At 64.9% G+C, this 57,671-nt stretch carries 38 protein-coding genes (2 of these 38 cut by a window edge); 17 read left to right on the forward strand and 21 right to left on the reverse strand.

What is annotated here, in order from left to right; translation table 11 throughout:
- Positions 1–1,140: the 5' portion of an FG-GAP-like repeat-containing protein gene (locus tag DAEP_RS0100210; RefSeq protein WP_027243252.1), read on the reverse strand. The gene continues 3,384 nt to the left of window position 1, outside the view; 1,140 of the gene's 4,524 nt are visible here — the first part of the coding sequence; the start codon lies at positions 1,138–1,140; its stop codon lies beyond the left edge, outside the window.
- 480 nt (positions 1,141–1,620) lie between these two features.
- On the opposite strand from DAEP_RS0100210, the gene DAEP_RS23855 reads away from it, so the two are divergent.
- The 3 genes from DAEP_RS23855 to DAEP_RS0100220 all read left to right on the forward strand — a co-directional run bounded on the left by DAEP_RS23855 (position 1,621) and on the right by DAEP_RS0100220 (position 4,008).
- Positions 1,621–1,836 (forward strand): hypothetical protein, encoded by a 216-nt coding sequence (locus tag DAEP_RS23855; RefSeq protein ID WP_154665012.1) that lies wholly within the window; start codon positions 1,621–1,623, stop codon positions 1,834–1,836.
- A gap of 98 nt (positions 1,837–1,934) precedes the next feature.
- A complete protein-coding gene (locus DAEP_RS0100215; protein ID WP_027243253.1) occupies positions 1,935–3,017 on the forward strand; it encodes a hypothetical protein in 1,083 nt (360 codons plus the stop codon).
- Between the two features lie 4 nt (positions 3,018–3,021).
- Positions 3,022–4,008, forward strand: coding sequence for a nucleotidyltransferase family protein (locus DAEP_RS0100220; protein WP_027243254.1), 987 nt, complete (start codon positions 3,022–3,024; stop codon positions 4,006–4,008).
- A 177-nt stretch (positions 4,009–4,185) separates the two neighbouring features.
- On the opposite strand, the gene DAEP_RS0100225 is transcribed toward DAEP_RS0100220, so the two are convergent.
- The 6 genes from DAEP_RS0100225 to DAEP_RS0100250 form a co-directional block, all read right to left on the reverse strand.
- Positions 4,186–4,776 carry a polysaccharide biosynthesis/export family protein gene (locus DAEP_RS0100225; RefSeq protein WP_027243255.1) on the reverse strand — a complete coding sequence of 197 codons (591 nt, stop codon included), beginning with the start codon at positions 4,774–4,776 and terminating at the stop codon, positions 4,186–4,188.
- Between the two features lie 192 nt (positions 4,777–4,968).
- The gene (locus tag DAEP_RS22295; RefSeq protein WP_051337287.1) at positions 4,969–6,144 is read right to left on the reverse strand and encodes a class I SAM-dependent methyltransferase; all 1,176 of its coding nucleotides are present in this window, start codon (positions 6,142–6,144) and stop codon (positions 4,969–4,971) included.
- Complete coding sequence (locus tag DAEP_RS0100235; RefSeq protein ID WP_084204375.1) at positions 6,141–7,316, reverse strand: class I SAM-dependent methyltransferase; 1,176 nt, start codon at positions 7,314–7,316, stop codon at positions 6,141–6,143. The genes DAEP_RS22295 and DAEP_RS0100235 overlap by 4 nt, the downstream gene beginning before the upstream one ends.
- On the reverse strand, positions 7,313–9,655 hold the full coding sequence (locus tag DAEP_RS24295; RefSeq protein ID WP_208855433.1) for an NAD-dependent epimerase/dehydratase family protein: 2,343 nt from the start codon (positions 9,653–9,655) through the stop codon (positions 7,313–7,315). The genes DAEP_RS0100235 and DAEP_RS24295 overlap by 4 nt, the downstream gene beginning before the upstream one ends.
- A gap of 2 nt (positions 9,656–9,657) precedes the next feature.
- A complete protein-coding gene (gene rfbF / locus DAEP_RS0100245; protein ID WP_027243257.1) occupies positions 9,658–10,434 on the reverse strand; it encodes a glucose-1-phosphate cytidylyltransferase in 777 nt (258 codons plus the stop codon).
- Positions 10,435–10,749: 315 nt separating this feature from the next.
- Positions 10,750–12,987 carry a calcium-binding protein gene (locus DAEP_RS0100250; RefSeq protein ID WP_036760326.1) on the reverse strand — a complete coding sequence of 746 codons (2,238 nt, stop codon included), beginning with the start codon at positions 12,985–12,987 and terminating at the stop codon, positions 10,750–10,752.
- A 272-nt stretch (positions 12,988–13,259) separates the two neighbouring features.
- On the opposite strand from DAEP_RS0100250, the gene DAEP_RS0100255 reads away from it, so the two are divergent.
- Positions 13,260–14,441, forward strand: a complete 1,182-nt coding sequence (locus DAEP_RS0100255) for a DUF2793 domain-containing protein (protein WP_027243259.1) — start codon at positions 13,260–13,262, stop codon at positions 14,439–14,441.
- A 104-nt stretch (positions 14,442–14,545) separates the two neighbouring features.
- Here the strand turns inward: DAEP_RS0100255 and wecC are convergent, their stop codons facing one another.
- Positions 14,546–15,805 carry a UDP-N-acetyl-D-mannosamine dehydrogenase gene (wecC, locus tag DAEP_RS0100260; protein WP_027243260.1) on the reverse strand — a complete coding sequence of 420 codons (1,260 nt, stop codon included), beginning with the start codon at positions 15,803–15,805 and terminating at the stop codon, positions 14,546–14,548.
- Between the two features lie 34 nt (positions 15,806–15,839).
- A complete protein-coding gene (gene wecB, locus DAEP_RS0100265; RefSeq protein WP_036760328.1) occupies positions 15,840–16,943 on the reverse strand; it encodes a non-hydrolyzing UDP-N-acetylglucosamine 2-epimerase in 1,104 nt (367 codons plus the stop codon).
- 215 nt (positions 16,944–17,158) lie between these two features.
- On the opposite strand from wecB, the gene glmM reads away from it, so the two are divergent.
- From glmM to DAEP_RS22320, 5 genes are all read left to right on the forward strand, one after another.
- Positions 17,159–18,499 carry a phosphoglucosamine mutase gene (glmM, locus tag DAEP_RS0100270; RefSeq protein WP_027243262.1) on the forward strand — a complete coding sequence of 447 codons (1,341 nt, stop codon included), beginning with the start codon at positions 17,159–17,161 and terminating at the stop codon, positions 18,497–18,499.
- Positions 18,496–20,061, forward strand: coding sequence for a glycosyltransferase family 4 protein (locus DAEP_RS22305; RefSeq protein WP_051337289.1), 1,566 nt, complete (start codon positions 18,496–18,498; stop codon positions 20,059–20,061). The genes glmM and DAEP_RS22305 overlap by 4 nt, the downstream gene beginning before the upstream one ends.
- A 420-nt stretch (positions 20,062–20,481) precedes the next feature.
- Positions 20,482–23,640, forward strand: a complete 3,159-nt coding sequence (locus DAEP_RS22310; protein WP_051337290.1) for a glycosyltransferase family protein — start codon at positions 20,482–20,484, stop codon at positions 23,638–23,640.
- 188 nt (positions 23,641–23,828) lie between these two features.
- Positions 23,829–28,481: a methyltransferase domain-containing protein gene (locus DAEP_RS22315; protein ID WP_245595037.1), complete on the forward strand. Its 4,653-nt coding sequence runs from the start codon at positions 23,829–23,831 to the stop codon at positions 28,479–28,481.
- A gap of 49 nt (positions 28,482–28,530) precedes the next feature.
- Positions 28,531–30,633 (forward strand): heparinase II/III domain-containing protein, encoded by a 2,103-nt coding sequence (locus DAEP_RS22320; protein ID WP_208855434.1) that lies wholly within the window; start codon positions 28,531–28,533, stop codon positions 30,631–30,633.
- A gap of 159 nt (positions 30,634–30,792) precedes the next feature.
- On the opposite strand, the gene DAEP_RS24335 is transcribed toward DAEP_RS22320, so the two are convergent.
- The 4 genes from DAEP_RS24335 to glmU form a co-directional block, all read right to left on the reverse strand.
- Entirely contained in the window at positions 30,793–32,136 is a 1,344-nt protein-coding gene (locus DAEP_RS24335; protein WP_245595038.1) for a DUF6270 domain-containing protein, read from the reverse strand.
- 149 nt (positions 32,137–32,285) lie between these two features.
- The gene (asnB, locus tag DAEP_RS0100295; protein WP_084204379.1) at positions 32,286–34,136 is read right to left on the reverse strand and encodes an asparagine synthase (glutamine-hydrolyzing); all 1,851 of its coding nucleotides are present in this window, start codon (positions 34,134–34,136) and stop codon (positions 32,286–32,288) included.
- 61 nt (positions 34,137–34,197) lie between these two features.
- On the reverse strand, positions 34,198–36,015 hold the full coding sequence (gene glmS / locus DAEP_RS0100300) for a glutamine--fructose-6-phosphate transaminase (isomerizing) (RefSeq protein WP_027243264.1): 1,818 nt from the start codon (positions 36,013–36,015) through the stop codon (positions 34,198–34,200).
- 23 nt (positions 36,016–36,038) lie between these two features.
- On the reverse strand, positions 36,039–37,379 hold the full coding sequence (gene glmU, locus DAEP_RS0100305) for a bifunctional UDP-N-acetylglucosamine diphosphorylase/glucosamine-1-phosphate N-acetyltransferase GlmU (protein ID WP_027243265.1): 1,341 nt from the start codon (positions 37,377–37,379) through the stop codon (positions 36,039–36,041).
- A gap of 172 nt (positions 37,380–37,551) precedes the next feature.
- Between glmU and DAEP_RS23245 the strand changes: the two genes are divergently transcribed.
- Positions 37,552–38,793, forward strand: coding sequence for a hypothetical protein (locus DAEP_RS23245; protein WP_027243266.1), 1,242 nt, complete (start codon positions 37,552–37,554; stop codon positions 38,791–38,793).
- Between the two features lie 38 nt (positions 38,794–38,831).
- Here the strand turns inward: DAEP_RS23245 and DAEP_RS22330 are convergent, their stop codons facing one another.
- On the reverse strand, positions 38,832–40,403 hold the full coding sequence (locus tag DAEP_RS22330; RefSeq protein ID WP_051337293.1) for a glycosyltransferase family 4 protein: 1,572 nt from the start codon (positions 40,401–40,403) through the stop codon (positions 38,832–38,834).
- 128 nt (positions 40,404–40,531) lie between these two features.
- Here DAEP_RS22330 and DAEP_RS22335 point away from each other — a divergent pair, with 128 nt between their 5' ends.
- Both DAEP_RS22335 and DAEP_RS23250 read left to right on the forward strand, forming a co-directional pair.
- Positions 40,532–41,068, forward strand: a complete 537-nt coding sequence (locus DAEP_RS22335) for a hypothetical protein (RefSeq protein WP_036760330.1) — start codon at positions 40,532–40,534, stop codon at positions 41,066–41,068.
- Entirely contained in the window at positions 41,065–43,101 is a 2,037-nt protein-coding gene (locus DAEP_RS23250) for a glycosyltransferase family 2 protein (protein WP_051337294.1), read from the forward strand. Before DAEP_RS22335 ends, DAEP_RS23250 begins: the two co-directional genes overlap by 4 nt.
- Here DAEP_RS23250 and glf read toward each other — a convergent pair.
- Positions 43,085–44,254: a UDP-galactopyranose mutase gene (glf, locus tag DAEP_RS0100325; protein WP_281171934.1), complete on the reverse strand. Its 1,170-nt coding sequence runs from the start codon at positions 44,252–44,254 to the stop codon at positions 43,085–43,087. The genes DAEP_RS23250 and glf overlap by 17 nt on opposite strands.
- 192 nt (positions 44,255–44,446) lie before the next feature.
- On the reverse strand, positions 44,447–45,232 hold the full coding sequence (locus tag DAEP_RS0100330; RefSeq protein WP_027243268.1) for a hypothetical protein: 786 nt from the start codon (positions 45,230–45,232) through the stop codon (positions 44,447–44,449).
- Positions 45,233–45,514: 282 nt separating this feature from the next.
- Between DAEP_RS0100330 and DAEP_RS0100335 the strand changes: the two genes are divergently transcribed.
- From DAEP_RS0100335 to DAEP_RS22350, 3 genes are read left to right on the forward strand one after another with little or no spacing between them, the layout of a single operon-like run.
- The gene (locus DAEP_RS0100335; RefSeq protein WP_027243269.1) at positions 45,515–46,633 is read left to right on the forward strand and encodes a hypothetical protein; all 1,119 of its coding nucleotides are present in this window, start codon (positions 45,515–45,517) and stop codon (positions 46,631–46,633) included.
- 28 nt (positions 46,634–46,661) lie between these two features.
- The gene (locus DAEP_RS22345) at positions 46,662–47,756 is read left to right on the forward strand and encodes a hypothetical protein (RefSeq protein ID WP_036760332.1); all 1,095 of its coding nucleotides are present in this window, start codon (positions 46,662–46,664) and stop codon (positions 47,754–47,756) included.
- Between the two features lie 36 nt (positions 47,757–47,792).
- Positions 47,793–49,583: a glycosyltransferase gene (locus DAEP_RS22350; protein ID WP_051337295.1), complete on the forward strand. Its 1,791-nt coding sequence runs from the start codon at positions 47,793–47,795 to the stop codon at positions 49,581–49,583.
- 3 nt (positions 49,584–49,586) lie between these two features.
- Here the strand turns inward: DAEP_RS22350 and DAEP_RS0100350 are convergent, their stop codons facing one another.
- Both DAEP_RS0100350 and DAEP_RS0100355 read right to left on the reverse strand, forming a co-directional pair.
- Positions 49,587–50,240, reverse strand: coding sequence for an ABC transporter ATP-binding protein (locus DAEP_RS0100350; RefSeq protein WP_027243270.1), 654 nt, complete (start codon positions 50,238–50,240; stop codon positions 49,587–49,589).
- Between the two features lie 10 nt (positions 50,241–50,250).
- Entirely contained in the window at positions 50,251–51,729 is a 1,479-nt protein-coding gene (locus DAEP_RS0100355) for a KpsE/RkpR family capsule polysaccharide export protein (protein WP_084204380.1), read from the reverse strand.
- A gap of 91 nt (positions 51,730–51,820) precedes the next feature.
- On the opposite strand from DAEP_RS0100355, the gene DAEP_RS0100360 reads away from it, so the two are divergent.
- Positions 51,821–52,654: an ABC transporter permease gene (locus DAEP_RS0100360; RefSeq protein ID WP_027243272.1), complete on the forward strand. Its 834-nt coding sequence runs from the start codon at positions 51,821–51,823 to the stop codon at positions 52,652–52,654.
- A 24-nt stretch (positions 52,655–52,678) separates the two neighbouring features.
- Here DAEP_RS0100360 and DAEP_RS22355 read toward each other — a convergent pair whose 3' ends face one another.
- On the reverse strand, positions 52,679–53,740 hold the full coding sequence (locus DAEP_RS22355) for a glycosyltransferase (protein WP_245595039.1): 1,062 nt from the start codon (positions 53,738–53,740) through the stop codon (positions 52,679–52,681).
- A 333-nt stretch (positions 53,741–54,073) separates the two neighbouring features.
- On the opposite strand from DAEP_RS22355, the gene DAEP_RS0100370 reads away from it, so the two are divergent.
- Positions 54,074–55,384, forward strand: a complete 1,311-nt coding sequence (locus tag DAEP_RS0100370) for a UDP-glucose dehydrogenase family protein (RefSeq protein ID WP_027243273.1) — start codon at positions 54,074–54,076, stop codon at positions 55,382–55,384.
- Positions 55,385–55,628: 244 nt separating this feature from the next.
- Here DAEP_RS0100370 and DAEP_RS0100375 read toward each other — a convergent pair whose 3' ends face one another.
- Complete coding sequence (locus tag DAEP_RS0100375) at positions 55,629–56,765, reverse strand: ParB/RepB/Spo0J family partition protein (RefSeq protein WP_027243274.1); 1,137 nt, start codon at positions 56,763–56,765, stop codon at positions 55,629–55,631.
- A gap of 81 nt (positions 56,766–56,846) precedes the next feature.
- Positions 56,847–57,671, reverse strand: the 3' portion of a protein-coding gene (locus tag DAEP_RS0100380) for an AAA family ATPase (RefSeq protein ID WP_027243275.1). 591 nt of this gene lie beyond the right edge of the window; only the last 825 of its 1,416 coding nucleotides appear in the window; its start codon lies beyond the right edge, outside the window; it ends in the stop codon at positions 56,847–56,849.

Raw genomic sequence — 57,671 nt, forward strand, 5'->3', positions numbered from 1 at the left:
CAGCGCATTGTCGATGACATGCGCGGTGAAATTCTCCGCGCCGTCGTTCTCAAACCAGACAACGGAATCGTTCTGCTCGGAGGTGGCCGCCACGTCGATGTCGCCGTCGCCGTCGAAATCCGCCCCCAGCCCGACATGGGTCAGCGGCATGGCGGTTGACACAATGACCTTGCTGAAAACCGGCGTGCCGGTTGTCAGCACCGGGGCATCCTGGACAATGGGGCCGCCGCCGGGGCCGGAGGCGCTCAGCGTCACGGTGGCTGTCACGCTATCCGTGCCGTCGCTGAGCGTGTAGCGGAAGCTGTCGGAGCCGGAGGCGCCGGCATCCGGCGTATAGGAAAACGACCCGTCCGCGTTGAGGGCCACGGTTCCGTTGGCCGCCGGCGTTTCCAGGGACACCGTCAAGGGATCCCCGTCGGGGTCGCTGTCATTGCTCAGCACGCCGCTGGCGGCGTCCACTGTCAAACTGCCGTCCGGCGCAAGCAGGTAATTGTCATTCTGGGCCACAGGCGCCGTGTTCACCGGGGTGAAGCTGCCGTCCTCATCGGCGATCGGGTCGCCCGCCACCTCGAAGTAATCGACCTGCGCGGTATAGCCCGCGGCCTGCGCGGTATTGCCCGCAAACACCCCCGCCGAACTGGCGCTCAGCGCATGGGTGAAGCTCACCGCCGTGGTCCAGCTGATGCCGTCGGCGGAATATTCATAGGTCCAGACATCGCCCGCGCGGTCCACCCGCAGGTACTGCGCCTCCCCTGCCGGGATCACCGCATTGACCCGCGAGGAGGAGGAGCCGTTCACCGTCACCCCGGCAAAGACCCGCAGCACATTGCCGTCGGAATAGGTGTCGAACCGCACCCAGTTGCCGGCGTCCTGCTCCACCAGGATCCCCTGCAGCTGGAAGCGCTCGGCGGGGGTGGTCAGAAAGCGCGCCTCGACCTGGAAATCCTCATCTGCGATAGCCTGCATCGCGCGCGCCGAATTGTTGGTCTTCCAGGCGTCGTAATTGCCGTCCGGCGTTATCAGCTCCAGGTAAGCATCGGTGGCGTTGACGCCGATGCCCGCCGCCACCCCGGCCGGCCCCTCGACACTCCACACCGCAGGGTCCAGCGCCCCGCCGCTGAAATCATCTGATGAAAACACGTGACTTCCCCCAAAAACTCGTAACCCGGCGGCTCTGCAGGCCGCCTGCTCATTTAACTAACTAGGACCGTTTCCCCGGATAACTAACTAGGCCCGTTTTCCCGGAGTCCAGGCGGCCGCAAAGGGGACAAAACACTTTGCGTATACCGCAACACAGTACCACAGCCCCTTTCAAACGCCAATTGCGCAGACACTGCTGCCGCGGGGCGGTGCCCTGCCAGGACCGCCCGCATCCTGGCTGCGGGCTGCGGTTTTTTTGCCTCTGCGGGTGCCGCCAGAGTACCCTGCAGATATTGACTCAAGCCCAAGCAAGAGCCACACTATTTATTAAGGTTTTATCAGCCGGTGTTATTAAAACACCCTGACGGCGGGGGGGAAACCAACAGAGACGGCAAAAATTTTGAGCCGCCTCTGCTGATTTACAGCCTGATCGACCTAATTGTGTTCGACGAACCAAAGTACCAGTGAAGTAGAGTAAAAATGACAGATCATACAGATAAGCCGGAGTCCCCTGAACGCAGGGAGATCCTTCAAAAGGCCGGGCGTTTTGCAGCCGTAACAACGCCCGCGGTGACCTTCCTTCTCTCCACAACCCTGTCATCGGAGGCTGTCGCAAAGTCTGGCGGCAAGCCGAAGAAGAAGAAGAGAAAGAAGAGAAGGGGCCGCAAGAGACGCCGCACCAGCCACTACCACTAGGTTCTGCGGACGGGCCCGGCGGAGGATATCCGCCGGGTCCCTGACTATTGCTGCCTTTGTTTTTTCAGAGAGGGTATTTCTTGGACCTCGCTCAAATTATGGCCGTTCCTGATGTGCGCCTCGCAAGCGCCGGAACCCGCCATTTTTTGTTTCTGCCTCATAACCAGAAGCTGTTCTACGCATCTGACACGACCGTGGCCTTGTGGCCCCGGCTGGCGGCCGGGCTCAGCGTGGCGGATTTCGTCTGCGCCGCATCGGCGGGCGGCGGCGATGGCCGCCAGACGCTGATGGAGCTGCTGGAAGCAGGGGCCGTGCGGTATCTGGCGCCGCGCTCCGGGCCGGTGCCGGTCACCGCGCGCCTGTGCCTGTCGATCGGCGGCCACACCACCGGGATCTGCTGCACCGGCGAAAAGACCGCCGCTATGGTGCGCAGCCTCTTCGGGCATCTGCTGGTGGCGGACCGGCCTGCGGCGGACCAGCTTGTCCTTGCCGAGGAAGAGTCGCGGGCCGGGCTGGCCTGGGCCGGGGAAGACCCGGAGTGGCACCGCTGGGACGAAATCGGCGCCGCGCTGAAATATCTGCTGACAACCCAGGTTCTGGAGGCATCGGAGGATCCGGTGCTGCACACCGCGACCGTTTCCGCGGACGGCCAGAACATGCTGCTGTGCGGCGATCCCGGCAGCGGCAAGTCGACCCTGTCGGTTGCGCTGCACGGAGAGGGCTTCACCCTGGAAGGGGATGATCTGGCGGTGCTGCGCCGCGGCGGCGAGGTGATGTCCCTGCCCCTGCCGGCGACGCTGAAATGCGGCTCGCTGCCGCTTCTTGCGCCGCGCCTGCCGGGGCTTGAGGACCGGCCCGCCTACATGCGGCCGGACGGCAAGCGGGTCCGCTACCTGGCCTTGGACGCCGGGGCGGTTCCGGCGCGCCCCGTCCGCTGCGTGCTGTTCCTGCAGCGCAGCCCGGACAATCCGGCCGGGCTGGAGCCCGTTACCGCCGAAGAGGACATCATCCGGATGATGCTGGCATCCTGCTGGTCTGCGGACGACCGCCTGTCGGGGGACGGCTTTGACTCCCTGGCGGCGCTGATACGCTCGGCGCGGTTTTTCCAGGCCCGGCATGACGGGCTTGAGCACGCCTGCAGCCTGGCCCGGGAGGCCTGGCGCCTGGCGGGGAGCGGCTGATCAGATGCCCGTTTTGGCCCCGACCGCTCTGGAAGATCTGTCGCACTGCCTGCAGGGGCGGGTGCCCGCGGACCCGGACTGGGAGCAGATCATCGGCTGCGCCAACGAGCACCTTGTCAGCCCGCTGCTCTACAGGCGGCTGGTGCAGTCCGGCCAGGCCGGGCAGGTCGACCCCGAGGCCCTGAGCTACCTGGCCTCGGTGGACGCCGCCAACATCACCCGCAACACGATGCTGAAAGCCCAGCTTGACGAAGTCCTGACGGCGCTGACGGCGGAAGGGCTGGAGGCGGGCCTGATGAAGGGGGCGGTCAATCTGTTCCAGGCCGCGGACGCCGCCGATGCGGCGCGGATGTCCTTTGACCTGGATATCGTGACCAGCCCGGATCAGGACGGCGCTGTCGAACGCGTTCTGAGCCGCCTTGGCTATGAAAAATTCCCCAACAGCCGCAACCAGTATTCCCTGGGCAGCTATTTCCGGGCGGATGTTGCCGGCGCATTGGACATCCATCACCGGATCCCGGAACGCTATTTCGGCGTCATCAGCGCCCGCGAGATGGAAGAGCACAGCCGCCTGGTGCCGTTCGGGGCGGGCGCCGTGCGGATCCCGAATGCCCATTTGCGCCTGGTGACCAACCTGGCGCATGACATGCTGCACGACCGCGGCGTGTTTTCGGGCTTTGTGCACCTGCGGTATCTGATCGACCTGATCGAGCTGTGCGCGGTGCCCGGGGATCCGGTCGGCTGGCAGCGGGTCGAGGAGAAGTTCTCCACCTACCGGTTCAAGCTGGGGCTGGAATTGCAGTGCCGCCTGATCCGGCACCTGTTTCCCGAAGCGGGGTTCCCCGAAGGCCCGCGCAGCCTCGCGGGCTGGGCGCTGCATCAGCGCAGGCTGCTCAGGTCGCGGCTGCCGCGTCTGGCAGGGCTGGAATGGCAGATGATCCTGCGCCTGCGGCGGACCCGGTTCTGGCTGTGGCTGCGCCAGCCAAGGTAAGGCCTCAGGCCAAAACCCCGGGCCAAAACCCCGGGCCAAAACCCCAGGCGGAACCCCAGGCGGAACCCCAGGCCAGACCCCAAGACCAGCCCCCACGGGGCCGGCCCTGCGGCCGCTCTGCCCTCCGGAGGCCCGTCCGGAGGCCCGTCCGGGGGCAACGTCCGGGGCCGGGCCAGGCTACTCGAACAGGCGGCGCTGGGGCACCACGATCACATCGCCCGGCACCAGGACCGTGCTGCCGGAAATGCCGCTGCCGCCATTGGTGCGGTAATTGTAGAGATAGATCTTTTCGCCCCGGCGCAGCTGAATCCGCTTGTCAGCGGCAAACCGGGTCAGACCGCCCGCCTGGGCAAGCGCCTGAAGCAGGGTTGTGCTGCGGCTTGCCTCCAGCATGCCGGGGGTGGTGATCTCCCCCATCACGTAAACGGCGCGCACGGCGCGGGGGGCAGCGACGGTGGACCGTACCGCCGGTTCCGCCAGCGCATCGACCGACACAAACACCCGCGGCTTGGCGGCGAAATTGGGCGTCAGGGCATTTGTCAGATCATTCCGGACCTGATCGACCGTCCGCCCGGCCGCGGCCACGCCGCCGGCCAGCGGGAACGTGATGGAGCCGTCCGGCAGCACCAGCGTGCTGCGGCTCAGGCTGTCATCTTCAAGCACTTCGACCCGCAGCGTATCGCCGGTCTTGATCTTGTAGCCGCTTTGCGCCTGCGCGGCTGAGGCCAAAAGCAGAGCCGTGAAAAAACCGAATATCAACTTGAACATAGCAGACCTCCCTGAGGACAAAAAATTTGAAAACAGATCCCTGCGAAACCGCCCGGCCAGTTGCACCTGAACCGGTCCGGCGCAGTGCCCGCACCGCTCAGGGCGGCACCTTGATCCTATCAATCCTCATTCATACCCTCCATAGCGGCATATGCACACTTTGAGATAGCAAAACACCAGAACACCCCCGCCCTAGCCTGCAATGACCGCAAATTCCGGCCGCAGCCCCGCGGCCTGAACCTGGGCAATGATTTCCTCCTCGTACAAGGCGTTCGCGATCAGCACCAAGGCGGGGCGGAGGCTGGCCAGCTGCTCCGGCGCAACGACCGGCAGGCCAACCCCGGGCGCAAACCGCTGGTGCTTGCGGGGGTTCAGGTCGACAAAGGCCGCCAGCCCGCGCGCCGCCTCCCCCAGCGCATTGGCAAAGGTGATCCCCTTCGACCCGGCGCCCCAGATGACGGTGCTGCCGCTGCAGCCCTGCAGTTTGCTGCGCCACCGCTGCAATTCCGCATCCGCCGCCTCTCCGAAGGCCCGGGCCGATGCGCAGATCTGCGCCGCCCCCGGATCCAGATAGTCCGGCTGCGGCCGGGACGGGACCGCTTCGGCCATCAGGAACTGGCCGCCATAGCCGGTGCGGACGGAGACCGGCTCGAACCCCGACCGGCGGAACAGGGCGGTGAGGGCCGGCGCGCTCCAGTAGCCCACATGCTCATAGATCACGTCCCACATCGAGACCGTCTCCAGCATCCAGCCGGCATTCGGCACTTCGAAGCAGACCGGGACATCCCGGCTGCCGATCGCCCGGCGGATATCGCTGAGCAGGGCAAGCGGGTCGTCCAGATGCTCCAGCACATGGCGGCACAGGATCGCGTCAAACGGCCGGTCCAGCTGAGCGGAACGGAAGTATTCGCCCACAATTTCAACGTTATCGCGGGCAGTGAAGGGAGACGACGCGCCCGCCATCGAAGGATCAAAACCGGTGGCCGAAGCGACGCCGTTTTGCGCCAGCAGATCCAGCATATAGCCGTCGCCGCAGCCGATCTCGATCACATGCTTGCCCGCCAGCCCGTGCCGCGCCACCAGCCCGGCCGCCAGTTCTTCGGCAAAGGCCTGGAAGCGGGGCGAGAAATGCAGCGCGTTCTCGTAGCCGGGCGCATAGGCCATGCGGGCGGGCTCAAAGGCGCTGTTCCAGATGAACCCGCACTCGCTGCAAAGCTGCAGATCCACGGTCCCGGCAGGCGCCGCCCGCGCCGCCGCCCGGTCCGGCCACAGCTGGTTGCAGATCACCGGAACGCTCTCCAGCCTGAAAATGCCCTGCGCCTTTTGCGCGGCGCAGAGCGGGCAGGTTATGGCGGCTGCGGCGCTCATACCGCCACCAGTTCCGGGGTAAGGCCCAGGGCCGACAATTGCGCCCCGATTTCGGGCAGGTAGACCGGGTTCATGACGATCACGGTATCGGGCGGCGCCGCCTGCAGGCTGTCCGGGGCGCTGACGGGATGGCCGGTGCCGGGCAGGTATTTGCCCTGTTTGAACGGGTTGATGTCGATGACCTGCGCCACCTCCTGCCCAAGGCCGTTGGTGGTCAGGAAGGACACGCCTTTCGAACCGCCGCCCCAGATGGCCACCCGCTGGCCGGCGGCGTGGCGGCTGCGCACGAATTCCGTCCAGTGACGGCGGACCTCCGCGACCTTTTGCGGAAACCGGGCCGCCAGGGCGCGCACCGTCTCCAGGTCGTCCTCCTGCGGCAGCGCAGGGCGGCCTGCCGCGGGGGCTGCGTACTGGATGATGTACTGGCCGTCATAGGCCAGATACAGCCCGGTCACATCAAAGCCCGCGCGCCGGAACAGCCGCGCGTGGCTGCCTTGCGTGAAATAGGAGCAATGCTCATAATAAATGTCCCAGAAGGCGCCTTCCTGCAGCACCCGCTGCACATCCGGCGTTTCAAAGAACAGGCCCGCGGCGGTATGCCCGTCCAGCACCTGCACGATGTCCTGCATGAAGCGGCCGACCTCGGGGATATGCTCCAGCGTGTGGCGGCAGACGACGAAATCGGGCGGCTCGGCGATGGTGGCGGGATCGAAGAATTCGCGCTGGAAGCGGATCTCCCGGCCCTGCGCCCCGGGCAGGCGCTCCGGGATGAAGCCGGGGTCGACCCCCAGCCCGAGGGTGCCGGTCTGGCGGGCAAGCTCCTGCAGGAACTCGCCCTTGCCGCAGCCGATTTCCAGGGTCCGCTTGCCCTTCAGGTCGTAAAGGGAGGCCGCTTCCGCCGCGAGATCGCAGGCGAACCGGTTGAAGGTGCCGGAGAAATGCTGGCTCTCCTCGGTGGCGGAGGCATAGTCGACCAGCGACAGGTCGAACACCGAATTGAAGATGAAGCCGCAGCCGCCGCAGAACATCAGCACCAGCGGATGGCGCGGAAACTGCCGCGCCTCCTCCGCGCTCTCCAGCAGGATGCAGCTTTGCACCGGGATGGCGTCCAGCCGGTAGATCTCCGCGAGGTCCCGGCTGCTGCAGGCCGGGCAGGCGCTCTTGCCGCTCATCTGCTGCTGTCCTGTTCCGGGGCGCTGACGATCTCGAGGCCGGGGATCGGGACGACGAATTTCCCGCCCGCCTCCAGAAAGGCCTGCTGCTGGCGGATGATCTCGTCGCGGAAATTCCACGGCAGGATCATCACGTAATCCGGCTTGTCCTGCATCAGCTTCTCCGGCGCGTCGATCCGGATCCGCACGCCGGGCATGTATTTGCCCTGCTTGTGGATGTTCTTGTCCACCGCATATTCGATGGCGCGGCCGTTCAGGTTCAGGAAGTTCAGCATGATAGTGCCCTTGGCGGCGGCGCCATAGGCCGCGATGCGCTTGCCATCGGCCTTCAGCGCGCCCACCAGCCTGCGGGCCTTGTCGCGGAAGGCGCGCACCCGGGCGCCGAAGCTCTCATAATACTCGAACCGGTCGAGCCCCAGCGCGTGCTCTTCCGCCAGAAGGCCCTGCACCGCATCCGTGACGGCTGCGCATTTGCTGAAATAGAGCCGCAGCGAGCCGCCGTGGATCGGCAGGCGGCGGACATCGTTCAGGTAGAGCCCGTGCCGCTCGAACAGCGCCTTGGCGGATCCGGCCGAGAAGTAGCACAGATGCTCGTGGTAGATGGTGTCGAATTCGATGAAGTCGATCATGTCGCGGACATAGGGGAACTCGACGACAACGATGCCGTTGTCCGCCAGCAGGTCCGCCATTCCGGCCACCAGGTCGTTCTGATCGGCGACATGGGCCACCACGTTGTTGGCGATGATCACATCCGCCCGCCTGCCCTGGGCGCGCAGGCCCGCGGCAACGCGGGTGCCGAAGAAGTCGACAACCGTCTCGATCCCCTTTTCGCGCGCCGCCCTGGCGGGCTGGCTGGCGGGGTCGATCCCCAGGACCTGGATGCCCTGCGCCTGGAAGTTCTGCAGCATGTAGCCGTCATTGGAGGCGATCTCGGCCACCAGGCTGTCCGGCCCCAGGCCGCGCATCCTGATCAGCTCCTCCGCGTTTTCCCGGGAATGCTTCAGCAAATCCTCGGAATAGGAGGAGAAATAGACATAGTCGTCGCCGAACATCTCTTCGGCCGGGCGGGTTTCCAGCAGCTGCACCAGGGTGCAGCCCGGGCAATAGCCCAGCCGCAGCGGCACCAGGGTTTCCTGCTGCGATGGCCCGGCCGCCTCCAGCAGCCCGTCCGAGCGCGGCATCCGCCCCAGGTCGAGGATCGGCTCCAGCCCCTGATGGCCGCAGGAGATGCACTGCACCCGGGCGCTGTCGGAGGCAAACTGCGCCTGCTCCGCATCCGGGGCCTGCGGGGGGCGGGCGGCCTCGCCTGCCGGGGTATGCTTCAGGGTGACATCGATGATGCCTTCGCCAATCAGCTTCTTGATATGGCCGATGCGCTGATAGCGCGGCCCCTCGAATTCCTCCAGCGTCAGCTTCTGCGCCTGGTAGGCCTCATAGAGCGACTGCGCGCCGCGGCGCGCATCCCACTGCGGCTTGAACTGCGGCATCACGCGCTGGATCTTGTCGCAGTTCACCCGGTAGGACCGCTTGTCCGGCCCGGCGCCCTCGGCGAAGGTGACCTGGCAGCCCGGCACCACATCGGCGACGATCTCCGCCAGCTCGCGGATCTGGTAGTTGTGCCCGGTCACGCCGACATTGAACGCCTCGTTGCGGATCTTGTCCGCCGGCGCCTCGAGCGTTGCCAGGAAGGCGCGGCTGATGTCCTCGATATGGGTGATCGGCCGCCACGGCGTGCCGTCCGACTTCATATGGATATTGCCGGTTGTCACCGCCCAGGCGACCAGGTTGTTCAGCACCAGGTCGAACCGGATGCGCGGGCTGACGCCATAGGCGGTGGCAGAGCGCAGGAAGGCCGGGCAGAAGCCGTCATCGGCCAGCTCCGCCAGCGCCAGCTCCGACTTCACCTTGCTTTCGCCATAGGGGGTGACCGGGTTGAAGGCGCCGGTCTCGTCGATGAAATCCTCCCCCGATGCGCCGTAGTTGGAGCAGGAGGAGGAAAACACGAACCGCTGCACCCCCGCCGCCTTGGCGGCGCGGGCCACTTTCATGGTGCCTTCGAAATTGATGTCATAAGTGGTTTCCGGGCGGAAATCGCCCAGCGGATCGTTGGACAGCGCCGCCAGATGCAAAACCGCATCGAACCCCAGCAGATCCGCGGTTTCGACATCGCGGATGTCCTTGCGGATCTCGGGCACCTGCGGCATCTCCCCGCCCGGCGCGAAGGTGCAGCGCTCGTAAAGATCGCTGTCAAGGCCGGTCACCTCATGCCCGGCCGCCGTCAGCATCGGGGTCAGCACGGTTCCGATATAGCCCCGGTGGCCTGTCACCAGTACACGCATGGTCACTTCTCCCAAACCGCCCAGGGGCGCTGCCCGGAATTCCACAGTGTCTGCAGGATGTGCTTGTCGCGCAGCGTGTCCATCGCCGCCCAGAAGCCGTCATGGCGGTAGGCCATCAGCTGGCCGTCCTTGGCCAGGTTTTCCAAGGGCGCATGCTCGAACATCACCATGTCCCCTTCGATGTAGTCGAACACCTGCGGCTCCAGCACGAAGAAGGCGCCGTTGATCCAGCCCTCGGCGGTCTGCGGCTTCTCCTCAAAGGCGGTGACCTGGTCGCCGTCAAACCGCATGTGGCCGTAGCGGGCGGGCGGGCGCACCGCGGTGATGGTCGCCAGCTTGCCGTGATAGCGGTGAAAGGCCAGCAGCTTGTCCAGATCCACATCGGACACCCCGTCGCCCCAGGTCAGCATGAAGGTTTCGTTGCCCAGGTGCGGCTGCAGCCGCTTGACCCGGCCGCCGGTCAGCGTCTCATCGCCGGTTTCGATCAGGTCGACGGTCCAGGGGGCATGCTGCTGGTCATGGCGCACCACCGGATCGGGGCGCCCCATATTGACGGTGATACTGCCCGCCAGCGTGCCGTATTCGGCAAAATAGCGTTTGATGTAATCGCCCTTGTAGCCCAGGGCGACAGAGAAATCGTTATATCCGTAATGGGAATAGATCATCATAATATGCCACAGGATCGGCATCCCGCCGATTTCCACCATCGGCTTCGGCCTGACGGAGGTCTCCTCTGCCAGACGGGTTCCCTTGCCGCCGGCAAGAATAGCCACTTTCATAAAACGTCTCCCTTGATGGAGTTACTGGAAACACGGGGATCCGGTCCGGGCAGCGCGGTTCCGGCCGGCGCAGCGCCCTGCTGCACCCGTCCCTTTTTCTGGGCGGGCGAGACGGCAAAAACGCTGGCCGCGGACACAGCCGGAGCACATCTTTCCGGCATTTCGCAACGCAGCATACGGAACAATCCCGACCTTAGCAGAACCACTTAGACCCCCGGCGGGGGCAGAATATTGACCCCCTTGACGGAACGGTAATCCGAAACCTTCACAAGTAAAGGCCGGCACCGGCTGCCGGGCAGCCGGCAGCGGCGCCCTTCAGAACAGGAAATCATCCGCATCCAGCTGGCCGGGGCGCAGGTCCTCCAGGAAGATCCTGCCCGACCCGGTGCCGATCAGCGTGCCGCCGTCCGCCCGGCTGATGTCGAGGCCGTCAAACCCGTCCGCCGCCGCCCCGCTCAGGTCGATCAGGTCCGTGCCCGGCACGAAATCCGCGACCGTGTCGCGGCCGTGGCCGCGGGCAAAGACAAAGACATCGGCGCCGCCCTGCCCGGCCAGCTTGTCGTTGCCGCCGCCGCCCTCCAGCCGGTCATCGCCGCCGCCGCCGGTCAGCCGGTCCGCGCCGCCGCCGCCCTTCAGCAGGTCGCCGCTGCCGCCGCCCGTCAGCCTGTCATTGCCGCCGCCGCCGATCAGCCGGTCCGCGCCGCCGCCGCCCTTCAGCAGGTCGCCGCTGCCGCCGCCCTTCAGCATGTCATCGCCGCTGCCGCCCATCAGCCGGTCCGCGCCGCTGCCGCCCTTTAGCAGGTCGCTGCTGCTGCCGCCCTTGAGAGTGTCGCTGCCGGTACCGCCGTCCAGCCGGTCGCGGCCGCTGCCGCCCAGCAGCAGGTCATCGCCGCTGCCGCCCTTGAGGGTATCGGTGCCGCCGCCGCCCGCCAGCACGTCGCTGCCCGCCAGGCCGTCCAGCAGGTCGCTGCCGCCGGTGCCCGAGATCCGGTCGCTGCCGCGGCTGCCGTAGAACCCGCCGCCGGGCAGGGTCACGCCGGGGGCCTGGCGCTCCGGGAAGGCAAACTGCAGCGAGGGGCCGAACACATCCTCCAGCGCCAGTTCGCCGCCGCCCTCCTGCACCAGCAGGATCCGGGTCTCCCCCGCCTCGATCTCGATGCCAAAACTGCGCCCGCGAGCGTCCAGCTGGGCAGCGCTGCGGAGGTCCTCGAACAGCGACAGGTCCAGCCGGTCCTCGCCGGGGGTGAAGCCGCGCACCGTCACCGCTCCGGCCGCCGGGTTGATGACAAAGACATCGGCGCCGCTGCCGCCGTCCAGTGCGCCGCCGCGGGCGCCTGCCACCAGCACGTCGTCGCCGGCCCCGCCAAAGAGGTCCGCACCGCTGCCGCCGCCGTCCAGCACGTCATTGCCGGCGCTGCCGTCCAGCCGGGCGGCGCCCGCCGCCGCCAGCCGCACCTCCCCCAGATCCGCCAGCGGCAGGGTGAACCGGCTGATGCCGCCTGCCGCGCCGGAGGCGGCAAAGACCTGCAGCGCGCCGCCCGCAACCGCCGCCTCCAGCGCGGTTACGTTCTGCAGCCCCAGACCGGGCATATGCTCCAGGCTCTGCAGGTGGATCAGCCCGGCGCCAGGCGCCAGGGTGAACAGGCTGAGGCCGCCGTCATTTCCCGCCGCCAGCACCAAAACATGGCCCTCCGCCTCCACCACCTCCAGCGCGCTGACGCCGCCAAAGCGGGTCATCGCGGTGTCCATCAGCTGGGCCTCAAGGCGCAGCCCCCCGTCCGCCGCCACCTGCACCAGGGTGAGCGAGCTGCTGCCCGCGGCGCCGATCAGCGCCCAGGATTTGCCGAAGGCCTCAAAGCTTTCCAGCGCGGTGATGCCAGAGATGGACAGCCCCTGCGCCGCGCCCAGATCATCGGCCGGGCTCAAGGCGCCGGTGGCGGCATCGGCGCGGCAGCTGTGCAGCCCTTGCGCATCCGCCGCCAGCAGCACCGGGCCGCCAGCGGTCTGCACCGTCGCCAGCAGCGCCGCCGGATCCAGCTGCAGGGCGCCGCTGCCGCCCGCGGCGGCGGTCCGGCCCTGCACATCGCCCGCCGCATCCAGCTGCCAGCCCTGCAGCGCGCCGCTGGCGGCCCCCACCGCGTAAAACGCCGATCTGCCGCCCGCCAGCTCCAGCAGCGCTACCGCGCCGAAGCCGCCCGCATCGGCGCCCGCCAGCGCGTCGCGCTGCTGGCCGCCCAGGCTGCCGCCGTCCTGCAGCTCGTAATAGGTCAGGTCGCCCCCGCTGGTCTGGCCCTGCACCAGCCGCACCGCACCGCCCGCCTCGGCCAGCTGGACCGGGCCGGTGCGCAAGGATACCGCGCCATGCAGCTGCTGGCCCGCCAGCTGCGGCAGGCTGCCATCGCCGGACAGCTGCCAGCGGCTGATGCCGCCATTCAGGCCGGTGACGGCATAAAGCGTGGCCTGGCCGTCCTGCACCGCGATTTCCAGATCGCGCAGGCCGGTGCCGAAAATCAGATCCTCCGTGCCGAACCGTCCGGTGAATGCCAGTGCCATGACCCGCTCCTTTGCGCTTGCGATCCAGGACTCAGGCTGGCGGACCCGCCGGGCGCAAAGCGGGAAGCAAAACGGGCGAAATCAGGGACATTGTTTACAGATTGACGACAATTGCGCGAACAGGCCGGGAACGGGGCCGGAACAGACGCCTCCTGCCCCGCCCTGCCCGCAGCCGTTGCGTCCCCGGCGCACGCCCCGTTAGCGCCCGCTTGACCCGGCTCTGGCACTCTGGCGCGGATCCCGTTTCCCGCCACAGCCGGAGCCCCTGCCCCATGACCCAGTCCTCGCCGATCCTTGCCCTGCCCTACCTGATGCCCTCCCAGGCGCAGAAACATGTGACCCACAACGAAGCGCTGCAGCTGCTGGATGCCCTGGTGCAGCTCAGCGTTCAGGGGTTCGATGCCGCCACCCCGCCCGCCAGCCCGGCCCCGGGCGAGAGCCATGCGCTTGGCGCGGCGCCGCAGGCGGCCTGGGCCGGCCATGCCGGCGAAATCGCGGTCTGGCAGGGCGAGGGCTGGCTGTTCCTCGCCCCCCGGCCCGGCTGGCGCGCCTGGAGCCTGGCGGAGGCGGAACTGCGGGTCTGGGACGGCAGCGCCTGGATCCTGCCGCCCGCCGCCACCCAGAACCTGGCCCGGGTCGGGGTGGGCACCGCCGCAGACGCCGCCAACCCGCTGTCGGTCTCCGGCCCGGCAACGCTGCTGACCCATGCCGGAGCGGGCCATCAGCTCAAGGTGAACAAGGCCGCCGGCAGCGACACCGCCTCCGTGCTGTTCCAGTCCGGCTGGAGCGGCCGGGCCGAGATCGGGCTCGCGGGCAATGACGATTTCTCGGTGAAGCTCTCCGCCGATGGCAGCGGCTGGAGCACCGCGCTGGCGCTCAAGGCAAACGGCCGCGCGGGCCTTGGCACCGCCAGCCCGGCGGCGCATCTGGAGATCCTGGGCGGCAGTGCCGACTACCTGCTGGCAGGCGATGGCAGCACCGGTTTCCGGCTTGGCGCGGACGGCAACGGCAGCTGCTCCGGCGCCTGGTCCGGCGGCGGCGCTGATTACGCGGAATGGTTCGAATGGGCCGACGGCAACCCGGACGCCGAGGACCGCCGCGGCCTCAGCGTGGTGCTGGAAGGCGCCAGGATCCGCCCGGCCCGGCCCGGCGAGGTGCCCATCGGCGTGATCAGCAGCAATCCGGCGGTGATCGGCGACGGCGATCTGGACGGCTGGAAGCGCCGCTGGCGGCGCGACGCCTATGGCGGCCTGCTGCGCGATGCGGCAGGGCAGCCGCAGGAAAACCCCGCCTATGATCCCGGGCGGCCTTACGTGCCGCGCTCAGAACGCCGGGAATGGGCGCTGGCGGGTCTTCTGGGCAAGCTCCGGCTGCGCCGCGGCCAGCCCGCAGCGCCGGGCTGGACCCGGATGCGGCAGATCTCCGCGGAGGTGGAGGAATGGCTGGTGCGCTGAGGCCCGCCGGGGCCTTGCGCCGCCCGTACCCTTCGTCCCTACCCTTTGGCGCCCTGGCCGCGGGCGCGCAACTGCAAACGCGGCCCGCTTTGCGGCAGCCCGGGTTACGCCAGCCCGACCACGTCGATCAGCTTCAGCCCTTCCGGCAGCTTGTCCTTGAGGCCGGCAAAGGCAGAGTGCTTGACCAGCACGCAGGCCACATCGGCTGCGGCCAGCGCCTGGTCCAGGTCCGCAAGCACGATGCCGCCTTCGCCCAGCGGCGCGGGCAGCGTCTTGATATGCGGCTCTACCGCCAGCACCTGGCAGCCCAGCTTGCTGAGTTCCGCGGTGATCCCCAGAGCGGGGCTTTCGCGCAGGTCGTCAATATCGGGTTTGAACGCCAGGCCCAGGCAAGCCACCTTGATGTCTTCCATCGCGCGGGACGGGTCCGCAGCCAGCACGTCCATGACCGCATCGCGCACCTTCTGCAGGACCCATTTGGGCTTGCCGTCATTGCCATTGCGGGCGGCGCGGATCAGCTTGGCCTCCTCCGGAGCGGAGGCGACGATGAACCAGGGGTCCACGGCGATGCAATGGCCGCCGACACCGGCGCCCGGCTGCAGGATATTGACGCGAGGGTGGCGGTTGGCCAGCGAAATCAGCTCCCAGACGTCGATGCCGAACTTGTCGCAGATCACCGACAGCTCGTTGGCAAAGGCGATCTGCACATCGCGCGAGCTGTTCTCGGTCAGCTTGCACATCTCGGCGGTCTTGGCATCGGTGACGATGCAGTCGCCCTGCACCACCTTCTTGTACATCGCAATCGCCATCTCGCTGGCGCGTTCGGTCATGCCGCCGATGATGCGGTCATTTTCCACCAGTTCGCGCACCACATGGCCGGGCAGCACCCGTTCGGGGCAATGCGCCACCTGCACGTCAGCGTCATTGCCGGCATCCTGCGGGAAGCTCAGGTCCCGCCGTGCCTCGGCCAGCCAGGCCGCCATCTGCTCGGTGGCGCCAACCGGCGAGGTGCTTTCCAGCACCACCAGATCGCCCGCCTTCAGCACCGGGGCAATCATATTGGCCGCCGACTGGATGTAGCTCAGGTCCGGCTCATAGCCTTCCCGGAACGGGGTGGGCACGGCGATGACAAACGCCTCGGCCGGCTCTGCCTCAAGCGTTGCGCGCAGATTGCCATCGGTGACCGCCTTGTGAACGATCCCGTCCAGCTCCGGCTCAACGATGTGGATTTTGCCTGCATTGATCGTCTCAACCACCTTGGGGGAGACATCAACGCCAATGACTTCGACCCCCCGGGCGGCAAACAGGGCGGCAGTCGGCAGGCCGATATAGCCCAAACCAATCATCGAGATACGATCAAACATCTTGTCCTCATTATCCAGGTATTTGAAATTCTGCTCAGTCGCGGGTCAGCGCCGCGGCAATCCGCTCGGATGCCTTGCCGTCGCCATAGGGGTTCAGGGCGCGGGCCATCCCGTCATAGGCCTGCGGATCGTTCAGCAGCCGCAGCGCTTCGCTGCGGATCTTCTCCGGATCGGTGCCGACCAGGCGCACGGTGCCTGCCTCGACCGCTTCCGGGCGTTCGGTGGTGTCGCGCATGACCAGAACCGGCTTGCCGAGGCTCGGCGCCTCCTCCTGCACACCGCCGGAGTCGGTGATCAGGAAATGCGACCGCTGCATCAGCCAGACAAACGGCAGGTAGTCCTGCGGCTCGATCAGATGCACCGCCGCAGCATCCCCCAGGATCCGCTTCACCGGCTCCTGCACATTGGGGTTCAGATGCACCGGGTAGACGATTTGGACATCGCTCTCTTCGCTGATCCCGCGCAGCGCCTGGCAGATGTTCTCAAACCCCTGTCCGAAGTTTTCCCGCCGGTGGCCGGTCACCAGGATCATCCGCTTGCCCTCCTCCAGGAAGGAGAAGCGGGCCCGCATCTCTTCATTCAGCGCCGCATCGCTGCCGAACCGGGCCACCACCTGCTGCAGCGCGTCAATCACCGTGTTGCCGGTGACGATGATGTTTTCCTCCGCCACATTCTCGGCCAGCAGGCTCTGGCGGGCGGTTTCGGTGGGGGCAAAATGCAGGTCTGCCATCCGGCCCACCAGCATGCGGTTCATCTCTTCAGGCCAGGGCGCATAGATATTTCCGGTGCGCAGCCCGGCTTCGACATGGCCCACGCTCACCTGCGCGTAAAAAGCCGCCATCGCCGCCGCCATTGTGGTGGTGGTGTCGCCATGCACCAGCAGCCGGTCGTAATGGTGTTCCTTTAAAACATCACGCAACGCCAAAATGATTCTGGAGGTGATATCGGTCAGATCCTGGCCCGGCTTCATCACGTTCAGGTCGAATCGCGGCGTGATGCCAAAAAGCTGCAAGACCTGATCCAGCATCTCCCGGTGCTGTGCGGTCACGCACACATCCACCTGAAGCCCCTCGGTTGCCTGCAGTTTTTTGACGACAGGCGCCATCTTGATGGCCTCCGGACGGGTGCCAAACACCATGAGAATTTTCAACTTCAGACCCTCTTTGAAACGCGCTGGAAACGCGGTTCTCTTAGCAACTCTGGTTTGAAATACAACCTGCCACTTTTTCAGCAGGGTTTTGCGCAAAAGAAAGCCGGGCGGATTGCAGACGGCTTGTCCTGCCGGTAGTAGGAGGCCGGAACAACCGGCCCAGAACCGGGCTGCAGGGCAGCAGATAAAGAGGATCAGCAGCTTTGACAAGACAGTATTTCGGGACCGACGGCATCCGTGGCCGGGCCAACACAGGCCCCATGACTGCCCCCTTCATGGTCCAGCTCGCTGCCGCCGTCGGCCAGTATTTCAACGCCACCTCGCAAACCCGCCGGGTGGTGATCGGCAAGGACACCCGGCGCTCCTGCTACATGCTGGAAAATGCCCTCACGGCCGGCTTCACCGCGGCCGGCATGGATGTCTTTGCGCTGGGGCCGCTGCCGACCCCGGCGGTGGGCCTGCTGACCCGCTCGATGCGCGCCGATCTGGGCGTGATGATCTCGGCCAGCCATAACCCGCACCACGACAACGGCATCAAGTTCTTCGGCCCCGACGGCTTCAAGCTGTCGGATGCCGCCGAGCAGGAGATCGAGGCCATCCTGGACGCAGGCCCCGGCGCCACGGACACGGACCACCTCGGCAGGGTCACCCGGCTGAACGACTCCGCCGCCCGCTATGTCGAATATGCCAAGACCACCATTTCCGGCGGGACCCGGCTGGACGGGCTGAAAATCGTGATCGACTGCGCCAATGGCGCCGCTTACAAGGCCGCTCCGGAAGTGCTCTGGGAACTGGGCGCCGAGGTCATTCCGGTCGGCGTGGCGCCCAACGGCTACAACATCAACGACGGCTGCGGCTCGACCAGCCCCGGGCTGGCAGCAAAGACGGTGCTGGAGACCGGCGCCGACCTGGCGATCTGCCTGGACGGCGACGCCGACCGCATCATCATGCTGGATGAAACCGGCACGGTGGTGGACGGCGACCAGATCATGGCGCTCTTGGCCTCCCATTGGGCGCGCCAGGGCCGGCTCAACCGCAACACCCTTGTTGCCACGGTGATGTCGAACCTCGGTCTGGAGACCTACCTGGCGGATCAGGGCATCACCCTGCGCCGCACCGCGGTGGGCGACCGCTACGTGGTCGAGGAAATGCGCCAGGGCGGCTTCAACATGGGCGGCGAGCAATCCGGCCACATCGTGATCACCGACAACACCACCACCGGCGACGGGCTGCTGGCCGGGCTGCAGGTGCTGGCGCTCTTGAAGGAAACCGGCGAGAAGGCCAGCCGCCTGACCCGCCAGTTCACACCGGTGCCGCAGCTGCTGCAAAACGTCCGCTACGCGCCGGGGCAGAACCCGCTGGACCAGGCCGCCGTGCAGGACGCAATCCGCCGCGGCGAGGCCGAGCTGAACGGCAGCGGCCGCCTGCTGATCCGCAAGTCCGGCACCGAACCGCTGATCCGGGTGATGGGCGAGAGCATGGATGAGGCGCTGCTGCAGGCCGTGGTGGCCAATGTGGCGCAGAGCGTTGCGGAAGCCGGGTGAGCCGCAGCCCGGAAGCGTTCCGGTCCGGCCTGCTGGCGGCCGCACAGGTTCTGCGGGCCTGCGGCAGGTCTGCATCTGAGCGCCAGCTGCGGCGGCTGGCGCTCCGGTCTGCAGGTGATGCGGGCGGCTTATGGCGCCTTCTGCGCCAATCCCAAGATGCGGGCGATCCCGGCGCCGCGCTTGCCCTCTACCGGGATCTCATCGCGGTGCTGGAACCGCAGCACGGGGCGGCGGCGGCCGAAGCGCTTAGCGCTCTGGCGCAAGAGCCGGTTGCCGCCCTGCACATGGCCGATACCCTTCCCGCCCCGCCCCCGGAGCCGCTGAAGCCCATTCCCGGACGGGTGGCCTATCTGCTGAACTATGCCCTGCCGCAAGTGGCAAACGGCTACACCCTGCGCGGCCAGGCCATAGCTGCCGCCCTGAAAACCCATGGGGTGGACCTGGTCTGCCTGACCCGGCCCGGCTTTCCTCTCGACCGCTCCCCGCCGCAGGCGCTCCGCCCCGCAGACCAGGTGGCTGAAGTCGAATACCTGCACGAGGCCCTGCCGGTCCTGGAAGGGTTTTCCGGGTTCTCCGCCTATCTGCCCGCCGCCGCCAGTGCCCTGGAGGCCCGCCTGCGCGCGCTGCGCCCTCAGACCGTCATCGCGGCCTCGAATTTTCAAAACGCCCTGCCCGGGCTGATCGCCGCCCGGCGCCTGGGCCTGCCGTTCTGCTACGAAGTGCGCGGTTTCTGGGAGCTCACCCAGCTTTCAGCGGATCCCGGCATCGAGCCAACGCTCTTCTACCAGCTGCAATATGCGCTGGAGTGCCGCACGGCTGCCCAAGCAGACCATGTGTTCGCATTGGCCGCCCCGATGCGGGAGGAGCTGATCCGGCGCGGTGTGCCTGCGGATAAGATCACCCTGGCGCCCAACGGCTGCGATATCGGGAAATTCATTCCGCAGCCCCGCAATGCCGCGCTGGCAGCACGCTACGGCATCCCGGAAGATGTGCCGGTGCTCGGCTACATTGGCAGCTTCGTGCAGTATGAAGGGCTGGACGATCTTGTCCGTGCCTGCAGCCTGCTGCGGCAGCAGGGTCTGGAGTTCCGGCTGCTGCTGGCAGGCAGCGGGCCGGCTGAAGAAGACATCCGGCATGCCGCCTCGGAGGCCGGGCTGGACAGCTGGCTCATCATGCCCGGCCGCATCCCGCATGAGGAGGCCGCAGCGCATTACTCCCTGATCGACATCACCCCTTTCCCGCGCAAGCCTCAGCCTGTCACCGAACTGGTGCCGCCGCTGAAGCCGCTGGAAGCGATGGCCATGGAAAAAGCGGTTGCGGTCTCTTCCGTGCGGCCGCTTGCAGAGATGGTCACGGATGGCGAAACCGGCGTGACTTTCGAGAAGGGCGATACCGCAGACCTGGCCCGCACCCTGGCGCAGCTGATCGCCGATCCGGCGCTGCGCACGCGCCTGGGCAAGGCAGGGCGCACATGGGTGGCGCAAGAGCGCAGCTGGAGCCAGGCAGCGATGGCGATTGCCCGCACCGCCGGCAGCCCTGTTTCAAAGCCAGGAATACAATGACGCATCTTTACCCCCAACCCGTTTACGGCCTGCGCTGCGGGCGGTATCAAAACCAAGCCTTTTCCACAGCGGGCAAAGGTCATTTTCATTGGCTCAGCTTGGGTGCCTCACATCATGCAGGTTGACGAAACCCGCAGCGGCCTGATCCAGGCGGCACGGGAACTGGAACGCTTAGGGCGGCAGAACTCTGCGATAGCTCTGCTGCAGTCGGCGGCCCAAGACGGCAACGACACAGCCCTTCTATGGGCATTGCAAAAAACCGCAGAACGCGGACAAAACCAGCAGGCGGCCCAGACTGCCCTGCAGCGGCTGGAACAAGCCCTTGGCCCACACAGCCGTGAACTGGCTCGTATCCGCGGCAGCCGCCATGTCTTCGTAGAGTCGGGATGGAATACGGGCACGCCGCGGGTCGCAGGCATTATGGATGAGTTCACGGCCGCCAGCTTTGCCCCGGAGTGCGTGTACCTTCCCCTTGAACCTGAACGCTGCATCACCCAGCTGGCGCATTTCCGGCCGGCATTCGTATTTGTAGAATCGGCCTGGCATGGCAGCGGCGGCGCCTGGAACCGTATGGTCAGCACACCTGCTCCGCAGCTCATTGGGATGCTGGAGTGGTGCAGGCAAAACGGCATCCCCTCTATTTTCTGGAACAAAGAAGATCCGGTCCATTTCCACACCTTCCTGGATGCAGCGCGCCTATGCGACTTTGTCTTCACGACCGACATGGACTGCATCCCGTCCTACAAGGACGCCTTGGGTCACGCGCAAGTCTACTTCCTGCCTTTTGCGGCCCAGCCCCAAGTGCACAATCCGATCGCCACGCTGCCGCGCAAAGACGCCTTCAACTTTGCCGGGTCATATTATCTGCGCTACCCCGAACGCCAGCGCGATCTTGCTGCCATCACCGAAACGGCCCGCGCCTTGCGGCCGGTCGAGATCTACGACCGGCACCACGGCCAGGATCATCCGCACTACAAGTTCCCGGACAAATACCGGCCGATGATCCTGGGCGCGCTGCCGTTTTCTGAGATCGGCAAGGCTTACAAGGGCTACCGCTACGGCATCAACATAAATACCATCAAACAGTCGCAGACCATGTTCGCCCGCAGGGTCTATGAGCTGATGGCCTCAAACACCGTGGTGGCCAGCAATTTCTCCCGCGGAATGCGGATGCTGTTCGGCGATCTGGCAATCTGTTCGGATCAGCCCGCCAGGCTGTCCGGCGCCTTTGAAGCGCTCACCGCAGAGGACACAAGATATCGCAAGTTCCGGCTGCTGGGGCTGCGCAAAGTCCTGCAGGAGCACAGCTATGCCGCACGCCTGAGCTACATCCTCTCCAAGGTCACCGGCCAGCCCTTCGCGCCAAGCCTGCCAGCCGCCGCACTGATTGCCTCTGCTGCCACCGCAGAGGAGGCACGCAGGCTGACCGCTGCCTTCCAGGCCCAGGCCCACCCCCGCAAGCACCTGTTCCTGCTCACTCCGGAAGCCGCCGCCCCCGGCAGCGGCGGCGATGTCTCGGTGTTCAGCCACGCCGAAGGCCTGCTCGCGGCGTTTGACAAGCGGCGCCGTGAATTTGCCTTCGCAGGCTGCCTTGATCCGGCCGATTTCTACGGCGAACACTACCTGACCGACCTGCTGCTCGCGCCCCGCTACAGCGACGCCGACGGGGTCTCGAAGGGCTGCTATTTTCAGGCCACAGGCCATGGCGCTGCCCTGCAGCGCGAAGACCTGCGCTACCGCCACACCTGTTCCATGCGGCTTGCCGCGGGCCTGGTGCGCACCCGGCATCTAACCGGCAGCCTGCTGGCAGACTGCCTCCACAACCCGGCCTCGGCCGCCGCCGAAGATCTGCACACCCTCGCCATTGACGAATTCAACTACTGCCGCAACGGCGCCGAAGATCCCGCAGCACAGTCCCTGGCCCGCGATATGGAGCTGCCCTGCCAAGGCGCCCCTCTGGCCCGCTTCTACGGCATCGCGGAAGACTTGCCCGCCGCCAAACCGCGCCCGCGCCCGCAGGCCCTGCCCGCCCTGACCGCGGCGGAGATCTTCTCCGGCGCTGTCCTGCCCAAGGGCAGGCCTCTGGCCAAGCACCTGCGGGACGGGCGGCTCGTAATCACCTCCCAGGATGAGGCTGACGGACCCGCCGATGTCTGGATGGCACGCAAGTATCCGCGCGCCGCGCTCAACCTGGAGAACAACAGCTGGTTCAGCTTCGGCTTCACCCGCAGCCTGCCGCACGGCCAGCTGGTTTGCGAATATTATGATAGCGGCGGCGGGAAAATCAGCCATTCAATGTTCGCTAAAGGCGGACGCCATGCCCTGGCGCTGCCGGAGCACTGCACTCAGGTCCGCTTCGGCCTGAGGCTGCGCGGCCCTGGAACATTGGAGCTCTCGGATCTGGTCTTCGGTGATCAGGCCGTGTTTCCACCAGTGATCGCCGGCCGCTCCGGGACCCTGGTTCTGACCAAGCAATACCCCTCCTGCGATGACCTCTACAAATACGGTTTCCTGCACAGCCGCATCCGGGGCTACCGCCGGCAGGGGCTGGATGTTAACGTCTTCCGCCTCACCACCAGCAGCGCGCAACCCTATGACGAATTTGAAAATGTCGACGTCGCCACCGGAGATGCCGCGCTGCTGGACGCAACCCTGCGCAGCGGCCGTTGTAAACATGTCCTAGTGCATCTTCTGGACCCCGCCATGTGGGAGGTTCTGAAAAAGCATCTGCACAGGATCCGGGTCACAATCTGGATACATGGCGCCGAGATCCAGCATTGGCAACGGCGGGCGTTTGAGTTCCCGCGCATGTCTGCCGCTCAGGTTGAGCAGAAGAAACATCGGACCGGCACATACCTCAAGCTTTGGCAGGAAGTCTTCTCCAGCCCGGAAGCAAACCTGCATCTTGTTTTTGTCTCCCGCACCCTGCTGGAAGAAGCCACCGCAGATGTTGGGCGGCCGCCGCCGGACGGCCGCTATTCGGTCATTCACAACTTCATTGACGGGGAGATTTTCCGCTACTCCCCCAAAGCCCCCGAAGACCGCTTCCGCCTGCTTTCCATCCGGCCCTATGCAGGCCGCAAATACGCAAATGATCTGACCGCGGCAGCAATTACCGCCCTCTCCCAACGGCCGGGTTTCGAGGCGTTTGACATCACCATCGCCGGCGACGGACCGGATTTTGAGGAAGAGACCAAACCGCTGCGGCGCTTCCCCAATGTGACGTTGCGCCAGGGCTTTCTGACCCATCCGGAAATCGCTGATCTGCACCGCAGGCACGGTGTGTTCATCACCCCGACCCGCTGGGACAGCCAGGGCGTTTCGCGGGATGAAGCAATGGCATCAGGCCTGGTCCCGGTTTCGACCCGGACCTCAGCCGTTCCGGAATTCATGGATGAATCCTGCGGCATTCTCACCCCGCCCGACGATGCCTTGGCGCTTGCAGATGCCATCGAAAGACTGTCGCTGGATCCGGATATGTTCCTGCGCCTGTCCAAAGCCGCTGCAGGCCGCGCGCGTGCGCAATCCGGCTTTCAGCAAACCATCGCCCGCGAAACAGCCCTAATCAGAGCCTTATGACCAGATATCCGCCGCCGACCGCTTTCCTCATCCATCCAGCTCCTGTAACCACTGCCAAACCTGTCTGAGATTTGAGGCACCACAATATGCACAAGATTATTACGAGCCTCCCTGCTTCCGCCCCTCTCCCGAAGCAGGACGCCCAAGCTGGCCAGGACAGCGGGCCAGCGGACAAAGCACGCAACCGCATGCATTGGGTTGCGTCGCAAGTATCGGGAGAGCGTGTCTTGGATATAGGCACCCGCGAGGGCACACTCCCGATCTTGCTTGCCCGGGAAGGTTTCCATGCTGTTGGCATAGACCTGGATGCAGAAGCTGTCGCGTGTGCAAACAGCGCCCTCAGCGCGGAGCCCGAAACAGTCCGTGAGCGTATTGAGTTCCGCAATGACAGCCTCTTTCAAAGCGGTTTGGACACTATTTTCGACACCATTGTTCTGAACGATGTGATCGGGCATGTCAGTAATGTGCCCAATTTCCTGCGCCTCGCGTTCACTCACCTCAAGGAAAACGGCCGCGCCATTGTGACCACGCCTTTCGGCACCGGCACCGGCCACAAGCATGATTTTTTCCTGAGCGATATCGGCGAACTGCTGCAGCCTTACGGACAACTGGCAGCCATGAGTGTTGAAGACGGGTATATCCGGGCAGTCCTGATCAAAGGCCGCGGGGACAAAGAGCCTGCACCACTCCCCATCTCGCAGCTTCTTGCCGAAACGGAACGCGCCACGCTGAAGGCACAGGCAGCCCTGCTGGACTGTATCGGCCGGCTGCGGCAGGACCATCAGATCCAGCAGGCGGAGCTGGCCGCCGCGCGGCAAGCCGCAGCGCACAGCGAACAGGCGCAAGCGCTGCTGCAGCGTGAACTGGCCACGTGGCAAGCAGAAGCCCAAGCGTCCGGAGAAAAGCTGAGGGGGCTGCAAGCTGAGGTGCGCAAGCTGAACGCCCAGCTTCAGTCGGCCCAGGAAGATGCCCGGGAAAACCGGGACTCTTTGATCCGGCTGCGAACTGAGGTCAGCACTGGCCAAAACAGCCTGGCAGAGGAGCGTGCCGCCCTAAAAGCCGAGCTGCAGGCGATCACTCTGAAAGAGCAGGCTGCGGCAGAGGCTTGGGAGGCGGAAAAGGAGCGCTATGCTGCCAGCCTGGCAGACGCCGGGCAGCAGAATGCGGCGTTGCTGACGGAAATTCAGACCCTCACGGAACAGACCGCTCGACTTGCTGAAAAAAATGAGGCTTCGGCTGATCAGCCCAGCCCGCAAACGGCATCCGGAACAGACAGCACTGCATGGCTGAGGTTTCTGGAAACACTGCCCGCGAAAATGGGAGCGGAGGCACACCCGGCTGCTGAAATCTGCCTGCAGCTTTCCAGCGCAGCTGCAGCTGCCGATCCGAAAGCCGCCTGCCTGCTCAGCTCTATCGCGCAGAGCTTGATGCCAGGCCCGCGAGCAGACAAGATACATGGCTTCCGCCTGCTGCAGACCGGCTTACATCAGCAAGCAGCAACCCTGCTCGGCACTTTGGCGGAAACCGGCTATCCTGGTGTATCCTCCCGTGAGCAGCGGGAAATCGAGGCACTCCTTTCCGGCGCGGCAGCACCGGACATGCAACCCCAGTTGCGTGTCGCGGCCATCATGGACGAGTTCACCTACACATCCTATGCGCCGGAATGCGATCTCATGCAGCTTACTCCGGAAAACTGGCAGCAGGAGCTGCAAGATTTCCGCCCGCAGATGCTGTTCATCGAATCCGCCTGGCGCGGAAAAGGCGGTAAATGGGGCCCGAAGGTCGGCCACCTCAGCCCTGAGGTGCGGGGCATTGTGGCCTGGTGCAAAGACCGCCGGATCCCAACCGTATTCTGGAACAAGGAAGATCCGGTTCATTTCGAAACCTTCCTGACGACGGCCGCGCAATTCGACATTGTCTGCACCACCGATCTGGACCGCGTTGGATCCTACAAGGCAAAGCTGGGCCACGACCGGGTCTACTTCCTGCCCTTCGCCTGCCAGCCCGCTATCCATAACCCGGTTGAAACCTGGGACCGCCAGGATGCCTTCTGCTTTGCCGGAGCCTACTACGTCCGTTACCCGGACCGGACCCGGGATCTGGAGAACTTCATTGAAGCCCTGCCCGGTTTCCGGCCGCTCGAGATCTATGACCGCAACTTCGGCAAGGATCATCCCGATTACATGTTCCCGGACGCCTACAAGCCATTCATCGTTGGCACGCTGCCGCCAGAGCAGATTGACCGCGCCTACAAAGGATACCGCTTCGGCATCAACCTGAATTCCGTCAAAAACTCGCAAACCATGTTTGCCCGCCGGGTCTATGAGCTGCTTGGTTCAAACACCATAACGGTCTCTAACTATTCCCGCGGTCTGCGGCACATGTTCGGCAGCCTGGTGATCTCCAGCGACAACGGCAATGAAATCCTGGAGCAGCTGCAAAGTGCCGACCTGGACAAGCTGCGCCTGGCAGGGCTGCGCAAGGTTATGAGCGAGCACACATATGGCGCACGGCTGAACTATGTCGCCTGCAAAGCCGACCTTGCGGAAGATACATACAAGCTGCCTCCAGTCACTGTGCTGGCGCACGCACGGAACGAAAATGAAGCCCTGTCCCTGACAGCCCATTTCCGCCGCCAGGAAGGCGTGGAAGCCGAACTTCTCCTGGTGCTGGACAGCAGCCTCGCCTATCTCGCAGAGGCGCTTGAGGACCGCAACATCCGGACCCTGCCTGAAGCAGAAGCAGAAAACCTGCTGCTGGAAGACACCGCTGCCGAAGGCGCCTGGGGCGCCTGCATGGCAGCCGGCGACTACTACGGGCCGAATTATCTGCGCGACCTCCTGCTGGCCACGCGCTACAGCAAGGCCGCCGTCATCTGCAAGGCCGAGCATTATGCGTTTGAGGACAGCAGTGTATCCCTCAAGGCAAGCGGCCAGGCTTACCGGCCTGCCGCGGCAGCAGTTCTGCGCCGCGCCTTGCTGGCACCCTGCTTTCTGCAAGGGCAAACTCTGGAGCATCTGCTGACAGATTTGACCAATGCCTGCGTCTCTTCGGAGCAGCTTGAGATCCTTGCCATCGATCCCTTCAACTACTGCGAAAACGGCACTGGGGCGGACGGCGCTCCTTGTTCCGGCGTTGCTGCCGCCGTGGATGACCTGGAGGATTTGAACTCCGGCTACCCGCTGGCCGAGCTGAATCAGCACGCAGAAACCTGCGCCCCGGCAATCGCCCCCGTCACTAAGGCACCAGAGATTGCGGCCGGGGCGCTGATGGCAAAGGTCAGCGCCCCGGCGGACGGCAGCATCACCTGGGAAGAGGAGGCCGGCGGGCTGCTCCTGACCTCCAGCCTTCCGGACGGCAAACATATTTACCTCTACCAGTCCGGGGAGCACGCCGTGGCGGACGTGAGCCGGAACGGCCAGCTGCGGCTGCACCTCGAGGCGGACCCGGGGCTGAACCTGCAATGTGTTGCCCTGTTCTTGGACAAGGACAAGCAACGGCTGGGCCACGTCATGGGCCCGATGAACAAGAACACCCGGGCAGACCTGCCGGAGGGCACCGCCTGGGTGCGCTTAGGCCTGCGGATCTATTCGGGCGGCCAGGCCGTGGTCAAACGCCTGCTTCTGGGCGAGCGCGCGCCGCAGCCGGTTCCGGTCCTCAGCAAGGCCCGCCATTTGGTTCTGACCAATCACTACCCCTCTTGGGAGGATATCTACCGCAACGGCTTCGTGCATAGCCGGGTCAAGGCTTACCGCGAGCAGGGCGAGGCGGTGGACGTGTTCCGCCTGCGACCCGGCCGGGATCTGACCTTCCACGAATTCGAGGGCGTCGACTGCATGACCGGCAGCCGCCAGCAGCTTAACGCGATGCTGGCGCAGGGCCTGTACGACACGGTGCTGGTGCATTTCCTGGACGAAGACATGTGGCAGGTGCTGGAACCGCATGTGCGCCAGGGCCTGCGCGTCGTCGTCTGGCTGCACGGGGCTGAGGTGCAGCCCTGGTGGCGGCGGGAGTACAACTACCGCACCGAGGCCGAACTGGAGGCCGCCAAGGCCGCCAGCGGTAAGCGACTTGATTTCTGGCTCCGCGTCTTAGCCGATATCCCGCCAAACCTGCACTTGGTGTTCGTGTCGCAGTACTTTGCCGACGAGGTGATGGAGGATCTGGACATACGCCTGGCTCCGTCGACATACAGCGTCATCCACAATCCGATCGACACCGCTATCTTCCACTATATCCCGAAAGACAGCCAGAAGCGGCTAAAGGTTCTCTCCATTCGATCTTTCGCTTCCCCCAAATATGCCAATGACCTTTCTGTGGAAGCTATTCTGCAACTAGCCAAAAAGGCATTTTTCAAGGAACTGGATTTCCGCATAATCGGGCGTGGTGCCTTGTTTGAGGAAACAGTGGCTCCGTTACGGGGCTATCCGAATATCCATATTGAACAGCGTTTTCTAACACAGCATGAAATAGCTGAAGCTCAACGGGATTATGGTATATTTCTCAACCCGTCCCGCTGGGATAGTCAGGGCGTATCGCGGGACGAGGCAATGGCCGCGGGGCTGGTGCCGGTGACCACGGATATCGCGGCGATCCCGCAATTCGTAGACGAGACCTGCGGCTTCCTGGCCCCGCCGGAAGATGCGGCCGGCCTCGCCGCCGCGATCGAAACGCTGTATCACGACCCCGCCCGCTTCCAGCAAATGTCTGCCGCCGCCGCCGCCCGCGTGCGCCGCCAGTCCGGTAGGAATCTCATCGTCGAACAAGAACTGCGCCTGTTTGCCACGCGCCAAGACCAAGAGGAAACATCAGGCCATGATGCCGGACTTGCAGCCCGCTGACATCCCCCCCGCCGCACGACAAGAGCCCCAGAAACTGCCGGAATGCCTTTTGGGCCGGCAGATCTTGGAGTACCGGCACTACAGCTTGCAGGGCGAAGGGGAGCGCTATTCCCGGGAGATGCTTTCGGGGGATGGCGAAATCACCCTGGAGAGCGCCCATGCCACCGCCGGCTATTCCGGCGGGCTCGGCAGCTACCAGCTGCGGCTGAAACTGCCGGAGGCGGCCCTGGCCAATGGCATCGGCGCCCGGATCCGGCTGCGCGGCTGGCAGCAGATCAGCTACATCGCCATCGGCTACACCGGGGCCGGCGGCTTCGAGCACGTCAAGGCCGGCAACCCGGCACAGGACCAGTGGTTCGATTTCTCTGCCGGCCATGGCGATCTTGCCTGGGGCTGGCGGCACGGCTGGGCTCATCCGGATGACGCTCAGGCCCCCGATATCCGGCTCTACATCAAGGGCACGCCGGGCGAGGCCGCGCATCTGGATGTTGCGGACATGCTGCTCTGGCGGGAAGCGCCGCTCGACGGGGAGGCGCTGGCCGGCCAGAACCTGCCGCTGCCGCCGCGGGTCCTGCACGCCATCCGCGCTTATGAACTGAAATGCTTCCGCAGCTACCAGAGCCAGGCCCGGGCCTTCATGGAAGACGGCAAATGCCCGCTTTACGGGGATGTGCTGCTGGACTGGCCTGCGGATGCGGTGCTGCCGCCTGCCCTGCCGGAGACCGGCACCTACCAGTTTTCCTGGCACGCCCTGCACCCGGCGGTCATGCTGATGCTCCATGCCCATGACACCGGCGAGACCGGCCCGCTGTTTGCCGCCCGCGACTTGGTCATGAGCTGGCTGGAGCGCAGCTATGATACGCCCGACGCCAATATCAAATACGCTTGGTACGATCATGGCACCGCGGAACGCTGCCTGGCCATGATCCAGCTCTACGGCCTCGGCCAGGCGCATGGCTTTGACGCGCGCTGTCAGGACCGGCTGCGGCGCGCGATCTTCCGCCACGCCCAGCTGCTGGCCTCGGAAGTATTCTATGCGGGCCACCAGCCGACACGCTATCACAACCACGCCTGGTTTCAGGACCTGGTTCTGCTGGCAACCTGCCTGGCCTTTCCCCGCTGGCCCTGCGCTGCGCTCTGGACCAGGACCGCGATCAGCCGCCTGGAAGACCAGTTCAGCAAGCTGATCGTGCGGGACGGGGGCTATTCGGTTTTTGTCGAGAATTCGATCGGCTATCACCACGGCGTGCAGCGGCTGATCGAATTTGCCGGCAACCTCGCCACCCTCAGCGGCCAGCCAACGGAAATTCCCGCCGTCGCGGCGGAGCTGCAAAGCTTCTCGGACTTCTTCCGCTACCCCGACAGCCGCCGCACCATCAGCCAAGGCGACACCTTCCGCCTGCCCAATCAGGAGGAGGCCAATCCGCGCGGCCAGATCCCCTATGGCAAACCCGCCTTCACGGTGCTGCCGCAGGCCGGCTATGCGATCTGGCAGGGCAACCACCAGGACCGCCCCTTCATGCTGACGATGCTGGCAACCTCACTGTCGCGCACCCACAAGCACGAGGACAACCTGGCGGTCTCGCTCTATTTCGACGGGGTGGAATGGCTGATCGACAACAGCTTCTATTCGCATGAATACACCCAGCCCCTGCCCGCCTACCTGCGCTCGGCGGCGGCGCACAACTGCGTTTGCCTGCCCGGTCAGGCCTATTCGATCGACCCTGGCCTGGCGCATTTGGACGGCCGCAGCGAAGACGGCATCTGCGCCGCAGAAGGCGCGCATGAGGCTTACGCGGGGCTGACCCTGGCGCGGAGCGTGAGCGGGCCGCTGACGCAGCTGGACTTCACCGGGAAAGACGGGATTTCGCAACCGCAGGAGACCGCGCAGCTGCGCTTCCACTGCGGCGAGCATGTCACGGCCCGGCTGGAAGACGGCAAGGCGGTGCTGACGCATCCCGGCTCGGCGTTTTCGGTGATCCTCGAGTTCGGGGATCTGCCAGCGCGCATCGCCCGCGGCGAGCAGGACAGCACACCGATGGCCGGCCTGGTCGGACATCATTTCATGACCCACGCCGAAACCGATACGCTGATCGTGGATCTGGGCGGCCAGGAGACCGCCCGCTGGCGGATCAGCGCGACAAAGGGGTGACCCCCCCCTGGGTACGGGGCCTGAAGGGACCTCGTACCCAGCACACAGAAATATCATTCCCTTTATTTATGGCCAAATCGGTGAACATCACTCTTTCCAGAGATGGTATATTTTAAAACATAGGCACGCCGCTCTAAAATGAAGCGCCGTTTTACCCCCTTAATCCCCAAACATATACCGCGCACAATCCTCCAAGGAAATACCCTTGTAAAGATAAGAAGAATACTTCACCAAATTATCTCTATTTATCGTATTTATGACCCTTCCCGGAATCCCTCCAACAACACTAAATGGCGGGATATCCTTTGTGACGACTGCATTTGCACCAACAATAGAATGATGTCCAATCACTACCCCTCCAAGAATCTTTGCCCCTGTGGCGATGTAAACGCGGTCTTCTATGTGCGGAGCCACCCTCATATTTCCGGATGCATCCTTGGCCACCCTACCGCCACCAAGAGTGACATTCGATCCTATATTGACGTAGTCTCCGATTTTACAATTTCCATTGATGATAACACCCACTCCACCATAGCCAAAAGTGCACTTCCCCATTTTAACCGTATTTGGCACGGAAGAGTTTCTAACGAGCGTGATCAACCTTTCGCACTGCTGTGCTTTCAGAAAATCACCTTTCTGGATATAGTTGACAGCCATCCTGTGAATCTCAGCTATCGTTGGCACATCCTGAGACCCAATGATTGGGTTGAACATCGAAATTAACTCATCGACTCTTGCATCCAAAGCTTTTTTTACCGGCGTGGTGATTTGCAATGCAGCCGACAACTGAGAAGCAATATAAGAATAAACGCGCTCGGGAACATCGGTCGGATGAAAACCTTCTCCTTCTGGAGTTTGAGAGAAAACCATTTCCCGATCAATATCAACGGAAATGCACTCACACATACTCTCAAACCGCCTATAATATGCGTCTATAATATCATTTCTTCTGTCTACTTTGCGCTTAATGTCTTGCGAATACGGGCGCAGAGTTCCTTTTTCATCCAGGAAATACTCTGGCAAATACAGTTTCACCAAAACGGGGCGCGTTCTGGCAGGAAGCTGCTCCAGAATCCTGCGGCATCCGGCCTCCCACACCGCCCACGCGTCCGAAGAGTTTTGAACAAGCACGCGCCACTCATCACCCAATACTAAATTTTCCTTGATACGCTCAAAGTAGTTTGACGACGTAAGGCAAGCCCCGCTTTCCGCATTAACGATGTAGTTAAAAACCTCATCGAAGAAATCTATAAAAACAACATCTGTTTTTGCTTCAATGATCTCATCCACAAGAGTCTTATTAAGATCCCTGACAATAACCTTCCTGGAGAAACCATCTAAAGCCGACAGTTTTGAGGCAGCATCTTCCACACACACCTCAGGGCCTGTTGCTGAGGCTAAAGATATCTTTGGCGCATAAATTTTTTGGGACATGACACCATTTCCCAAAAAATCCAGTGACCTCTTAAGAATATGGCTTCCCACGACAGATACATTAATCATGTTTCTTCCTGTTAAGTCTTTCGTTTCCTCACGTACGACGCCTGTCTGTTTCGTATGAAACACATTCGCAACGCCCCACGTAGTTGGCTTCTGTCATTGTGTTCAACACGTCGCGCTTCCGAAATGGCCGTATGCTATGCATATCTGTTTCAGAATTGCGCCAGCCATCGGTTCACGGAGTAGAGTATCCAGATACGCGTTCCCGACAGCGACGGATCGCGCAGGCGCTCAAAGTAATTTGCAGCATAGGCCCTGTCGACATACTCAAACAGCGGCGCGTCCGGGTCTCCCAGCACCTCCTGTTCGAACCGGTCCTTCAGAGCCGTGTTGTACAGCGTCTTGAACTCGTGCCCGAAGCCGAATTTCGGCCGCTCGGTAATGTAAGCAGGCAGGTGCCGCCGCGCGAGATCGTAGATCCATGCCTTTGCCTGGCGGCCGCGGTTGCGGGTCTCAAAGCGGCTGCTCAGCACGGCCTCCAGGAGGGCGCGGCCTAGGAACGGCGCCCGCGCCTCGACGGATTGCGCCATCGAGCCGTAATCGAGCCGCGGCAGCAGGAGTTCTGGCAGCCGCAGCTTGTACTCCAGGTTCAAAATCCTCCGCGCATGCCCTTCGCTGCCTGGCACGCGGATTTCCTGCATCACATCCTGGAAGATGTCATAGGTCGTGCGCTCCGGTGCCGCGCCGCGCCAGAACTTCTCCTTGTTCACCTCGTAGAATCCGAAACACAGTCGCCGGGGGATCAGACGGCCGCCATCCACCAGCGAATGCAGCCATTTTTGCGCCTGAGGACCGTCCTTTTCAAAGGCCTGGAACTCGTCTATCGCATCGAAGTAGCTGTTGTACGCGCCCAGCTCGTCCCCGCCTTCGCCAACCAGCAAAACCTTACTGCCGCTCTGGTCCCGGACATGGCGTGACATGGCCGAGATCAGCACCATATCCGGCCAGGTGACAGGTGTATCCTGGACTGCGGAGCTCAGTCTTTCGAACTCATCCCAGAAATCCGAATCCTGTAAAGTGACATCAAGCAGGTCCACGCCGAGATCCCTGCTGAACGTTCTTGCGATCACGGCTTCGTCGTCTGATGTCCGGGTACCCGCCCGGGTGACATTAACCGCACACAAGCGCTTGGAGCCGCCTCCGGTGCCCCGCCGCCTGATCCGTTCGGCAAATGCCAGGTTCAAGGAAGAATCGAGACCGCCGCTCAAGGCCACTGCAAGCGGCGTATCGGACTGGCTTTGCAGGGAAATACTCTCTGCCAGAGCGGCCTCCCCGCGCTCAAGTATGTCTTCGTAAGAAAAATCTTCCACCCGGTTCAGGATGTCCGCAATGTCCCAGTAGCTTTCTTCAGCGGCCTCTGCCGGCCGGTCCAGCCGGATCTCAAGAAAGCAACCGGGCTTCAGTTTCTGCACGCCCTTGAACAGGGACATTCCCGGCGGTGGCGAGAGCATCGTGAGATAGTGGTACAAGGCCTGCTGATCCACCGCCCGGCGGCCTGTACCGGCACCTGTCAATGCCCGGGCCTCTGACGCAAATGCAATCTGCCCGTCTGGCAGCCACGTGTAGTACAATGGTTTTTCGCCAATCCGGTCCCGGACCAGGATCAGCGTGTTTTGCCGCCGGTCATATATTGCGAAGGCAAACATACCCTCCAAGCGGGAGAAGAATGCCTTCCCCTCCAGCGCATAGCCGGCCAGCAGCACCTCAGCATCCGATCGCTCCGTCCTGAACCGGTAGCGCTCCTCCAGTTCTCTCCGCAACTGGCGCCAGTTGTAGATTTCACCGTTGAAGACAAGGACGAAACTGCCATCAGATGTTTGCATCGGCTGGTTCGCAGCGGCACTTACATCTTGAATACTCAGTCTGGCATGCCCGAATGTCAGCCGGCCATTCTGAAACACGCCAGCTGCATCCGGTCCGCGCGCAGACATGACCTGAAGCATTTCCCGGATGTCGAATAATGCCTCTGCTTGTCTCCCCAGGAACCCGGCAATACCACACATTCCTCACGTTCCCTTTCCAGCACAGGCTGCGATTTATATTGAAGGAGCGGTTGTCCGCCCCCTACTCCACCGTCACCGATTTCGCCAGGTTGCGGGGCTGGTCCACGTCGGTGCCTTTCTCGACCGCGGTGTGATAGGCCAGCAGCTGCAAGGGCACCGCATAGGCGATGGCGGCAAACGGGCCCGGCACCGGCGCCATGCGGACCGGCTGCCAGATGCCGTCCGCAGCGGCGTCCAGCCCCTTGGCATCGCTCACCATCACGATCTTGCCGCCGCGCGCCATCACTTCCTGCATGTTCGACACGGTCTTGCCGAACAGCTCGTCATGCGGCGCCAGCACCACCACCGGCATTTCCTCGTCGATCAGCGCGATGGGGCCGTGCTTCAGCTCGCCGCTGGCATAGCCCTCGGCGTGGATATAGCTGATCTCCTTCAGCTTCAGCGCGCCTTCCAGCGCCAGCGGATAGAGCGCGCCGCGGCCCAGGAACAGCGCATGGCTGAACCGCGCCAGCTGCGATGCCACGGCCCGCACCTCCGTCTCGCAGGCCAGGGCTTCGGCCACCTGGCTGGGCATGTGGCGCAGCTGCGCCTCGTAATCCTGCAGCAGCCCGGCCGGCTGCGCCCCGGTCTGGCGCGCCGCCTCCAGCGCCAGTGCGGCCAGCACCGCCAGCTGGCAGGTGAAGGCCTTGGTGGAGGCCACGCCGATTTCCGGCCCGGCGTGGATCTGCAGCGCCAGGCCGCTTTCCCGCGCGATCGAGCTTTCGGGGACGTTGACCACCGACAGGATCATCCCGGCCTTGCCCGCGCAGTAGCGCAGCGCCGCCAGGGTGTCGGCGGTTTCCCCCGATTGCGACACGAACAGCGCCAGGGTGCGCTCCGAGACCGGCGGCTCGCGGTAGCGGAACTCCGAGGCGATATCGACCTCGACCGGCAGGCGGGCGATCTGCTCGAACCAGTATTTGGCGGTCAGGCAGGCCAGCGAAGCGGTGCCGCAGGCCACCATCACCACCCGGTCGAACCGGCTGAAGTCGATCTGCTGCAGCGCCCGCTGCCCGTCGCCGCCGTCCAGGTAGTATTTCAGGGCCGCGCCCAGAACCGCGGGCTGCTCGGCGATCTCCTTGGACATGAAATGGCGGTGGCCGTCCTTGCCCACGGCCGCCACCGACTGCGCGATCTCGCTGCGGGCACGCTCCGCCGGGCGGCCTTCGGCATCCTCGATGGCGCAGCCCGACCGGGTCACCACGGCCATGTCGCCCTCGTCCAGATAGGTGACCAGCGAGGTCATCGGAGCCAAGGCCAAAGCGTCCGAGCCGATGAACATCTCGCCTTCGCCCCAGCCGATCGCCAGCGGGCTGCCCTGGCGGGCGGCGACGATCAGGTCCTCCTCGCCCTCGAACAGGAAGCACAGCGCATAGGCGCCTTCCAGCCGGGCAATGGTCTTGCGGGCGGCTTCCGCCGGCTCCAGCCCCTGATGCAGGTAATAGTCGCACAGCATCGCCAGGGTTTCGGTGTCGGTCTCGGTTTCTGCCTTCAGCCCGTGCTCCGCCAGGAAGGCGCGCAGCTCCCGGTAGTTCTCGATGATGCCGTTGTGGACCACCGCAACCCGCTCGCGGGCATGGGGGTGGGCGTTCTGCAGGGAGGGGGCGCCATGGGTGGCCCAGCGGGTATGGCCGATGCCTGCGGTGCCCGCCAGCGGCTCATGCACCAGAAGGTCATTCAGGTTGGCCAGCTTGCCCACTGCCCGGCGGCGGCCGAGGCGGCCGCCGTTCACGGTTGCGATGCCCGCACTGTCATAGCCGCGGTATTCCAGCCGCTTCAGCCCTTCGATCAAAACCGGTGCCGCCTGATGCTGCCCCAGAACCCCGACGATTCCACACATACTCTTACCCTCTGAAGTGTCTTTTACGCGTCTTGCGCCGCGGCCTTGCGGGCCCGCAGGCGCTCTGCGGCCCCGGCCTTGTTGTCCTGTTCCGCCCGGCCCAGGGCCAGGGCGTCTTCCGGCACGTCCCGGGTGACCACGGATCCCGCCGCCACAATGGCGCCCGCCGCCACGGATACCGGCGCCACCAAAGCGCTGTTGCTGCCGATAAAGGCCCCTGCCCCCACCGCGGTGCGGTGCTTCATCACCCCGTCATAGTTGCAGGTGATCGTTCCGGCGCCGATGTTGGCTCCGGCGCCGATACGGGCATCGCCCAGATAGCTCAGGTGATTGGCCTTGGCGCCTGCCTCCAGCGTGGCATTCTTGGTCTCGACGAAGTTGCCGACCTTGGCGCCTTCGCCAATGGCGCTGCCCGGCCGCAGGCGGGCGTAAGGGCCGATCACGGCCTCGCGGCCGACCTGGCAGCCCTCCAAATGCGAGAAAGCGCGCACAACCGCCCCTTCCCCGATCTGCACGCCGGGCCCGAACACCACATTCGGCTCAACCAGGACATCCCGTTCCAGCCGGGTATCCGGCGCGAAGAAAACGGTTTCCGGCGCCACCAGCGTCACGCCCGCGGCCATCGCCGCCTGGCGGGCCCGGGTCTGAAAAATCACCTCCGCCCGGGCCAGTTCCGCCCGGGAGTTGATCCCCAGCGTCTCCTCCTCGGCGCAGGTGACCACGGCACAGGCCAGCCCCGCATCATTGGCCTGCTCCACAATACCGGTGAGGTAGTATTCCCCGGCAGCATTGCCGCAGCCGATCCGGCTGATCAGATCAAACAGATTTTTTCTGCTGCAGCAGATCACCCCGGAGTTGCACAGCCCGATCTGCAGCTCCTGCGGCGACGCATCCTTGGCTTCGACGATCCGCTGCAGCCGCCCGCCTTCCAGCACCAGGCGGCCGTAGCGGGCGGGGTCGGCGGGCTCGAAGCCCAGAACCACCACATCCGCCGCCGCACGGCGCGCGTCCAGCATCGCCTGCAGCGTCTCCGGCCTGATAAAGGGGGTGTCGCCGAACAGAACAATCACATCCCCGTCGAAATCCGCCAGGGCTCCGCGCGCCTGATCGACCGCATGAGCCGTTCCAAGCTGTTCTTTTTGAATGACAATTTCAGCATGCGGCATATGCTCCTGAAGCGCCTGCGAAACCTGCTCCGCGGCAAACCCCGCAACCACGACACAGCGGTCCGGATCCAGCCCGGCGGCCGGCTGCATCGCATGGAACAGCATCGGCAGGCCTGCAATCGGGTGCAGAACCTTCGGTTTGGAAGACACCATCCGGGTTCCGCGGCCTGCGGCAAGAACAACAATTGCAAGGGGCATACCGAATCCGTTTCTCACGCCAGTTCCGCTCAGGAGGTACCGGTTCACGGCATGAAAGCCAAGCCAGCCGCCCCCCCGGACCACACGTAAAACGCGCCTTCCCCCTTGCTCCTCTCACGCTCTCCCCATAAACAGCAAGCGCCCTCCAGATAATTATTGAACAGGTCCGCCGATGAGATCCGCCGAGCAATCAGAACTGCAGCAAAACAAACCGCACAGCCTGACCGCCGCCCCTGCAAACGGCGTGCAGCAGCCGGGCACGGATATCCTCACGCCGCTGGCCAGCCGCTCCCTGTTCTGGCGCGCGCGCTATCTGGAAGCCTCGCCTGCCCTGTGCCACATTCCGCTGCTGTTCTGGCTGGTGGAAACCGCCCGGCCGCGCATCGCGGTCACCCTGGGAATGGCAGATGCGGTTCCGCACTTCGCGCTGTGCCAGGCGGTGGACAAGCTCGGGCTGGACAGCCTGTGCATCGGCGTGGAGAACTCTGCAATCGACACAGAAGTGACCCGTTTCAACCAGCATAACTACGAAGATTTTTCTCACTTTGCCAAGGCAACCGGGGAAACGCCGGAGTTTCTGCCCCACGGCAGGAAAGCCGACCTGCTGATCGTTAACCGGCCGGCTTCCAAGGCACTGATCAGCGCACTGAGCAGCACTTGGCCGTCCCGGCTTTCAGATCAGAGCATTCTCCTTTTCTTGCATAGCCCGGAAGCCGGCGCCGAAGAAGCTTTCCAAGAGGCCTTCCAGACGGAAGATAAAGTCTTCACGCTTGGTCTGCACGGTTCGGCCAGCCTCGTCCTTCACGGGAGCAATCAGTCCGAACGGTTGCAGCGGCTGGTGCATCTAAAACCCGGGCAGCCCGGTTACACGGCTGCAAGTACGGTTTTCAGGCGCTTGGGGGAGCTGCATAGTAAGTCCTGCGAATTGGAACAAGCCTCCGCTGAGCTGACCCAGGCTCGCCAGAACGCAGCACTCAGCACTGCGGAGCTTCAGAAAGCGCAGGCGCAGCTGAAAACCCGGGCTGATCAGGAAGAGCCGCAATCCAAACTGCACAGGGACCTCACGCAAGCACGGCAGCAGAACAGTCTGCTGCATGAAGAGCTAACAGCATTCAAACACCGCCTTCCATCTCTGGAAGAAGAGACTCTCAACCTGCGCAAACTGCTCTCGGAGCAGGAAGAAACCCTGAGCGAGCGGTACAACGATATCTCCGTGCTCGGCCTGGAGCTTCAGGCCAAAACCGAAGAAAACCGCAAGCTCGCGGAAGAAATCGAGGCTCTGAAACGCACGCTGGGCGAGACCGAGACCCTGCGCGACGCGCATGCGGAACGGATCCGCGATCTGGAAAACAGCACCTCGTGGCGCGTGACCGCCCCCCTGCGCAAGGCGTCGCTGACACTCAGGTCCAAGTAAACCGGCCGAAGTAACAGGCCGCCGCAGCAGGGACGGCCCTAGCCCCCGGAGGCAGCCGCCGCCTTCAGACGGTCCAGCATCCGCGCCGCAATGCTGGACCAGGCATACTCCGCCCGCGCCCGCGCCCGGGCAGACCTTCCCAGGCGGCTGCGCAGCTCCGGATCCTGCAGCAGGCGGCCCAGCTGGCGCTGCAGGTCCGCAATCTCCCCCTTGGCAAAGACCAGGCCGCTTTCGCCATCCTGCAAAAGCCCCTGCATCCCCGCCACCGACGACAGCACAATGGCCTTGCCGGCCGCCATTGCCTCCACCGGTTTCAGCGGCGCGACCATTTCGGTGACCAGAAGCGGGCGGCGGGGGAAGACACAGATATCGAACAGATCCAGCCAGTCCGGCACCTGTTCGAAAGGAACCCGGCCCGGCATGATCAGCCAGTCCCCCAGCTCCAGTTCCGCCGCCTGGCGGCGCAGCGCCTGCGTCACCGGAGTGCCGCGCAGGCCGGTGCCATGCTCATCCCCCACCAGCACCAGCCGGAACCGGTGCCCCGCCGCCTTCAGCCCGGCCGCGGCGGCCAGCAGATCCTCCAGCCCTTCATAGGCCGGAAAACTGCCGGCATAGCCGATCACCGGCACCCCCTCCGGCAGCCCCAGCTCCGCCGCCAGCCCGCGGCCGCGCCCGGGCGGGCCAAAGCTGTCCGGATCGCAGCCGTTCGGCAGGAACGCGACCCGCTCCGCAGCCGCCCCGCGGCGGAGCAGCGCCTGGCGCATCGGCTGCGACAGGGTAAAAACGTGATCCGCCTGCCGCACCATCCGGGTTTCCAGCCAGCGCTCATAGCGGTACTGCGGCGCGCCCAGAAAGCCCGGCTCCCGCGCCGCCCGGCTCAGCTCCCAGAAGCCGCGCATATCATAGACCATGGGCAGCCCCAGCCGCCGGGCCGCGATCAGCGCGGGCAAGGCGCAGGCGTGGTTCGACGCCGCCATCACAACCTCCGGCCGCAGATCCAGGAAGCGCGCCGTCAGCGCCTCGGCGCTGCTGCGCACATAGTCCGGGTAATTCTGCCAGCCGCCGAACTGCGGCTCCGGGCTGTGCAGATAGGGCACCCCCGCAACCTCTTCGCCGCAGGCTCTGGCCAGCGGCATATCCGCCGACAGCGCCGCCGGATCCTCATCCCAGGGGAAGCCGGGGCGGGTCAGGCAGTACAGATCCGCCCCGGCCCCGCGCAGCGCCTGCGCCAGCCGCTGCGACCGCACCGCATAGCCCGTCGAGAGCCAGGGCAGGCTGCTGTAGAGCACATAGGCCACCCGTCCGGGCACCGGCGTCCAGCCCTTGGGCGGCACCGGCTGCGGCAACCTGGCCACGGAAAACATCCGCTCCGCCCGCTGCTGCAGCGCCTGCCGGGGCGCCGCCTGCGGCAGCCGGGCCAGCGCCGCCGCGGCGCAATCCGGCTCGGCCAGGTCCAGCGCTGCCGATGCCAGTTCCAGAAGCTCGTCCTGCCCCTGCGCCTGCGCCAGCGCCTGGCGCAAAACCGCCCCGGCCTCATATTCCGGCTGCTGCGCCGCCAGCGTCCGCACTGCCGCCGCATAGCCCTGCGCCAGCCCTGTTTGTTGTCGCATTGGTTTCCCTTGTTCCGCCACGGTCCGCGCCTTGGACACCCTGCTTTACGCCCTCTTTTCCAGATGGACAAACCAAAGCAGAAACGGCACTACGGGGCCTCAACTGGAAATGATCTGAGGCGCCAGAGATGACCGACAATGTTGCCACCGGGCCGGAAGCAGATTTCAACTATGCCCTGCAGATTCTGCGCAACAGCCAGGCAGAGGGGGACCTCTGCGCACATACCGAAATCCAGCCCGGGATCGCCCTGCACGCAGACCCGGCGCTGCAGGTGTCCGGCCGCTGGCGCTCTCCGGCCGGGCGGCTGCTTGAACTTGAGGCCACCGCCGGCAGCGAGGGCGGCTGGTTCGGGCTGCACATGGACCTCGGCGGCCTCAACCTGTCCCAGGCCGGCCTCGTCGGCCTTGCCTGCCGCGGCACCTCGCCCTCGATCGAGGCGGTCCGTGCCTGCATCCGCTCGGGACGTCCCGAAGGCGGTTTCGACGATTGCTTCTTCCCCAAGCGCATTCTGACCCATCCCGAGGCCGCCAGCCACCTGGACGCCCTGCAGATCAGCCTGCAGCAGGACCTGCCGCCGGAAGCGCCCTGGCGCGAACTGATCCTGTTCCTGCCGCTGCACAGCTTCCGCCTGGACCTGCACGACCTGCGCCTGTTCGCCGTATGAACCTGACCGTCATTATCCCTGCGCATAATGACGAGGCCCCTCTGCACCGCCTGCTGCGGCATATCCGGCGGCTGAAGTTCGCCAGCCATATCATCATCGCAGACGACGGCTCAGAACCGGCAATTGCCTTCGGCCCGCTGCCCGCCGCAGCCGGCCTGCCGCCGGAGCGGATCACATTGCTGCGCCAGGACTGCTCGCGCGGCGCCGGAGCGGCGCGCAACCTGGCGCTTCAGCATGTGGCCACGGACCATGTTCTGTTCCTGGACGCCGACGATCTGCCGCTGCGCGAGCTGCCGGATCTGCTGCGGGATCTCGACGGCAAGACATTCGATTTTTGCATCTTCCAGCACCATGACAGCCGCTGCGGCGCAGACGGCCGCTGGGGCCAGATGCCGGCGGACCTGGCCCTGTGGCGCAGCGCCGGCGCCGATGTCGGCGCCCTGTCGCAGGTATCCCCCGCCGCGGCGGTCAGCCTGTGCCAGACCGCCAATTACCCCTGGAACAAGATCTACCGCACCGGTTTCCTGCAAGAGCATGACATCCGCTGCACCGAGATCGCGGTCCATAATGACGTGGAGCTGCACTGGCGCAGCTTTCTCAATGCCCGCACCATCCTGGCCAGCGACCGGGTCGGGGTGATGCACTATGTGGCCGAGGGCCAGGGCCGGCTGACCAACCGCAACGGCCCGGAACGGCTGCAGGTTTTCACCGCCCTGTCCCGCATTTCAGCCGAGCTGCGCGCGCGCGGGGATCTCGGCGCCTTTGAGGTGCCCTTTTACCGGTTCGCGGCCGGGCTGCTGGACTGGATCGGCAGTTTCATCCGGCCGGATTTGCGGCCCCGGCTTGCCCGCCAGGCCCAGGCCTTCTTTGCCGAAGAGGTGCCGCCGCCGGTCCGCGCCCATCTCGCCCAATGCGAAAGCGGCCGCCTGGCGGCTGCGCTGCAGCAGGCGGCGGCACCAGTGCCGGAGACTGCCGCCCCTCCCGCGGTCCGCAGCAGCCCGTCCGGCCGCCAGATATGGCTGCATATCGGCCTGCCCAAATGCGGCTCGACCACCATCCAGCGGCATATGGCGGCCGCCAGCAGCGACCACCAGGCCCGCGGCGTCTGCTACCCTCAGGCCTGGCGCAGCCCGGATGGCTACCGCAATCACCTGCCGCTGGCCAAACTGCCGCCAAGGATGCTGCCGCGAGCGGTGGCAGAGATCACTGCCGAGGCGCTGGAGCGGGAGTGCAGCCGCATCGTGCTGTCGTGCGAGCATTGGGCCAATGCCTTTCCGGGCAGCAACCTACTGCCGCTCTACAAGGCGCTGCAGACGCAGCTGCCGGACTGGCAGATCCGCATCGCCGCCTATTTCCGCAACCCGTATGATTTTGCGGAATCCAGCTATGCGCAGTTTGTCCGGGCCGGGCTGTTCCAGATCAACCGGCACAGGTTCTATGCCGATGGCGCGCCCTCGATCGAAAAGTTCCTCGCCTGTTTTGAGGACAGCCGCGGCTTCCCGCTCTATTCCAATCTGGGTTACGCACGGATGCTGATGGCGCATTTCCCGCCTGAGGTCCTGACGCTGCGCTCGATCGAGCCGCAGGATCTTGCGGAGCCGGATATGCTGGGGGATTTCTGCAGCCTGCTGGGCCTGCCGGTCCCGGCCCGTACCGGGCGGCGCAACCGGCGGGTCAGCAACCGCAAGCTCGCAGAGCTGGAATACCTGCAGACCCTGATGGATCAGAACAGCTTTGCCCGGCTGCGCCCGCAGCTGATGGACACCGATTTCAGCACCCGGCCGGATCCCGCAAACCGCCGCGGCACCACGCTGCACATCGGGGCGGACACCGCCGCGGCAATCGCCAGGCAAATCGACAGCGAGCGCGCGCAGCTGCAGCAGATCTTTGCTACCGGCACCGCCGGCCTTTGCGAAATCCGCAACGGGGCCGGGCCGGAGGGCTGGGCCCGCGCCAGCCTGCTGGATGACGGGGACCGGGCGCGGCTGCGGGCCTTTGCGGCCCGCAATGCAGGCTCTACAGCGGCGCGGTGAAAAACGCCGGTGCCGCCTTGCCCGCCTCTTGGCAGTCCAGGAAACCGCGCGCCGCGTCCAGCGCCTCGCGGATGGTCACGTCCATGTCCAGATACCGGTAGGTGGCCAGCCGGCCCACGAAAGTGACGCCCGCGGTCTCTTCGGCCAGCTTGACGTAATCGGCGAGCAGCGCCTTCTCCTTCACCTGGCGGATCGGGTAATAGGGGATGTCGCCGGGCCCGGCCAGGCGGGAGAACTCGCGGTACAAGACCGAGCCCTCGTGCTCTTCCCAGGGCGCGAAATGCTTGTGCTCGGTGATCCGGGTGTAGGGCACCTCTTCCTCGCCGTAGTTCATCACCGCGCAGCCCTGGTAGTCGCCCTGGTGGGTGAAACGCTCGAAATCCAGGGTGCGGTAGCCGAGACGGCCAAGCCGGTAGCCGAAATAGCCGTCCAGCGGCCCGGAGTAGAACACGTGGTCATACTCTGCGCCCGTCTCCGGGGTGAATTCAGTCTCTAACTTGACCGAAATGCCCGGGTGATCGAGGATCTTCTCGATCATCGGCGTGTAGCCGTTTTCCGGCATCCCCTGGAACTGGTGGAAGAAATAATTGTCGTCGTAGTTGAAGCGCACCGGCAGCCGCTTCAGGATCGAGGCGGGCAGCTCGGAGGGGTGCATGCCCCACTGCTTGATGGTGTAGCCCTTGAAGAAGGCCTCATAGAGATCCTTGCCGACAAAGCGCATCGCCTGCTCCTCGAAGGTCTGCGGATCCTCGATGGTGGTGTCGGCCTGCTCGTTGACGATGAAGTCATGCGCCTCTTCCGGGCGCATCGTCTTGCGGAAAAACTGGTTGATGGTGTGCAGGTTCACCGGCAGCGAGAACACCTCCTGCTCGCCCGACAGCCCGCGGGTGGTCGATTTCACCCGGTTCTTGTAGGGTTTGAAGGTCTCGAAGCGGTTCACATAATCCCAGACCTCGGCATCGTCGGTGTGGAAGATATGCGGCCCGTAGACATGCACCATGACGCCGGTTTCGGCGTCGCGCTCGGTATGGCAGTTGCCGCCGGCATGGCTGCGGCTGTCCACCACGGTGATCTGATGGCCCGCCTCCGCCAGATGCCGGCCGATCACCGCGCCCGAGAGGCCTGCGCCCACCATCAGATATTTCTTTTTCATCATTGGTCCGTCCGCCCAGTCCCGTCTGTCACGATTGCTTATTCCTGCTAATGCACACCCGGGGGCCATGGCAACCAGCCTGACCGCTGAACCCGGTCAGCGGCAGGCGGTTTTATGCGGATCTGCGTCAGGCGGCGCCTGTCTCGTTCGCCTCTTTCCATTCCGGCTGCGGGTCTTCGAACCGCTTCAGGTTCACGGCCTTGAAGTTTCCGGCCGCAATTCTCTTCCCGACCCCCCCCGCGCGCCGCTTTTGTAAAGCTCGCTGCGCCAGACCTGCCGCCGCGGCGGCAGGCCGGGGATATCCCGGATGCTTTCCCAGACCAGTTTCTGAATCTTGACGTAATCGGCATGGTGATTTCGTTTGGCGCGGTGAAACTCGGCTTTCAGAACTCCGTGCTTATCCGCCAGGACTGGCGTCAGATCCCGCCGGTCGCAGACGCCGCTGATCAGCTGGTTGATCCGGTTCAGCAATTGCGCCTGATAGCGCGGAGGCAGCCCGTGCAGCTGGAACCGCTTGCGGAAATACTGTTCAGGCACCTTGCACGGCGCGCCGACGGCTACCGTGTAAATATTGCTGAACCCCGCGCCGCGCAGATCCGCAACCAGCATTCTGATCCCTTCGGCTGCTTCCCGGCAGAATTCTTCAGGATCAAGGAAATCTCCCCGATCAATGCGGTAGCCCGCGTTGAAGACCGCATCCACCACACCAAAATGCAGGAAGATGATGTCCTGAGGCCGGGCGTGTTCCAGGCACTTCAGCACATAGCCCCGGTTCGTTTCCTTGCGCAGCCCCCGTGCCGACCAGCCGCCAGCCCAATAACTGCGGTAGCGCGGCGTGGCGCCAAAGATGTAATCGAAAACCTCCGAGGAAGAGGAGCCGAAGACATGCAACCGGGCCGGCGCCTTTGCTGCTTCGGTTTTCCGGTGCGCGCGCCCCGCCAGAGAGCGCAGGCCGCGCTTCAAAATGTGCAATACCATTGTCAAGTTACCTGAATACTCCGAAGCCGGGTTAAAGATGCTCAAACAGCCTGATGCAATCCACCACTCCCTGCACAAATTCCCTGCATTTCGCAACCCGCCAACCCGCGCCGCCGGCCCGCCCCGGCGAACGGGATCTGCCGCCCTGCTGCAAAAGGCTGAAGAGAGCTCGCGGGGACAATCACGGAAAACCGCCGGCCGGCCGGCCGAAGCGATTGTTCCGGAAACCGGAATGCCCTAAAGCAGGCGGGACGTGTTTATCAATGAGGGACCTGTCGCCAGATGCCAAACCGCAAGACGCTTATCTTTCACATCGGCGATCACAAGACGGGCTCCACCTCCATCCAGCTGGCCTTTGCCAAGCGGCTGATCAAGCTGCAGGGGCACAGTGTTTTCTACCCTGCCAAACTGGCCCGTAATGTGCTGGGGGAGCAATGCCTGAATTATAGCAGGGCCGAAACCCCCGAGGCGCGGCAAGCCGCGGCAAAACCGATTGCGAAACTGGCACAGAGGGTCCGGGACTCGCAGGCGGATTTCACTCTGATTTCAGCGGAGGCCTTTGAAACGGTCCCCGCCGCGCTGCTGCGCGAGGTGATTGATACCTTCTTTGCCGGCACGGCCGATGAGATCCGGATTTTCTGCTACGTCCGCCCGCATGCCGCCCGCATTGCATCCAGCTTTGCCGAGCGCATCAAGGCAGGCGTGCCGAAAACACTGAAAGCGGATCTCGAAAGGTTCGCGCAGCGGCGCAAGGAGGTGGAGGAATTCATCTATCTGCCGCGGTTTGCCGCCTGGCGGGAGCATTTCGGCGGCGCCTTCACCCTGCGGCCGATGATCCGCAGCCAGCTGCATCAGGGCGATGTGGTCAGCGATTTCATCCATCACGCCTTTGGCGGCATCCCCTTCACCATCACCGGCGACAGCCAGGCCAATGAATCGCTCTGCCTGGAGGACCTGATGCGGCTCAAGGTGCTGCAGCGCCATCTGAAAGCGGATCGCGACCTCCGGCTCAAGATCGGCTGGGAATTTTCCCGCCTCACAGGGCAGCTGCCGCCGCCGCACCAGCGCACCAAACTGCAGCTGCACAAAAGCCTGGCGGAGGACATCCGCACCACCTATCTGGCCGATGCCCGCAATCTGGACCGGGAGTTCTTCGGCGGTGAGCCGCTGCTGGAAAACGAGCTGCATGCGGCCGTTGAAAAAGCCATCCCCGCACCGCAATCCACCGATCCGGCCGATTACCTTTCCGGCTCCGAGCTGCGCTCGCTGGAGCTGATGTCCGGCATGATCGCCGGGCTGCTGGAAGAACCCAGCGTCGCTTGGCCCGCCTTCCTGCATGCCAAACGAGAGCGCGACGTGGAACTGGCCCGCCAGGCACGGACCGCCAAGGCCGCCGAATAACTCCCCCGCGCAAGAAGCCCGCACCCGCATGAAAGTCATCATCTATTTCGGTCATCACAAGGTCGGCTCCACCGCGCTGCAGGCCTATCTGGCCCGCAACGCGCTGGCGCTGCTTGAGCACGGCATCCTTTATCCGGCGGCGGAAAGCGAAGGCCTGTCGCATCTGCTGGCGCAAGCTCTGGGCAGGCAGGACAGGCCGACGCTCGGCTGCATGAACGTGCGCGAGCCCCACAATGCGCTCGCCTTCCGCATGCTGGCCGGCAAAACCGGCCGCAAGACCCCGCCCTGGCACGGCCCCCTGCCCGGCCTGGCGGCCATGCTGAACACCCTGACCCACCAGGTCGAGGTGCTGCAGCCGCACACCGTCATCCTGTGCTCCGAGGTCTTTGCCAACTTCGGCGCCGGGCATGAGGATCTGATTGCCAAGCTGCATGGCCTGTTCCCGGCCGCCGAATGGGAGCTGTACTGCGCCCTGCGCCGGCCGGACGAATACATGGCCTCCTGGTTCGGCCAGCGGCTGCGGTTCGGCCACCAGCTGGAGCCCCTGTCCAGCCCCGGCAGCGGCCAGACCGGATCCATCCATTTCAACTACCGCCGCATGGTTGAGCCCTGGGTCCGTGAATTCGAAGGCTGCCCGCTGCATCTGCGCAACTACAGCGACATTCTTGCCGCCGGCGGCTCGGTGCAGGATTTCACCGCTCAGGCGGGCTGCGCCTTCCCCGATGGCCTGCCGGCCGGAGGCCGGTCCAACGAAGGGCTGCCGCGGGCCGCTTACGAGATCATCCGCCGCGCCAACCGCGACCTGCTGCCGGAGCAGGCGCAGGCGTTGCGCGATTTCTTCCTGGCCGCGCCCGGCGGCCTCAGCCCGGTGCGCAACAGCGACGTGGAGCTGTTCGGCGCGGAGCGCCGCCAGCAGCTGGCGGATGCCTTTGCGCCCATCCATGAGTATCTCAGCCAGCTGACCGGCCGCCCCGCTTTCTTCCCCGGCCTCGACGAGATGCGCAGCCCCCGTCCAGTGCCGGAGGCCGAGGCCACGGCGCAGATTCTCGCGAAACTCGATCCCGCCGCCCTGCCCGCGCCCGAGCTGAGCCGCTTCATCAGCAGCCTTCAGCGCGATCTCTGAACGTCCCGTCCCAGTTTTTCCGGAAAGGTTTCCGCCATGCCCACCTTGCAGAACTTCATCGCCCCCGATCCTGAAATCTGCACCGAACACGCGCTTTTCTACCAGGCCAAGGGCGCGATCGGCTTTTCCCAAAGCACCGGGCGCTATGTTCTGGCCCCCGGCGCGCGCATCAGCTTCGGCACCTATTTCAACCTGTTCAGCCTCGGCAAATGGAACCGCAGCTGCCGCCTGGACAGCCTGTTTGCCGAAGTATCCGGCAGCGGCAAGGCAGAGATCCGGATCGTGCATGCCCGGCCCGGCCTCTCCTGGGAGGTGGTCTACTGCGAAATCGCCGAGCTGCTGGACGGCCAGCCGCATGTGATCAGCCTGCAGGAGTTTGCCGGCGCAGACACCGAAGGCGCCCTTTATGCCGAGGTGCAGGCGCTGGGAGGCGAGGTCACCCTCACCAGCGGGCGGTTCTTCACCGGGGATGAGCCGGAGCAGCTGCCGCGTCTGGCGGTCTCCATCACCACCTTCAAGCGCGAGAAGGAGGTGCAGAACACCGTGGCCCGGCTTGAGCGGTTCCTCGGGCAGTTCGCCTATGGCAGCCAGATCCGGGTGCAGGTGGTCGACAACGGCCAGAGCGCGGAGATCGCCGCCACCAAAAATGTGATCCCCTACCCGAACCGCAACCTGGGCGGCGCCGGCGGTTTTGCCCGCGGCCTCTTGGAGGCGGAGAAGGACGGCTATACCCACTGCCTGTTCATGGATGACGATGCCTCCTTCCACATGGAGAACATCGCCCGCTGCTACACCTTCCTGGCCCTGGCCCGGGACCCGAAGACCGCGCTCGCCGGGGCGATGATCAACAACACCCACAAATGGTGCATGTGGGAAAACGGCGCCTTCTTCGACGGCTCCTGCCGCCCGCTCTACAACGGCACCGACCTGCGCGATCCCGCCGAGGTCGTGCAGATGGAATTCAAATCCGCCCGCAGCACTCCGGCAACGCTTTACGGCGGCTGGTGGTTCTTTGCCTTCCCGGTTGCCAGCGTCAGCCGCCACCCTTTCCCCTTCTTCGTGCGCGGCGATGACATCAGCTTCTCGCTGGCCAATGATTTCCGCATCTGCACCCTGAACGGCGTGGTCTCTTTCCAGGATGACTTCACCGAAAAGGAAAGCCCGCAGACGCTGTATCTGGATCTGCGCAACCACCTCATTCACCACCTGGTGTTCGACCAGCTGGAGCGCAGCCCCCTCGGCACTGCCCGGATCGCCATCCGCTTCATGCTGCGCTCCATGCTGCGCTTCAAATACGAAAGCGCCGAGGCGCAGCTGCTGGCCTGGCAGGACGTGATGAAGGGGCCCGGCTTCTTTGATGAGAACATCGACATGTCGCAGCGCCGCGCCGACATCAAGGCGCTGATGAAGGACGAGGTCTGGCAGCCGGCGTCCGGAGCCCCCGCCCCCGGGCGCGCCCGCTTCAGCAGGCTGCCGCGCCGCCTGCGGCATTATTTCGGCCTGTTCACCCTGAACGGCCACCTGATCCCGTTCTGGAAAACGATCGGCGACCGGATGGTGCTGGATATCGGCGAGCGCGGCATCGTCTTCCCCGCCTTCGGCGGCGCCCGGCTCACCTATTTCAATACCCGCGGCGACAAGGCCTATACAGTGACCCACTCCAAGCGGCGCTTCTTCAGCCTGGCCTGGCGGATGGCAAAAACCCTGCTGGCCTTCCGCAGCAGCTATGGCAGCCTGAAAGCTGACTACCGCAAGGGCTATGCCGATATGGCCAGCAAGGCGTACTGGGAGAAAACCCTCGATTCCGGACAGGACCGCGCCGCCTGAGCGCTAGTCCAGCATCGCCTCATGCACCTCGATGGCCTCATCGAGGTCTTCGAAATAGCGGATCCTGCCGTGCTCCAGCACCAGGCCTGCATTGCAGAACTGGCGCACCTGGTTCATCGAGTGGTTGACCATGATGGCGCTGGAATGCTTCATCCGGTCGGCGAAGACCGCGCGGCTCTTGCGCTTGAAGGAGCGGTCGCCCACCGCGGTCACCTCGTCGACCAGATAGGTGTCGAAACGGATCCCCATCGAGGCGCCGAAGGTGAGCCGCGAGCGCATGCCGGAGGAATAGCTGCGCATCGGCATGTGGTAGAATTTGCCCAGCTCGGCAAAGTCCCCGACGAAATTCACCAGGTCGTCGGTGTCCACCCCGTAGATCCGGGCGATGAAACGGACGTTCTCCGCCCCGGTCAGATCGCGGTGGAAGGAGCCGCCCAGCCCCACCGGCCAGGAAATGGTGCCGTCCGAGACCACCCGGCCGAAGTCGGGCCGCAGGGTGCCCGCGATGATCTGCAAGAGCGTCGACTTGCCCGCCCCGTTGCGGCCCAGAAGCGCCAGCGACTTGCCCTCGGGCAGCGTCAGGTTCAGGTTGTCGATCACCACCTTGCGCTCGCCCTTGAGCCGGAAGCTCTTGGTCAGGTTCTCGAACCGGATCATATGCGGGCTCTCAGCTGCGGTCGCGGATCGAATAATAGATCAGCGCCCCGATCGACCAGGTGAGCAGCAGGAACAGCCCGGCAAGCGCCGACAGCACATAGCGGCGCGGGTACTCCGCCTCCTCGGCCAGGGTCGGGGTGATATAGGTGGCCAGGTAGCGGCTCTGGCGGGCGGCATCGTCGCGCGCCGCCTCCAGCGCCGTCAGCGCCGCGCGGTAGGTTTCCTCGGCAAACTCCCGGTCCACCGTCAGCCGCTCGAATTCGGAGATCAGCGTCGGGTAATCCTCGCCGACGCCGCCGGTGTCGGTGTTGCTGGAGGCAAAGGTCTGGCGCTCGATGTCGATGCGCTCGCGGATCACGCCGATCTGCTGCTGCGCCTGCTTCAGCCGCACGTCGCCCGGCGCCACCGAGCCCGCCAGCAGGTCGTATTCGATCAAGGCCTCGGCCAGCTGCTGCTGCAGGTTGTTCATCACCCCCATGCGGCCCTGGATATCGGCCTCCGGGTCGACGATGCGGGTGCGGGTGCGGAACCGGGTCAGCTCCTCGCGGGCCGCCTTCAGCCGCTCCACCGCCTCCGCCAGATCCGCCTCGGCATAGCGCATCGCGTCAGCACGGGCCTGTTCGTTCAGCGCATTGATACGGATCTGGCTTTCGTCGACGATAGCGCTGCTGACCGCCTGGGCGGTGTCCCGGTCAAAGGCGGTGACCCGCACTTCGGTCAGGCCCGAGCCGCTGTCATAAGAAATGCGCACCATCCGGTGCCAGAACCAGACCAGCTCCTCCAGCGTCGCATCGGGCCAGATTGAAAAGGCCCAGTCGGTTGGCCAGTGCTGGCTGTAATGGGCGCGCAGGTCCACGCGGGCATTGACCGCTTCGGCCATTTCCTGGCTCTGGATGAACTCATAGAGGATGTCGCTGTCCGAGGCGGTGGAATTGCCGGCGAAACTGGCCAGACCGCCCAGCAGGTCATTGGCGCTGGAGCTTTCCTGGCTGCGCACGGTGAAGCCGGTGGTGGAGGCATACTGGTCCTCGGCCACCGCAAACAGATAAAACACCGCCGCCGCCAGCGGCAGCAGCACCAGGGCTGCGAAACTGGCGATCAGCCCGCGGTGGCGCCCCTTCAGATGCGCGGGCCGGGCCACCGGATAGGCCGGGGTTCCAGCCATCTGCGCCTCCAGCGCCGCTTGGGCTGCCTCGGCCTTCTGCACCTTGCGGCGCAGTTTCCGGAGCTTCCTGCCTGCGCCCTTGCCGCCTGGGCGGCCCTGACGGTCCTGCCCGCCGCTGGCCTCCTCGCCGCCCGGACCGTCAGGACGGTCCGGCGCGCCGGGCAGATGTTTCACATTGGCGGCCTCCCGGCCGGGCGCGGCGGGCCGGTCCGGGCCGCTGCCCTCCGCCGCTGCCTCTGCCGGGCCGGATGTGTCAGAGCTTTTGCGGCCGGTGCGGAAGTGAGCGGCAGCCTTCCGGCGCGCCGCCGGGCGATCCTGTGTCATAATCTGCTTATCCCGGCCTGCAGCCGTTTGTAATTGCCTCGTCTTTCTTTCATATTATCGCCTGCACAGCGCATATTCACAATGGGTATTCATGACCAGCACCCCGCCCGCAGCGGCCCCTGCCCTGCCCCCCGCCCAGATGCCCGCCGCCGGCCGCGCGCGCCGCTTTGCCAGCCTGCGCACAATCGCGGCGCTGGTGCTGCGCGAGATGTCGACCCGCTACGGCCGCACCCCCGGCGGCTATCTCTGGGCCATTCTTGAGCCGCTGGCAGCGATCCTGTTCCTCAGCCTCGGCTTCTCGCTGGTGATCCGCAGCCCGTCGCTGGGCACCAGCTTCCTGTTGTTTTACGCCACCGGCTTTCTGCCCTTCAATCTCTACCAAATCATTTCAGCCACCACCGGCCGGGCGATTTCCTATTCCAAGCCGCTGCTGCAGTTCCCGGCGGTGACCTGGGTGGATGCGGTGATGGCCCGATTCCTGCTGAACAGCTTGACTGGAATCCTGATCACCGTCCTGCTGATCGGCGGCGTCTATGTGGTGACCGACAGCCGCGCGGTGCTGGATCTGCCGCCCGCAGTGCTGGCTATGGTGCTCTCACTTCTGCTGGGGCTGGGGGTCGGGACGGTGAACTGCGTGCTGATGGGGCTCTACCCGCTGTGGGACGTGGCCTGGTCGGTGATCACCCGGCCGCTGTTCCTCGCCTCCGGCGTGCTGTTTCTTTATGAAGATCTGCCGCCGCTGGCGCAGGACATCCTGTGGTTCAACCCGCTGATGCATATCACCGGGCTGATGCGCACCGGCTTCTACCCCAGCTACACAGCCGCTTATGTCAGCGTGACCTATGTGCTGGCCACCAGCCTGATCCTTTTTACACTCGGGCTGATCCTGATGGGCCGCTTTCACCGCGATATCCTGAACCGCTGAGCGCGGCGCGGGACCGCCGCCGGCTCAGCTGTCGCCTGCCAGCTCCAGCACCTTGGCATGGGGCACTCTGGTCCGCCGCAGCAGCCCGTCGCGCAGGGCATGGCCCATCAGCCGGGCAAAGGCGCGGCGGCCGCCGCGGTGGTGGCGCAGCTTCATCAGCCACTTCGGCACGATCACCAGAAGCACCGGCCAGAACAGCCAGCCCGCCGCCATCCGGTACAGAAGCAGCAGGTTGCGGTGGTAGTAATAAGCCTTCCACAGCGGCACGAAGCGGCCGCGTTGCGCCGCCTCCGCCTTTTGCGCATCCGCGCCCCCGGCCTGGAAGGTCGACAGGTCATGCTCGAAGCGCACCGAGGGCTCAAAGCCGATCCGGCCGCCCGATTTGGTCAGCCCCAGCGTATACAGCCCGTCATCGCCATAGATGAACAGCTCCGGATCCGGATAGCCGATCCGCCGCACCGCATCCGCCGAGATGAAAAAGCCCACAAAAGAGGTGACGTCGATCTGCATCCCCGCCCCCTCGTAATCCGAGGGCTGCACGTGAAAGCCGGAGCGGCCGCCGCCGAACAGGGTGCGCAGGAACTCGCGCCCGTGCCAGAACGGGTTGCGCGAGGGGCGGTTCATCTCGCAGATCCGGCCGTCCGGGAAATAGACCGCCGCCGCCACCGCGTCCCAGCCGCCGCCCTCTGCCGCAGCTGCCGGCTGCCGGTGCATCGCCAGCGCGTGAAACGCCGCCAGCCCGCCGGGAGCGGGCCGGCCGTCGTCATCCATCACCGCCAGCCAATCGGGGGCGTGATGCTCCATCGCCCGGCGCATGCCCATCTCGAAGCCGCCGGCGCCGCCGCGGTTGGTGGCGCTGGTGCAAATGTCCAGCCTGGGGTCGTCCTGCGCCGCCAGCCATGCGCCGGTGCCGTCCGAGGACGCATTGTCGGCCACCACCACCGCCGCCAGCTCGTCCTCCGGGCTCTCCAAAAGCCGCGCCAGCGTCGCCTTCAGCTTGTCCAGCCGGTTGTGGGTCACCACCACCGCCACCAGCCGCCCGGCCGCTGCCGGAATGTTTGTGCTGCGCGCCTCTGCTGTGCTCACCGGGGGTGCTCCTGTCTGCTTGCGGGCCTGGCCCTGCCGTTTGCTGCGGCCCCGAAAGCACATAAATCGCCGGCGCTGTCAAACCCTTTGCGCCCGGTGCGGCGGCGCCCGGTGCAACGGGCCGCGGCGCGCCACTTAGGTCCGCTTCGGACCAAATGTTTCGCGCGCGAAACATTTGGTCCGAAGCGGACCTATCCTGGCCTGCAGCTGCGCCCCGGGCCGGGCGGGCGCAAAAAACCGGTTCCCGCCCTGTCCGGCGGCGTATATCCTTCTAGTCTCAAGACAATGGCGGCAGCCAGGCCGCCGCACCGGGGATTGAGAGAAGGGTATTCCATGCGCATTGCGATGATTGGCACCGGCTATGTCGGTCTGGTGTCCGGCGTCTGTTTTTCGGATTTCGGCCATGACGTGGTCTGCGTCGACAAGGACGCGCGCAAGATCGCCCGGCTGCAGGCGGGGGAGGTGCCGATCTACGAGCCGGGCCTCGATCAGCTGATGGAAAAGAACGTGAAGGCGGGCCGCCTCAGCTTTACCGGCGATCTGGCGGCAGCGGTGGACGGGGCGGAGGCGGTGTTCATCGCCGTCGGCACCCCGACCCGGCGCGGCGACGGCCATGCCGACCTCACCTATGTGATGGCCGCGGCGGAGGAGATCGCCGCAGCGCTGACGGGTTACGCGGTGGTGGTGACCAAATCCACCGTGCCGGTGGGCACCAACCGGCAGGTGCAGCAGGTGATTGCCAGGGCCAATCCGCAGGCGGAGTTTGACGTTGCCTCCAACCCCGAGTTCCTGCGCGAAGGCGCCGCGATCGAGGATTTCATGAAGCCCGACCGGGTGGTGGTCGGCGTCCAGAACGACCGCGCGGCGGAGGTGATGGCGGAGATCTACCGCCCGCTTTACCTGCGCGACTTCCCGATCCTGACCACCGACCTGGAATCGGCCGAGCTGATCAAATACGCGGCCAATGCGTTTCTGGCCGCCAAGATCACCTTCATCAACGAGATCGCAGGGCTGTGCGAGCGGGTGGGCGCGGACGTCAAGGAGGTCGCCCGCGGCATCGGCTTTGACGGGCGGATCGGCAACAAGTTCCTGCACGCCGGGCCCGGCTACGGCGGGTCGTGCTTCCCCAAGGACACCGCGGCGCTGGCGCGGATCGGCCAGGACCATGCCTTCCCCCTGCGCATCACCGAGACCGTGATGCGGGTGAATGACGAGGTGAAGCACCGGATGGTGGAGAAGCTGCGCGATGCCTGCGAGGGATCCTTCAACGGCAAGACCGTCGCGGTGCTGGGCGTCACCTTCAAGCCCAACACCGATGACATGCGCGAAGCCCCCAGCCTGACCATTGTGCCGGCGCTGGTCGGCGGCGGCGCCCGGGTGCGGGTGGTGGACCCGCAGGGGCAGGCCGAGGGCGAGGCGCTCCTGCCCGGGGTCGCCTGGATGGACGACCCTTACGAGGCGGCGCAGAACGCCGACCTGGTGGTGCTGTTGACGGAATGGAACGAGTTCCGCGCCCTGGACCTGAAGAAGCTGGCGCGCGGGATGGAGGTGCCGCGGATGGCGGACCTGCGCAATATCTACTCCCCCAAAACCGCCAAGCGGGCCGGCTTCCGGACCTATGTGGCGGTGGGGCGGGGCGCCTGAGCGGCCTTCCGGAAATAGGTCCGGTCCGGACCAAATGTTTCGCGCGCGAAACATTTGGTCAAACATGCTGACCTAATCAGACTCTCCCGCGCGGGCAGATATCAGGCCCTGAAAAGGGCTTTTCCCGGAAAAGCCCTTTGCCTCCGGCGCGGAGTGAGAACGCTTCCTGGAAACCGTCCGGGGGACGGTTTCGCTTTCGAACGGGCGGAGCCCTTGGGGAAAGATGAAAGGCGGCCGGCTCTGATCAGAGCTTTTTCAGCCAGGCCTCCAGCGTCTTGGCCAGGGTGGCGTTCACAGCCTCGCCGCTGATTTCGATCTTCTGCTCGCTGGGGGTATAGGTGAGCCGCACGCCTTTGGGCGCGGGCAAGGAAATCCGTTCGCCCGGCATCGCGGCGTCCCAGTCCCCCGTGCCGCGCACCCGCGGACCCTTGACCAGCGGCGGAACGGGCGCTTTGGGCGCAGGTGCGGCAGCCGCAGGTTCATAAGCCGGGGCAGGGGGCATATCAGGCTCTGACTTGGGCATTTGGGGGGCATCCCCTTCGACCAGCCGGGTCAGCACCTCCAGCTCCGCCTCCGGGCTGGAGCGGTCGGCGGCCTGCAGCGCCTGTTTCGCACGCTCCGCAAAGCCCTCGTCCGCCTCGATCCCGCGCACCAGGGCGAGGCCCAGCTTCTCGCTGATCGCGGTGGGGTAGAACAGCACCGCGTCCAGCGCCTCGACCAGGGTGACGAAGCTGCCGATCTTGGAGCGCTTGGCGCGGGTCGCATTGCCGAACAGCGCCTGCAGCGCGTATTTGCGGCGGGTGAAGACGCCTTCCTTATACGCGCGCACCGCGATCCGGGCGCGCTCGTAATGCGACAGGTTCACCCGGATCTCGTTTTCCTCGACCATCGCCACATAGGACTCCTCGGCGCTGTCCGGCTTGATCACCAGCGCCTTGAGGGTGGCGAATTTCGGATCTGATGTCTCGGCATAGAGCCGCTTCAGCGCGGTCAGGCGGCGCCAGCCGGAAATCAGGCCGTGGGTGCGCCCGCCAAAGGTATCCTCCAGCGGCACCACTTCCGCCGGGGTCTGCTGGCCGCGGGCGCGGATCGAGGCGATCAGCGATTGCAGCTCTTCCTCGTCCTGTTCGATGCGGTCGCGCACCAGGTGGTTCTCGTCGATGGCCGCCAGCGGCAGCTCTTCGATCATCAGCCCCCTGGCGCGGGCGGTTTCCAGCACGCCGGACAATTCCTGCAGCGCCGCCTGGGCAGAGGCGTCGGAGGCCACCTGGGCAATCGGCGCGGCCCCGACGCTGGACGGGCCGCCAAGCGCCGGTTTGGCCGCGGGCGCCGCCGTCAGGTAACCGGTCTGTGCCGGGGAAAGCCGTTTGCGTTTTGCCATGTCCTGTCCTTCGTGCCTCAGTTGCAGGATGCGTCTCTCTTGGACGGGGCCGCATCCTGCCCCAAATGTCTTGCCGGGGCCTTATTCGGCCGCGCGCTGCTCCTGCAACGCCTCGCGCCGCCAGACCCCGATCAGGAGCTTCTTGAAGGCGGCATAGGTCTCGTCGAAGGTCTCCCGCCCGCGGGCATAGGTCTCGCGGTTGAAATCGCGGTAGTCGGCCTCGTAGATGCCGCTCACCTGCTCCCCGGCCTGGCCGATCAGCGCGGTGAAATCCTGTTTGTGGGGGGAGAGCACCCGGCCCATATAGGCCTGCATCAGCGCCGCCAGCTCGCCCTGCTGGGCGCTGTCATAGCGGGTGATCACGGTGCGCACCGCGTCCCATTCAAACGCCAGCCCGGGGCGGCCCAGGGCGCGCGCGGCGAGGTTCTCGCCCTCCTCGATCGAGGCGAAGGTGGAATGCAGCATGTCGAAGAAACGCCCCGTCGAGTCGAACTCCAGGAAGGACGCGCCCATCGGCACCAGGAGGATGTCGGCCGCCGACAGCCCGTTGATGGTCAGGTAGCCAAGTGCGGGCGGGGTGTCGATGAAGATCACATCGTACTGGTCCAGCACCCCGTCGGCCTCCAGCCGCTCGGTCAGCGCATCCCACAGCTTCCAGGACCGCGCCGCCATCCGCCAGACCGGGATCTGGAACTCCGCCCAGTAGAGGTTCAGCTGGGCGCCGATGAGGTCGATGTTGGGCCAGTGGGTGTTCTGGATGACGTCCTGCGCGGTCATCTCCATCGCCGCATCCAGCGCCTCGTCCAGCGGCTGCGGGGCATCGCCGCGGTCGAGGCGGCGCTGGTTCTCCAGCCGCAGATGCTCACCGTAGTGGCGCGCCAGGAGCGGGAAGGCGGTCTGCCATTC

This window comes from Leisingera daeponensis DSM 23529 (assembly GCF_000473145.1).
In the GTDB taxonomy this organism is placed as follows: Bacteria; Pseudomonadota; Alphaproteobacteria; order Rhodobacterales; family Rhodobacteraceae; genus Leisingera; species Leisingera daeponensis.

Bases quoted from the DNA above. Each gene is read 5' to 3' on its own strand.
- DAEP_RS23855 (WP_154665012.1), top strand. From the start codon at position 1,621: ATGACAGATCATACAGATAAGCCGGAGTCCCCTGAACGCAGGGAGATC.
- DAEP_RS0100215 (WP_027243253.1), top strand. From the start codon at position 1,935: ATGGCCGTTCCTGATGTGCGCCTCGCAAGCGCCGGAACCCGCCATTTT.
- DAEP_RS0100220 (WP_027243254.1), top strand. From the start codon at position 3,022: ATGCCCGTTTTGGCCCCGACCGCTCTGGAAGATCTGTCGCACTGCCTG.
- DAEP_RS0100225 (WP_027243255.1), bottom strand. From the start codon at position 4,776: ATGTTCAAGTTGATATTCGGTTTTTTCACGGCTCTGCTTTTGGCCTCA.
- DAEP_RS22295 (WP_051337287.1), bottom strand. From the start codon at position 6,144: ATGAGCGCCGCAGCCGCCATAACCTGCCCGCTCTGCGCCGCGCAAAAG.
- DAEP_RS0100235 (WP_084204375.1), bottom strand. From the start codon at position 7,316: ATGAGCGGCAAGAGCGCCTGCCCGGCCTGCAGCAGCCGGGACCTCGCG.
- DAEP_RS24295 (WP_208855433.1), bottom strand. From the start codon at position 9,655: ATGCGTGTACTGGTGACAGGCCACCGGGGCTATATCGGAACCGTGCTG.
- rfbF (WP_027243257.1), bottom strand. From the start codon at position 10,434: ATGAAAGTGGCTATTCTTGCCGGCGGCAAGGGAACCCGTCTGGCAGAG.
- DAEP_RS0100250 (WP_036760326.1), bottom strand. From the start codon at position 12,987: ATGGCACTGGCATTCACCGGACGGTTCGGCACGGAGGATCTGATTTTC.
- DAEP_RS0100255 (WP_027243259.1), top strand. From the start codon at position 13,260: ATGACCCAGTCCTCGCCGATCCTTGCCCTGCCCTACCTGATGCCCTCC.
- wecC (WP_027243260.1), bottom strand. From the start codon at position 15,805: ATGTTTGATCGTATCTCGATGATTGGTTTGGGCTATATCGGCCTGCCG.
- wecB (WP_036760328.1), bottom strand. From the start codon at position 16,943: ATGGTGTTTGGCACCCGTCCGGAGGCCATCAAGATGGCGCCTGTCGTC.
- DAEP_RS22310 (WP_051337290.1), top strand. From the start codon at position 20,482: ATGGATGAGTTCACGGCCGCCAGCTTTGCCCCGGAGTGCGTGTACCTT.
- DAEP_RS22315 (WP_245595037.1), top strand. From the start codon at position 23,829: ATGCATTGGGTTGCGTCGCAAGTATCGGGAGAGCGTGTCTTGGATATA.
- DAEP_RS24335 (WP_245595038.1), bottom strand. From the start codon at position 32,136: ATGATTAATGTATCTGTCGTGGGAAGCCATATTCTTAAGAGGTCACTG.
- asnB (WP_084204379.1), bottom strand. From the start codon at position 34,136: ATGTGTGGTATTGCCGGGTTCCTGGGGAGACAAGCAGAGGCATTATTC.
- glmS (WP_027243264.1), bottom strand. From the start codon at position 36,015: ATGTGTGGAATCGTCGGGGTTCTGGGGCAGCATCAGGCGGCACCGGTT.
- glmU (WP_027243265.1), bottom strand. From the start codon at position 37,379: ATGCCCCTTGCAATTGTTGTTCTTGCCGCAGGCCGCGGAACCCGGATG.
- DAEP_RS23245 (WP_027243266.1), top strand. From the start codon at position 37,552: ATGAGATCCGCCGAGCAATCAGAACTGCAGCAAAACAAACCGCACAGC.
- DAEP_RS22330 (WP_051337293.1), bottom strand. From the start codon at position 40,403: ATGCGACAACAAACAGGGCTGGCGCAGGGCTATGCGGCGGCAGTGCGG.
- DAEP_RS22335 (WP_036760330.1), top strand. From the start codon at position 40,532: ATGACCGACAATGTTGCCACCGGGCCGGAAGCAGATTTCAACTATGCC.
- DAEP_RS23250 (WP_051337294.1), top strand. From the start codon at position 41,065: ATGAACCTGACCGTCATTATCCCTGCGCATAATGACGAGGCCCCTCTG.
- glf (WP_281171934.1), bottom strand. From the start codon at position 44,254: ATGAAAAAGAAATATCTGATGGTGGGCGCAGGCCTCTCGGGCGCGGTG.
- DAEP_RS0100330 (WP_027243268.1), bottom strand. From the start codon at position 45,232: ATGGTATTGCACATTTTGAAGCGCGGCCTGCGCTCTCTGGCGGGGCGC.
- DAEP_RS0100335 (WP_027243269.1), top strand. From the start codon at position 45,515: ATGCCAAACCGCAAGACGCTTATCTTTCACATCGGCGATCACAAGACG.
- DAEP_RS22345 (WP_036760332.1), top strand. From the start codon at position 46,662: ATGAAAGTCATCATCTATTTCGGTCATCACAAGGTCGGCTCCACCGCG.
- DAEP_RS22350 (WP_051337295.1), top strand. From the start codon at position 47,793: ATGCCCACCTTGCAGAACTTCATCGCCCCCGATCCTGAAATCTGCACC.
- DAEP_RS0100350 (WP_027243270.1), bottom strand. From the start codon at position 50,240: ATGATCCGGTTCGAGAACCTGACCAAGAGCTTCCGGCTCAAGGGCGAG.
- DAEP_RS0100355 (WP_084204380.1), bottom strand. From the start codon at position 51,729: ATGACACAGGATCGCCCGGCGGCGCGCCGGAAGGCTGCCGCTCACTTC.
- DAEP_RS0100360 (WP_027243272.1), top strand. From the start codon at position 51,821: ATGACCAGCACCCCGCCCGCAGCGGCCCCTGCCCTGCCCCCCGCCCAG.
- DAEP_RS0100370 (WP_027243273.1), top strand. From the start codon at position 54,074: ATGCGCATTGCGATGATTGGCACCGGCTATGTCGGTCTGGTGTCCGGC.
- DAEP_RS0100375 (WP_027243274.1), bottom strand. From the start codon at position 56,765: ATGGCAAAACGCAAACGGCTTTCCCCGGCACAGACCGGTTACCTGACG.